This is a genomic window from Cobetia sp. 3AK (genome assembly GCF_029846335.1).
GTDB lineage: Bacteria > Pseudomonadota > Gammaproteobacteria > Pseudomonadales > Halomonadaceae > Cobetia > Cobetia marina.
On the sequence record NZ_JARWKR010000004.1, the window covers coordinates 1 to 57,671 of the forward strand.

A 57,671-nucleotide genomic window follows, 5' to 3' on the forward strand; every position below is an offset into this window, starting at 1 on the left:
ACCGACAGCCAGGGTGTGACCGCTGAGCAGGTTGTCAGCATCACCATCAACGGCAGCAACGATGCGCCTGTCATTGCCATTGAAGGCGACGACAGTGCGAGCGAGTCGCTGACCGAGACGGATGACACCCTGACCACCGCCGGCACGCTCTCCGTGAGCGATCTGGATACCACTGACGACGTCACGCCGAGCGTCACCGCGGTGACCGCCACCGGTGACACCGATGGCCTGAGCAATGTCGAGCTGCTGGGCATGCTCTCCGTCGACGCCGATGCCATCATCGATGGTGTCAGCAACGACGGCACGCTGAACTGGACCTTCGATAGTTCCAGCGTCGAAGGCGAGGCGTTCGATCACCTCGCAGTGGGCGAGAGCCTGGTGTTGGATTACACCGTGGTCGTCACCGACAGCCAGGGTGTGACCGCTGAGCAGGTTGTCAGCATCACCATCAACGGCACCAACGATGCACCTGTCATTGCCATTGAAGGTGACGACAGCGCGGCCGAGTCGCTGACTGAAACGGATGACACCCTGACCACCGCCGGCACGCTGTCCGTGAGCGATCTGGACACCACCGACGACGTGACGCCGAGCGTCACCGCCGTGACCGCCACCGGTGACACCGACGGCCTGACCAATGCCGAGCTGCTGGGCATGCTCTCCGTCGATGCCGATGCGATCATCGCCAACACCGAGAACGATGGCACTCTGAACTGGATCTTCGACAGCGCAAGCGTCGAAGGCGAAGCCTTCGATCACCTCGCCGTCGGCGAAAGCCTGGTGCTGGATTACACCGTGGTTGTCACTGACAGCCAGGGCGCCACTGCCGAGCAGGTCGTCCAGATCACCATCAATGGCAGCAACGATGCGCCGGTCATCGCCCTCGAAGGCGACGACAGTGCGAGCGAGTCGCTGACCGAAACAGACGCCACCCTGACCACCGCCGGCACGCTCTCCGTGAGTGATCTGGATACCACTGACGAAGTCACGCCGAGCGTCACCGCCGTGACCGCCACCGGTGACACCGATGGCCTGAGCAATGCCGAGCTGCTGAGCATGCTCTCCGTCGACGCCGATGCCATCATCGATGGCGTCAGTAACGACGGCACGCTGAACTGGACCTTCGACAGCAGCAGCGTCGCTGGCGAAGCCTTCGATCACCTCGCGGTGGGCGAGAGCCTGGTGCTGGATTACACCGTGGTCGTCACCGACAGCCAGGGTGTGACCGCGGAGCAGGTCGTCAGCATCACCATCAACGGCAGCAACGATGCCCCGGTCATTGCCATTGAAGGCGGCGATAGTGCGAGCGAGTCGCTGACCGAGACAGACGCCACCCTGACCACCGCCGGCACGCTCTCCGTCAGTGATCTGGATACCACTGACGAAGTGACGCCGAGCGTCACGGCCGTGACTGCCACCGGTGACACCGATGGCTTGAGCAACGATCAGCTGCTGGGCATGCTCAGTGTCGATGCCGATGCGATCATCGCCAACACCGAGAATGACGGCACGCTGAACTGGACCTTCGACAGCAGTAGTGTCGCTGGCGAAGCCTTCGATCACCTCGCCGTCGGCGAGAGCCTGGTGCTGGATTACACCGTGATCGTCACCGACAGCCAGGGCGTGACCGCTGAGCAGGTTGTCAGCATCACCATCAATGGCAGCAACGATGCGCCGGTCATCGCCATCGACGGCGACGACAGCGCGAGCGAGGCGCTGACCGAGACGGACGACACCCTGACCACCGCCGGTACGCTGTCTGTCAGCGATCTGGATACCACCGACGACGTCACGCCGAGCGTCACCGCGGTGACCGCCACCGGTGATACCGATGGCCTGAGCAATGCTGAGCTGCTGAGCATGCTCTCCGTCGATGCCGATGCCATCATCGATGGTGTCAGCAACGACGGTACGCTGAACTGGACCTTCGACAGCAGCAGTGTTGCTGGCGAAGCCTTCGATCACCTCGCCGTCGGCGAGAGCCTGGTGCTGGATTACACCGTGGTCGTCACCGACAGCCAGGGCGAGACCGCTGAGCAGGTCGTCTCGATCACCATCAATGGCAGCAACGATGCTCCGATGTTAGTGGAGGGTGCGCAACCGGCAGATCAAAGCGGTAACGATGGTGACCGCATCACACCGTTCTCTGTCGCGGATGCCTTCACTGATATCGATAACGGAGCAGAGCTCAGCTTCTCTGCTGACAACCTGCCTGACGGCCTGGTGATCGACCCGACTACCGGCGAGATCAGTGGCACGCTGTCCCCGGGTGCCTCCACTGGCGGTGACAACGCTGACGGCATCTACACCGTCTCGCTGACCGGTACTGACGAGAACGGCTTGGATGTCACCACGACCTTCACCTGGACCGTAGCCAACGTCGCGCCGGAAGCCTTCGACAACACTGCCGAGCTGGATGAGGGCGTTGCGACCAGCGACACCAGCACCACCACCGGCAATGTACTCAGCGATGGCGACACCAATGGTGACGTCGATGTCGATGGCGGTAACGACAAGGATGCGCTGGTCGTCAGCGGTATCGGTGCTGGCGCCAATGCCGACACTGACACCGTCGCAGGCACGCCGGTCACCGGCATCTACGGCAGCGTCACCATCGCCGAAGACGGCAGCTACAGCTACACGCTGGATAACAGCAACGCGGCGGTTCAGACGCTGGCCGACGGGGAAGTGCTCACCGAGACCTTCACCTACGCGATCTCCGATGGTCAGGGCGGTACCGACACGGCGCTGCTCACCGTCACCATCAACGGCACCAATGATGCGCCGGTGTTGGTCGATGGGGCGCAGCCGGCCGATCAGAGTGCCAATGACGGCGATACGATCACACCGTTCACCATTGCCGGCGCCTTCACCGACGTCGACGAGGGTGCGGAGCTGACCTACAGCGTCGACAACCTGCCGGACGGTCTGGTGATCGACCCGATCACCGGCGAGATCAGCGGCACGCTGTCAGCGGATGCTTCCACCGGCGGTGACAACAACGACGGCATCTACACCGTCACGCTGACCGGCACTGACGAGAACGGGGCCGAGGTCACCACGACCTTCACCTTTGAAATCGGTAACCCTGTGCCAGAGGCGTTGAGTCAGAGCGCTGATGTCTCAGAGGATGGCGTGACGACTGCCGAGGGCAGCTTGTTGGTCGATTCTGATGGCCAGCCAGCCACCGTGGATGTCGATGGAGATACCCTGACGATTGCCAGTGTCAATGGTCAGGAAGTCGCCGATACCGCCACCGTGATTCAGGGTACCTATGGGCAGTTGATCATTGCCCCCGATGGCACTTGGAGCTATGTGCTGGACAATGAAAGTGAGGCAGTTCAATCACTGGAAGATGGTCAGCAGGTCACGGATGATTTCAGCTTTGTCGTCAGTGATGGACAGGGTGGTACGGCTGTCGGTAAGTTGACGATCAATATCGCAGGCCTCAGTGATAATGCGGCTCCGGAGCCAGTGGTCCCTGTCGCACCTGTAGACGGCACTTCAGTGATTTCTCCAACGGTGCCTGGAGCGAATGACGGTTCTGATGGGGATGAGTTTGGTCCGCTGACGGTAGATGAGGAGGAGCTATTCCGACCGCTCAGCGAATCCTCTCAGTTTGATATCCCGAGTATCCAACCGGTTCAGCTGACCATCATCTTGCGTGATGTCGTTGCAAATGAAGCTATTTACGAGTTCTCTCTGCCGGCGGGTGCTTTCGAAAGCACCAACAATGAAGAGATTACGGTCGAGTCCACTCGAACAGATGGCAGCCCGCTACCTGATTATGTGGTCTTCGACAGTGACTCGCTTACCTATCGCGTGAATCGTGAGCTGGCACTTTCACTGGGTGTGGAGCGCATCGATGTCAAGGTGATCGGTCGTGACGAATCCGGTAATGAAGCTAGCACCAGCTTTGTCATCTATCTGACTCCTGAACAGGAAGATGAACAGGCAAGTGACGACTCCTTCGGTAATGATGGACAGGCATCGGAGAATGATCAGCTTCCTGAGGGGCAGGGGGATAGTGAAGGTAATGAACAAGACGAATCTTCTGATCAAGAGCAGGCTGACACAGAAGAGACTGCGGTACTTGGTGCAGTGCCTCTCTCCGATATGCTCAAGGTTGCTGGGCGCGATGGATTCAGTAATGATCACGCCGAGGTATTGGCCGATTTGATGAAGTTACTGGAAGGGGATTCCAGGATTTCTTGAATGAGACACTTTCGGCTAGGCTGAGATTGCTTGAGATTGCCTACCTGATTCAGTGAAAAGAATCATACCCGCCTGATATGGCAGGCGGGTCTACAAGAGTAAGGGACAGGGGCTTCAACATGACTGAATCATCAATTGTAAATACACCCCGGACATCGTCGTCGGGTCAGTCAAAGAGCGCTGGACGACTGAAGACCTTGGTCACTGTGATTGCTGTCACCACTGCCGGTGCAGTTCTGTCAGCCTGCGGCACCGTACAGCCTGAGCCTCTGGATCGTCAGGATATCGCGACCGCCATCCAGAGTGATGAGATGCTCTTCGAGCAGATGACACCGGCCATCACCGAGCCACTTGATCTCAATCACGCGATGGCGCGCGCGCTGAAGTACAACCTCGACAATCGCGTCAAGCTGATGGAACAGGCGTTGGCCGAGCAGAGCTTCAATCTGGCCAAGATGGACATGCTCCCGGTATTGGCGGCAAATGCCGGTTTCACCAGCCGCAACAATGAAGATGCCTCCTCGAGCGAGAACGTGCGTACCGGCGTGCAGAGCCTTGCCCAGTCGACCTCTGTCGACAAGGACCGTACCGATGCCGATCTACGTCTTTCCTGGAACGTGCTGGATTTCGGTGTCAGCTACCTGAAGGCCAAGCAGGAGGCGGACCGCTTCCTGATCGTCAAGAATGCCCGGCGTGACATCATGGCCAAGCTGCTTCAGCAGACGCGCAGCGCCTATTGGAAGGCCGCGGTGACGCAGAAGTTGAAGCCGCGCATCGATGCCTTGCTGATAGACACCGAAAAGGCGCTCGCCCAGCTGGATCAGATCCAGCGCGAACGACTCCGGGCGCCGTTGGATGTCCTGCAGGAGCAGCGCCAGCTGCTCTCCATCATGCGCAATCTCAAGAGCTTGCAGCGTTCCGTCGAGACTTCGCAGATCGAACTGGCCAGCCTGATCAATCAGGCCCCCAATGTCGAGATCCCCTTGCAGGCGCCGAGCCAGTTGCCGGCACTTCCTCCGTTGCCTTCCAATGACCTGGATGTGCTGGAGCGTGTCGCGCTGGCCAACAGTGGGGAATATGTCGGTCAGCTCTACAATGCCCGTATCGCGCAACGTGAAGCGCGCAAGAGCATGGTGCGACTGTTGCCGGGGCTGGAGTTCTCCTACAGCGCCAATTACGACAGCAACAGCTATCTGTACAACGATACCTGGGCACAGGCAGGGGTGAGGATCAGCTGGAATATCTTCCGTCTGTTTGCCATCGATGAGATCAAGGCTCAGAACGAGGCGCGTGATCAGATGGTGGAGGCTCGTCGTCTGGCCAGCAACATGGCGACGTTGGCCCGCGTCAATCTTGGCTGGCAGCAATACCATAATTCGCTGGAAAGTCTCAGTATCGCCCAGCGATTCCAGGCACTGGATGAGCAGATCGCGGACTTCAGCAAGCAGGCGCGGGCAAGCCGTGCGATCTCGGGGACGCAATCCCTGCTCAACCAGGCCAAGGCATTGAACTCGGTGTTGAGCAATTCATTGGCCTATGCCGATGCGCAGGATGCCTATGGAGGTTTCCTGTTCAGTCTGGGCTTCAATCCGGTGCCCGAGGATTATCAGCGTTATGACGTGGATACCCTGGCCAGCAATCTGGATGCCTCCTTCCAGCAATGGTCCGGTGGCAGTCTGCCGTTGCAGGATCCGGCCCTCTGGCTGGAAGTCCAGTCCGAGACAACCAATGCACAGGACGGTCAGGCCAGTCTCTGAACTAGCCTCCCATCTTGTTTCAACAGGGATGCTGATGATGACCGTTGGACACCAAGTTACCCGTTACCTGCAGATCTTCAGTGGATCTCTGCTGCTCGCGGGGACGAGCCTGATGGGTCAGGCTCACGCCGCGGAGCAACCGACCGTTCGCGGGCAGGTCAGTGCCGTCAACTCCACCATGCTGGCAGCGCCGCTGTCGGGGCGCTTGCTGGAGGTCAATCGACGCGTTGGGGAAGAAGTGAAGCAGGGCGAGGTCCTGGTGCGTTTTGATTGCCGCTCCCTGAAGGCCGAGCGAGCGGTCGCGAGTGCGCGCCTGTCGGGGGCCAGCTCACAGTACAAGGTCAACAAGCAGTTGGCGCGTTATGACAATGTCAGCCAGCTGGATGTCGATCTCTCACGAGCGGCAGTCAATGAGGCGAGTTCTTCCGTCAAGCTCTCTGATGTCTACCTGAGCGACTGCACCATCACTGCACCCTTTGATGCCGAAGTCATCTCGCGCGTCGTCAACCCCTATCAATTCGTCTCCAATGGAGAGCCGATGCTGGAACTGGTCAGCTCCGACGAGCTGGAGATCGAAGCCGTGATACCTGCGATGTGGCTGGGGCAGGTAGGAAGCGACACGCCCATGACGTTCACCGCAGATGCGACGGGCGCCGAGCTCTCCGGCAAGATCGTCCGGGTCGTGGACAGCATCGACCCTGTCAGCCAGACACTCAAGGTGATCGCGAGGCCGGATGCCAAGCCGGGAGTGGGTATCAAGCCCGGCATGAGTGGTGAGGTGCGCTTTCCCTCTCTGAATTCATCAGGCCTTGATGCCGAAGAGAGTGGAGAGGCATCACGATGAATCGGCGGGTCGAGATGCCAGGCAGTGTCACCACGGATCGCCTGGCCGGCCTCATCACGCTGCAAAAGCGTCTGATGAGCGCCAAGGGGCGCAAGGAGGCCGAGTATGTACTGGTCAACGACACCGGTTATCTGTTTCCGGCGCGCCAGATATTGCTGGTTGCCAATGGCAAGCTTTCCGCTCACTCCGGCGCGACGGATGTCGAGCAGCAGAGCCCCTATCTGCATTGGGTGAGGCGGGTTCTCAAGACGTTCGAGCTTGATCGGCGTGATGTCTCCAGACGCGTCGATGACGCCTCTGCTTCTTCGCCGGATCAGCTGATGCTGCTGACGCCCGAGCGTCTCGCCGAGCGGGATGCTGCATTGGGGGCCGACTGGAGTGAATACTGGCCGCGCGAAGGTGTCTGGATTCCCATGGTCTGGCGAGGCCGGCTCGAGGGCGGTTTGTTGCTGTTGCGGGAAAAGCCGTGGAACGAGGCTGAGCAGCGACTGCTGACCCACTGGGTGCAGGGGGCTGAGCATGTGCTTGCGCGTCATGCCGGGCGCAAGCGCTCTCCGGTGGGCAAGCGCCTGCTGACGGGAGCCATCGTGGCGATGCTGGGCTTGCTGATGTTGATTCCGGTGCGGCTTTCGGTACTGGGGCAGGCCGAGATCGTTCCTCAGGTCAGCAGTCTCATTCGTTCACCGCTGGATGGCGTGCTGAAGGAATTGGCCGTGGCGCCCAATGATCCGGTGCAGAAGGGCCAGCTGCTGGCCAGGCTGGACGATGCCGAACTCAAGGGACGGCTTGCGGAAGCCCGGCAGGCACTGGCCGTGGCGCAGGCGGAATATGCCCGTGCCCGTCAGCGCGCCTTCACTGATCGGGATGCCAGCGCGGAAGTGCCACTGTTGCTGGCACGAGTGGAGCAGACGCGTGCCGATGTCGACTTTCTTGAGCAGCAATTGACGCGAGTCCGTGTAGAGGCGCCTCGAGCCGGTGTGGCGATCATCGGGGATGCCAGCGATTGGGCAGGGCGGCCTGTCCAGTTGGGCGAGCGTCTGCTGGAAGTCGCCGACACTCGCGGGGCTGAGGTGGAAATCTGGCTGCCGAGTGCCGACAACATCCCGCTGCCGGAAGGCGCGAAGGTGTCCTTGTTCCTCAATGTCGACCCCTCCCAGGTCCGTGATGCCAGTCTGACGCATGTCAATTATCGCGCAGAGCTCGCACCGGACGGTGAGCTTGCCTACCGCGCGCGAGCCCTGTTGAACGATGCCGAGAACCTGCCACGTGTCGGTTGGCGCGGGACAGCCAAGGTGGAAGGCGAGCAGGTCACGCTTGGCTATTACCTCTTCCGTCGCCCCTGGGCCACGCTGCGTAGCTGGATCGGGTGGTAGATCATGATCTCTCAGACTCCCCCCCTGGCGGTATTGCGTGAGGACCTCAAGCTTCATCCCGTCGAGCAGGATCGGGATGGAAAGCGTCGCTGGTTGCTGCATGACCCGGTAGCACAGCGCTTCTACCGGTTGGGAGAAGCGGCCATCGAATTGTTGCCGTTCATACGCGGCGGCCAGGAATCGGTCGCCGCTAAGCAGGCCAGCGAGAGTCTGGGGCGTGACGTTCCCGGAGAGCAGCTGCGTGCCCTGTCGGACTTTCTGCGGCAGCACGATCTGGTGCGGGGCGATCCAGGACAGCAGGAGCGATACCAACGGCGTCTCGAATCTCGCCCCAAGGGCCTCAAGTGGTTGATGCATCACTACCTGTTCGTGCGCATTCCGCTGGCAAATCCTGATCGCTGGTTGAGTCGCCACGTCAACAAGGTACGTTGGCTGGGCAGCAAGGGCTTCTTCTGGAGTCTATGCGTGCTGTGGCTTCTCGGCGTGTGGTTGACGATTCGGCAGCTGGATATGTTCATCGCGAGCTTCTCCGCGCTGGGCGCTGTCGGAGGATGGCTGACGCTCGGGGCGGCATTGGTCTTCGTCAAGGTGTTGCATGAACTGGGGCATGCCTTCGTGGCCAAGGCCAAGGGAGTGCGCGTCCCCACCATCGGGGTGGCCTTCATCGTCGGCTGGCCGGTGCTGTATACCGACACCAGCGATGCCTGGCGCCTCACCGATGCCAAGGATCGCGTCAAGGTGGACGTCGCGGGGGTGGCGGTAGAGCTATCCATCGCGGTGCTGGCCCTGCTCAGCTGGCATCTGTTGCCCGAGGGGATGGTGCGCACTCTGTGCTTCTGGCTGGCGACGACGACCTGGATCATGTCGGCACTGGTCAACTTCAATCCCTTGATGCGCTTTGATGGCTATTACCTGCTCTCCGATGCCTGGCGTCAGCCCAATCTTGAACCCCGCTCACAGGCGCTTGCACGTTGGCAGCTGCGTGAGTGGCTGTTCGGGTTCAAGGAAGTGCCTCCGGAACGTCCGCAACGTGCGTTGGTCGGCTTTGCCATGGGAGTCTGGGTATATCGCCTGCTGCTGTTTCTCGGGATCGCGTTGGCGGTCTATCACTTCTTCTTCAAGCTTCTCGGCATCGTATTGTTCGCCGTCGAGATCTGGTACTTCATCATGCGGCCAATCGTGAATGAAATTCGGCGCTGGTTCAGTGAAGGTCGCAAGCCACGTGCCAATCTGGCGTTGTTGAGGACCTGTGTGATCTTGATGGCGCTCGGCGGACTGCTGGTGTGGCCGTGGCAAGGTGAATTGGGTCTCCCGGGCTGGCTGGAGCAGCCCTCGACACGCCTCGAAGCGCCCTTTGGTGGTCGAATCAGCCTGGAGGTCGCTCAGGGAGATGATGTGACCGTCGGTGAGGCTCTGGCGGTGGTCAGTGCGCCGGAAGTCGCCCAACGGCTTGCCACTGCCAGGCGTCGCGTGCAACAGCTCGACTGGCGTCGCTCTGCCAGCGGGCTGGATCGCAGGTTGTTGCAGGAGAGTCCGGTCATCCAGGCCGATCTTGACGTTCAGCGCCAGCGTGTCAGTGCTCTGGAGGCCGAGCAGGCGACAGGGCAGCTGGTGGCCTCATTCTCCGGCAAGGTCCATTCGCTCAATCCCGCCTTGAGGGAGGGCGGCTGGGTTGGAGAGGGGGAATGGGTGATGACGTTGCGCAACCCTGAAAAGGTGACGCTCACGGCCTGGGTAGAGGAAGAGGAGGTGTTGCGCATTGCACCGGGTGCCAGCGCCTGGTTCTACCCCCTCGCGCCAGTGGGGGCGCCGATCGAGATGCGTGTCGTCGGCGTGGACCCCCAGTCGGCCGCGATTCTGGAGCAGCCCGAGATGGCGGTGCCCTACGGTGGGGAGTTGAAGGTACGTGAGGGAAAGGAAGGTCAGCTGGAGCTGGTTCGCAGTCTGTATCGAGTGACACTGGCGCCGGTGGATGCCGCCAAGGCACTTGCCCAGTCGATTCCCGGACGCCGCGGTGTCGTCAAGGTCAAGACTCAGGCCCGCAGTCTGTTGAGTCGGACCTGGCGTGAGGTGGTGGGGGTCTGGCGCCGCGAATCAGGCTTCTGAGGCAGGAGGGGCTGACGCCCCGGGGTCGGCTTCAACGAGACACGCACTGACGGCATCGCTGTCAGTGCGTGTCTCGTTTCAGAGGCGCGTCCGGACTCCGCCTTCATGCGAGAGGGGTCGTGTCGAGGGGCCGTGCCGAGGGCTGCCACATGATCGAAAGGACCACAGCGTGATCGGTATCGTCGCTCAAGACGTGAGCTGCGTCCCCGGGCGGTTGTTGGCGATGCCTTGCGACGTCATCACGCAAGCCTTGTGAGCCTGCGTCGAGTTCTCTGCCACCAGCGGTGAAGGCTTGCCGATGGCATAGCCCTGGACGTGGTCGACCCCGATGGACGTCACGCATGCCAGTACCTCCTGGCTGCCAACGAATTCCGCGATGGTCTGCATGCCCATTTCGCGGGCCACCTCGGCGATGGCACGCGCGATGGCGTAGGAGACACGATTGGTGTCCATGTCACGAATGAAGGCACCATCGATCTTGAGATAATTCACCGGCAGGCTCTTGAGATACCCGAAGGATGATACGCCGCTGCCAAAATCATCCAGTGCGAAGTAGCACCCCAGCTCCCCCAGAGTATCGAAGAAGGTGCGAGCATCGCCCAGGCGAGTGATGGCCACGCTTTCCGTAATCTCGAAGCACAGCTTGTGGCCGGGAATCCCGCTGTCACGTACCAGGCTGACCAGCATGTCGCGAAAATTGGGACTGCTGATGGAGTGACCCGAGAGGTTGAGAGACACCCGTGCCAGGCTGGCCAGGTGGGCAGGTTGCGACTGCAGCCAGGCCAGATAATGCCGGATGACGTATTCATCGATGGTGGCAGCCAGCCCATAACGCTCTGCCGCAGGCAGGAAGGCTCCTGGGGCGATGATGCTGCCGTCACGCCCCAGCATGCGCACCAGCACCTCATAGTGCTGCTCATCACGGGTGCCCGGCCTGGTGCGCGTGCTGGCGATGGGCTGGTGATAGAGCACGAGACGTTGCGCTTCCACCGCGGCGGTGATTTCGGCGACCCAGTGCATTTCCTCCATCCGCTGAGTGACTTCGTCTCCGCTCACGCTATGGCGATGCACGCGGTTGCGCCCAGCGTCCTTCGCTTCATAACAGGCGGCATCGGCAGCGCTGAGCAGATGATGCGGATCATTCTGGCCGTTGCTGATGCTGACCAGGCCGATGCTGGCGCTGACGCTGAACAGCTTGTCGTCCCACATGAATCGGAAATTGGCCACGCTCTGGCGCAGTCGCTCCAGCAGCGGTTCCGCTTCGTCCAGTGTCATGCCGGGCATCAACAGACCGAATTCGTCACCCCCGAGACGGGCCAGAAGATCCTGTGGGCGCAGATCATTGCCGATGACGTCAACCAGCTGGATCAACAGGGCATCACCCGCGGAATGTCCGCAGGTATCATTGACGACCTTGAATTGATCAAGATCGATATAGGCGAGGCAATGATGCGAGTGGTCCTCGCGCACGACGTCACAGAACTGCGTCAATCTGCGACGGAAGGCGGCGCGGTTCAGAAGTCCTGTCAGGCTGTCATGGTTGGCTTCATGGATCAGTCGCTGGGACATGGTGTGACTATGGGTCTTGTCGACCAGAGCGACCAGCGTATAGCCGTCCTGCACCGGGGTGGTATCGACGGAGGAGACGCTGACGTCGGCATGCACCGTGTTGCCCCGTGCATGAAGGAAGCGGCAGCGTTGGGTGAAGTGACTGATACCGCCCTCGATCAAGGCAAGGTGGCGTCGTTGCAGCGATGCCAGGTCTTCCGGCTCGATCAGTTCGCGGATATAGCAGCCCTCGAGCATGGTGCTCGGGTAGCCGAGGATGTCCTCGAGTCGCTGGTTGACCCTCAACAACTGACCCGCCTTGGACATGTGCGCCATCCCGACGGCGGAGTGCTCGAAGGTGGCGCGATAGCGACGCTCGCTGGCACGCAGTCGCTCCTGGGTCGCGTGACGCTCAAGCTCGGTGGCAAGCTGTGAGACGTGATCACAGGCCGAGCTCAGGAAGGCGAGCTCATCCTCCGCCCATTCGCGTGGACCGCCACACTCCGTGCAACAGATCACCCCGCGAATCTTGCCGGAGATGCGCACGGGGCTATCGAGAATTGCCTGGAGGTCCGTGCTGAAATAGCCATTGAACAACAGCCCGCTGCTGGCCTGCTGGGTATCGCTGATCGCCAGGATGCGCTCGGATTTCAGGGCGGTGAAATACTCTCCCAGCTGGCTGTCACACAGCTCTCGGGGGTACGCCCGAGAGGTCGCATCGTGCGGGGCAGGCAGTTCACCGTCGTGTACATGACTCAGTGACAGCCGGGTTCCCTCCGGATTCATCTTCCAGAAACTGACCTTGCGTACCTGCAGGGCATCCGCCACCTGCTGGCAGATCCATGGCATCAGATCTTCGAGCCGAGCGCCCTCGGCATGGTGGGCGTTGCCGAGTCGTATCAGCACGGCCTGCTGACGTTCGTAGCGACATAGCTTGTCGGCCTGTGCCACGGCGGCCATGTGCTGCTGATGGATGTCGAGCAGAGAGCCGATGAAACGATAGGGCGCGTCATCACGCACCTGGAACTGCGCACGCAACTTGAACCAGCGGTAGTCTCCCTGGCGGGTGCGGATGCGCAGTTCGATGCTGAACGGGGTTTCCTGCAGGCGCTTTATCGCGAGAAGCGCCTGGAACTCTTCGCGCATCTCGGGGGCGACTCTTTCATGCAGCGCCTCGAGTCGGCTGTCCAGGGTTCCGGCGCTGTAGCCCAGCTGCATTTCCAGGCGTGGCGATATCGTCAGGCGTTCATTGCCTAGCTGCCATTCGATGATGCCATCGGAAATGCTGCGCAGTATCCAGTTGGCGCGGGTATAGCTGTCGCGCAAGGCTGCACTGAGCTGGGCACTCTGCATGAGGCGCTTCAGCGCCTCGCTGATCATTCCAGCCAGCTGATCAAGCCGCGCCAGGATGTCATCGTCGGGCAGCGACTGGCGTGGACAGGTGTCGAACATGCTCATGCATCCGACCACCGCGCCAGTGGCATCATGCAGTGGCAGTCCGATATAGAAGCGTATGCCATCCCCCTTCACCGAACAGGTATCGCGCAATTCAGCATGCTGATAGGCATCGCGCGTCACCAGAGGCCTTCCCTTGATGACGGCCAGGCCACACAGGCTATCGTGCAGCGGAAGGGTATCGGGAATGCTGTCGTCCAGGCTTACCCAACGCTTGAGATGACGCGCGTTGCGCAAGCTGATCAAGGCGAGGGGAGTCCCGGCGAGATCCGCTGCCAGCTCCAGCAGCATGCGGGCCTGATGGTCCTCTTCGCGTCGAAGTGTCTCGACCCATTCCGAAGTGATGGAAGTATCAAGCATCAAGGATTCTGGCATCGCGTAGGCGTGTCCTTGCCGGAGAAGGTGGCGGTTCAGTCGAGTCAGAACACTACCATAAGGCAGCGTTGCCGCCACTGCCGGGCTTTCGACGTGCACCCGGGGCTGCGCCATGCAGCCCACGTCGCGCCCATGGCGGATACGGCTCGGTATCACCGTGCCGTGATTGGGCATCTATGGCACAATTCGGCCTTTTACCGCACGTCAGATGAGTGCCTTGATGGGGGAGACTGACCGGAGATGGAGTTGATCAAGGGGTTCTGCATTCTGCTGACATGTCAGTTCGTGGGCGAGGTGCTGGGACGTGCCCTCGTATTGCCGGTGCCTGGGCCGGTACTGGGCATGCTGATCCTGCTGCTGGCGCTGATGGTGCGTGGCCGTCTGCGCAAGCGATTGATACCGTCGCCGGACAGGGAAGGTGACGCCGTGCGCATCTCGGACAACGATGCCGGTCAACGTCAGCTGCTCCGCGCCATGTTGCGTGAACGAGTGCCCGGCAGTCTCAGGCTTGCCAGCAATGGCCTGCTGGCGCATCTCTCGCTGTTGTTCGTCCCGGCAGGCGTCGGGGTCATGGTGCATCTGGATCTCATCGCTCAGGATCTCCTCGCCATCGCGGTGACGCTGGTGGTATCCATCGCCGTGACGCAGTTCGTGACAGCCTGGCTGTTGCAGCGGCTGATAGATCGTCGTTCATCTTTGCAAGGTCCGATGGCCGGCAAGGGAGGGGAACAGTGAATCTCGCCCCTCTGGATGCTCTCTGGGTCTATCTCAGTGCCTCTCCGCTGCTGCATCTATTGCTGACGCTGGCGGCCTTTCTGCTGGCGACCGTGATCAACCGCCTGGCTCGTGGCGCGTCTCTTGCCCATCCGGTGCTGGTGTCGATTGCCTTGATCATCGGCTTTCTCTGGTTGACGGATACCGACTACGCGACCTATTTCGAAGGCGCCCAGTTCATTCACTTCCTGTTGGGGCCGGCGACGGTGGCACTGGCGGTGCCGCTGTTCGATCATCTTGACCGCGTCAAGCAGATGCTCTGGCCTCTGCTGACGGCCTGTTGCGTCGGTATCACCACTGCAGTGACCACCACGCTCGGTCTGGCCCTGGTCCTGGGGGCGCATACACCGGTGGCGCTGAGCCTGGCACCCAAGTCGGTGACCTCGCCGATCGCCATGGGGATCGCGGAAAAGCTCGGCGGCATTCCCTCACTCACGGCAGGACTGGTGTTGTTGACCGGGACGCTTGGCTGTGTGATCGGTCCGCTGATGCTGCGACTGTCAGGTGCGCGTGATGATACCGTCAAGGGCTTTACCATGGGCCTGTCTGCCCATGGGATCGGCACGGCTTACTGCTTCTCTTCACTCAGCACCCTGGCCGGTGCCTTCGCGGGCATGTCCATGGGGCTGACGGGGCTCCTGACGGCCTTCATTCTGCCGCCGCTGGTCCATCTGTTCGGGTTGTAAGCCTTGGGCATCGGCGTCTGGCGCCGGCAAGGGACATCAAGTCTTCCGTCAGAGGGCAAGGAAAGAGTCGCTGCTTAATCTTTCGTTAAGCGTTGGTCGGCATCGTGTAGATCATTCAGCCTGGCATGGTCGAATCGACGATGCCCCGACCAAGGATGTTGCCATGTACCGTCCGTTTCGCTCCCGTGGTGGTTCTGTCGAAAGTTCTCGGCTGGCCGGTCATCGCTTGCTCGTCGAAGCGCCCATGGCCTCGAGTTGCCGGGAGATATGCTGGCAGCTGGCGGGCCATGGCGCCACGCTGACACTGGTGGAGCGCCCGGGAGATGATCTCGCGCTTCTGTGCCAGTTGCTGCCGACGCCTCTGGGGCAACGGCATCGCTGTCTGACCCTCGCCGTCTCGGACGTCACCGGCGAGTCGCTGTGTGAGCAGCTGCTCGGCATCACGCCCGCGTCGCGTCCTCACACCCTGGTGAGCTTGCCGGGTGATGGTGAGTGGCAGCTGGAGGCCGGGCGTGCCATGCATGTTCTGCATGGCTCTGGCTGGCAGCCTGGCGTGCGCCAGCGGGTACTGGAATGTCTCTCGGCCTCTCTTGTCGCGGCGGGGCGGGAGGAATTGGTCGAGTTCATACTGCAGCCGGATGGCCACTTGTTCGCCCCGGCCTCCGCCTGTGCCCACCAGCATGTCAGGCTTCACGTTCCCCCTCTGATCACCGGCGAAGAGCCCCCGCTACTGATGCAACTGGCGCGGCACCAAGGATGCCACCCCATCAGCATCGAGCGTCAGGTCGAGCAGATGGTGTATCCGCTTTGCCTGTTGCGAGCACCGGGGGCGTTGGCTCGCATGAGACTTCGAGGTGGCTGGGCATTGCGCCGCATCCTCGGCCAACCGGAACGCATGCTGGACTCGGGTCTGGAGGCCATTCGCGAAGCGCTTCAACGCATCGTGTTTCGCCGCCAGGAGCGCCGCGCTGTCCTCGGCGCAAGACGACGGGGCAGGGGATGGGGCTTGCAAAGGCCATGGGCGGAGAGAGCCGGGAATCGCGCCTAGTCGATGATGCTGCCATCCCGCTCTCGTCATCTGTCATCAGTGGGGGCATGGGATATCCCCTGTTCCCTCTCACGTATCGCTTGTCATCAGGAGACCCCATGCGCGTGCTGCTCGTGGAAGATGATCCACTGTTGGGTGAAGGTATCGGTCATGCCTTGAGTCGTGAAGGCATGAGCAATGAATGGTTGCGGGTGGGGGGCGATGTCGTGGCCACTCTCAAGCATTCCTCCTTTGATGTCCTGGTGCTGGATCTCGGCTTGCCGGACATGGACGGTCTCGAGGTGCTGACCGCGCTGCGCCGCCGGAGCCACACTCTGCCGGTGCTGATTCTGACGGCACGAGATGATATCAGTGACCGAGTGCGTGGCCTGGACAACGGGGCGGATGATTATCTGGTCAAGCCCTTTGACATTGCCGAGCTGGTGGCTCGATTGCGCGCGCTGGTCAGGCGTCATGCGGGTCAGGCCAACGGATGCCTGCAACTGGGGGCCCTGAGCATTGATCAGGCCGGTCGATCCGTCACTCTGGCCGGCGCCGAGGTGACGCTGGGGCGGCGTGAATTCGATCTGCTGGAGTTTCTTCTCCTCCATCCCAGTCGTGTCTTCAGTCGGGACCAGCTCGTCGAGCAGTTATATGGTTGGGATGGGGATGTGGAAAGCAATGTCATCGAGGTGCATGTGCATCATATTCGCCGCAAATTCGGGGCCGGCGTGGTGAAGACCGTACGCGGGGTCGGCTACCGACTGGGGGAGTCCGCGTGAAGTCGATACGCAGTTTTCTGCGGCGCAGCCTCATCGGGGGGGTGATCATCGTGCTGGGGGCAGCTGCCACCTGGAGCTACTTCGATGCCCGTGAGCAGATCGATGAGCTGTTCGATGCACAGCTGGCCCAGAATGCCCGCATGCTGGGCCGCCTCTATCAATCCGAGCTGGCCTCGCTGTCGCCAGGGGCGCGTCAGCAAAGACTTCAGGAGATGACCGCGGGACAGTTCAGTCTGCGACCGCCATCCCTGAGCTTCGCGGATGGGCACGAGAAGTCGCCCCTCGGTCATGTCTATGAAGACAAGCTGGTGTTCCAGATGTGGGATGCACTCGGACAGCCCTTGCTGGGACTCTCCACCCCCTCGGTCATGCTCGACTACCTGCCGTTGCCAGGCTATGCCAAGCAGCACACGGATCATCACGACTGGTTCACCTTCACGCTGTATTTCCCTGACAGCGGTATCTGGGTCACGGCCGCTCAGCGGGAAGACGTTCGAGATGAATTGACGGGACAGATCGCTCTGCACAACGTGCTGGCGCTGGTGGTGGGGTTGCTTGTGATCGCCTTGCTGATCGGTGTCGCCGTCTCTCGGGGATTCCGTCCCGTGCTGCGTATCAGCCGACAGATCACCGCCCGTCAGCCCGGCTATCTAGAGCCACTTGATGCCAGTGAGGCGCCGGATGAGATTCGCGGGATGGTGGATGCGCTCAACGGCTTGCTGAGACGCTTGGCCGACACGCTCGACAAGGAACGTCGCTTCACTGCCAATGCGGCACACGAGTTGAGAACGCCCCTGGCCGGCATCAAGGTGCACGCCCAGAATGTCGAGGCGGATGCCACCGATGAGAACTCGCGGCGTTCGGCGCGCATGATCGTCGATGGTGTCAATCGCATGACGCGTGTCGTGGAGCAACTGCTGACGCTGTCGCGGCTGGAGAGTGGTGCCGAGGTGCCGCGCAGTCACGTCGATCTCGGGCATCTGGCGCATGAACTTGCGCGGGATCTCGGCCCCATGGCGCGCCAGCGTGGCGTCGGGATGTCCGTCGACGTCACGCCCGACGCGCAGTTGATCAGCCACGAGAACGGCCTCTATGTGCTGCTGCGCAATCTTCTCGACAACGCGCTGCGCTATACGCCTGAGGGGGGGGAAGTGCGTTTGAGCATTCGGCGCCGCGAGTCCTCTCTCGGCGATGGTCTGATCATGGAAGTGATGGATACCGGCCCCGGCATCCCGGCCCGTGAGCGTCAGCGGGTCCGGGAGCGCTTCGTGCGTCTGGCGGGGCAGAACACCTCGGGGTCAGGGCTGGGCCTTTCGATCGTCGATGAACTTGCCGAACGCCTGGGAGCGGAACTGACCCTGGATGACAGTCCGCTGGGGAGTGCGGCGTCGCCTGGTCTGTCAGCTCGATTGCACTTCGGCTGAGCTCGCGTTGCATGCTGCGCCCTGGCGGTTGCGCAAGTTGCATCACGGCTCTGGCATGCAGGCTCCAGGCGGTTCAACGCCATGCATGCTGTCGCCGGCAGGCCAACAAGGCGATGGTCGGGTGGCGAAGGTGGCTTTATTAGCGCTATCTTCACTATATGTTGCAGAGCAGCATCCGATGCCACCCTGTCCCTGTCTGGGGCTGGGCATTCCTGCGGCATGACATCAGCCCGAAGGAGACCTTCATGAGTGAACAACAGTCAGCCCCGACCCGCGTCGCCCTTGTCACGGGGACTGCCAGTGGTATCGGCGCCGCCATCATGGAAGCGATGTGCCAGGCCGGTCATCAGGTCCTTGCCGTGGATTTCAGTGACGATGGGGCAGAGGTCGCCGACAAGGCAGGCGCTGCATTCTTCAAGGCAGACCTGACGGATGGCGAGCAATGTCGGGCCGCTGTCGAGGAAGCGGTGTCACGCTTCGGTCGCCTGGATATCCTGGTCAACAATGCCGGTATCCAGCACGTCGAGCGCATCAAGGAGTTCCCGCAGGCCAAGTGGGATCAGATCATCGCGCTGATGCTGACGGCACCTTTCACGCTGATTCAGGCTGCCTGGCCGTACATGGAGAAGAATGGATATGGCCGCATCGTCAACATGGCCTCCATTCACGCGCATGTCGCCTCGCCCGGCAAGGCGGCCTATGTCAGCGCCAAGCATGGTCTGATGGGGCTGACCAGGACGGCGGCACTGGAAGGCGGCGAGAGTGGTATCACGGCCAATGCCATCTGCCCGGCGTATGTGCGCACTCCGCTGGTCGACAAGCAGATCGCCGAGCAGGCCAGGCTCAATGACATGCCCGAGGATGAGGTGATCGAGAAGATCATGCTCAAGGGGGCCGCCATCAAGCGCATGATCGACCCCGCTGAAGTCGCTGACATGGCGGTGTGGCTGGCCTCCGACAAGGCAGGCTCGGTGACGGGCTCCAGTTTCAACATGGATCTCGGCTGGACGGCACAGTAAGTCGCGTGACACCTCGCGTGGGGGGCGGCAGCCCGCCTGCCCGCTGCGTGAACCACCGGCAAGACCGACAGGCCCTTGTCTCTCCCGCCGCATGACGCTGCACGGAGGACAAGGGTCTTCTCGTATGCGCGAGTTGACAGGCCCCTTGAGGGCCCTCGCTCGTGACGGCCATCGATGACGCCAGGAATCCGCCATGACCGCTTCGCCACATGACAAGACTCACGCCGCTGCTCACGACGCTACTCACGACGCCATCTCATCCCCACGCGATTCCACTGACGCCTGCTGCGCCCGGCAGAGGTCAGCGGCTGTACCCGTGACCCTTGTCGACAGTCACCTCAGTCTCGAGCACGGTGTCGCCGTCATGACCTTCGCCCGTCACGACGTGCGCAATGCCCTGACGGGGACTGCGCTGGTGGAGGATCTGCTGGCAGTGGCCGAATGGGTCAATGGCTGTGACAGCGTGGGTGCCCTGGTGATCACCGGCGAGGGCAGCGCCTTCTCTGCCGGAGGCAATGTGCAGGACATGGCGCAGCGAAAGGGGGATTTTGCAGGAGATGCCGCCGAGGTCGCGGCGCGCTATCGCCGCGGTATCCAGCGAATGACACCTGCGGTGCTGGACATCGAGGTGCCCGTGATCGCGGCGGTCAATGGTCCGGCCATCGGGGCCGGCTTTGATCTCGCCAACATGTGTGACATTCGCCTGGCCAGTGACCAGGCACGTTTCGGCGAGACGTTCCTGTCGCTGGGGTTGATCCCCGGCGATGGGGGCGCCTGGCTGCTGCAGCGTCTGATCGGCTATCAGCGTGCCTGTGAGCTGACCTTCAGCGGGCGTATCGTCTCGGCGCAGGAAGCGCTGACACTGGGGATCGTGCTGGAAGTCTGTGCAGAGAAAGACCTGATGACACGCGCCCTGGAGATGGCACGTCAGATGGCGAGTCAGCCGCGTCAGGCGACACGGCTGACCAAGCGCCTGATGCGTCGTGCCCCCGAGATGCGGTTGGACGACTTCCTGGATCTGTGTGCCAGTTTTCAGGGCCAATGCCATCAGGACCCGGAGCATCATGCTGCCGTGGCGGCCCTGCTGGCCCGAATGAAGCGCTAGCGCTTCACCGGTCGCTTCTGCAGTTTGCGCTGCAGCGTGCGGCGGTGCATCCCCAGGGCGCGAGCCGTGGAAGAGATGTTGCCGTCGTGCTCGTTGAGCACCTTCTGGATGTGTTCCCAGGTCAGGCGATTGACCGAGGGCGGGTTGTCGGAGATCTCGGCTTCCGGATCACCTCCCTCGCGCTTGAAGGCGTGAAGTATCTCGTCGGCATCGGCGGGCTTGCACAGGTAGTTCACGGCACCCAGCTTGATGGCTTCCACTGCCGTGGCAATGCTGGAGTAGCCCGTCAGCACCACGATGCGTGCTTCCGGCAACAAGGCGATCAGCTCGGGCAACAGCTTGAGGCCGGAGCTCTGTTCGAGCTTCAGATCCAGCGTGATCAGCTCGGGGCGATGGCTGCGCGCGATACTCAGCGCCTGTGCCTCGTCCCGGGCAACCTCCACGGCATAGCCGCGGCGTGTCATGGCACGTGCCGTCACCTGGCAGAAGAATTCGTCATCGTCGATGATCAGCAGTCGGGTTTCTTCGCTCATCAGGGGCTCACTTGGGCGGTCTTTGCCGCCATCAGTTCAGATAAAGAGGGAGGCGCACTTCCGTCAAGGTGCCGCCGTCTTCGTGGTTGTACAGGCTGACGCCGCCACCGAAACGATTGATGGTGGCGTGGGTCAGGAACAGGCCGATGCCCATCCCCTTGGATTTGGTGGAGATGAAGGTCTCACCGAGCTGGTCCGCGACCGCCATGGGAACGCCTGCACCATGGTCTCGAATGTCGATGGTGACCTCGTCATCCCGCCGTTCCAGGGTGATCTCGATGTCATCGGGGCAGGCATCCGCGGCATTGTTGAGCAGGTTCATCAGCGCCTGCTCAAGCGTGGTATCGACCAGGATCTGAGCCTTGCGGGCGGAGGCATCCACTTCGACGCTATGTTGCACATCCGGGCGTACCACCAGCCAGCGCTGCACGATTTCCTCCAGCCAGCGCGCGGCGTTGAGCGCCTGGGGCTGCTCCATGCGACGACGGTCGGCCGCGGCCACCATCGCTTGCAGGCGTTGCTTGCAGGTGTCGACCTGGCTGCGCAGCAGTGCGAGATCCTCCTCCAGCTGCGGGTCGTTCTTGTCCTTGGCATCCTCGCGCATCTCGCTCAACAGCACCGCCATGGTCGAGAGCGGGGTGCCCAGTTCGTGCGCGGTGCCGGCGGCCTGGCTGGCGACTGCCAGCACCTGTTCGCTGCGCAGAGCCGCTTCTCGTGTGGTGGACAACGCCTGGTCTCGCGTGCGCAGGGCATGAGCCATCTTGAAGATGAAATAGGTCACCAGCGATGCCGACAGGCCGAAGTTCAGCCACATGCCGATGACGTGCAGACTGATGCGCCCGCCGAGTTCGTAGGTGGCCAGCTGCGGTACGGGTTCGTAGAACACCATCAGGAAGCTGTAGCAGCCCATGCCGACGGCCGCGATGATCCAGGCATAGCGCCAGGGGAGGGTGGCGGCCGCCATGGTCACCGGCACCAGATAGTAGGGCACGAAGGGGTTGGTGGAGCCGCCGGTATTGAAGAACAGCATCGTCAGACCGGCGATATCCACCAGCAGATGCAGCAGGTTCTCGGTGTCAGTGACCGGATGCGTCTGACCCAGACGCCACCAGCTGGCGACATTGACCAGGCCCATCGCGATGATGATCGAGATGACGGGGAGGACATTGAGCTGAAAGCCGATGATCTCGATCCCGAAGATGATCAGGATCAGGAAGCCTGTCCAGGTGATGCCGCGCGCGATGGTCAGACGAATGAGATTGCGGTGCGGTGTGGACAGTGGCGGCGGTAGCGGCTGATTCATGACGACTCCTGCAAGGAATGCGGCCATGATAGTGAATAAGGCCGGTAAAGTGCAGTCCTGACGGCCAGTTAGCGTCAGTGGCCCGACGGCTTGTGTCCGCTGACAGTCTCCTCTCAGCCCCGTTCGAAGGAACCACTCAGCCATGGCTTCACACGTGTCGGTGTGACGTCGCTGAGGTGGGGCTGCCAGGCATCGACAAGGTGCAAGGGCTGGCGCGGGTAGCCGGACTGCGTCGTCCCGTTGATGCCTCCCGACGCCCCGGGCGTCACGCGAAATGACCAGGCAATCCAGGGAGCATGGCGTTGCATGCCGGCCGGCAGCGTTTCCAGTTCGGGTATCCAGCGGGTGACGTGATGGCCGAGCGGGTCGTGCTGGCGAGCCTGCTTCATCATGTTGAAATGACGGTCCGCACGCGGGTCGCGTCCCACGCCTGCCAGGTAGCGCCAGTTGCCCCAGTTGGACGCGACATCATGATCCAGCAGCTGATGCTCGAACCAGGCGGCACCCAGCCGCCAGTCCACGCCAAGATCCTTGATCAGATAGCTTGCCACGTTCTGGCGCATGCGGTTGCTCAGCCAGCCGGTGGCGGCCAGCTCGCGCATGCCGGCATCCACCCAGGGCACGCCGGTCATTCCGGCCTGCCAGCGTGCAAGCGCATCCGGTATCGCAGCGCACGCCTCATGCCGCAGCGAGTCTGTACCGGGCCTGTCTGCCAGAAAGACCTGTCTCCCCAGCTGGCGGGTATCCCAATGAAAGTACTCCCGCCACAAGAGCTCGACGCGAATCCAGTCGCTGTCCTTGAACGCCGCCTGTGGGGTCTCGCAGAGCTCAGGCAGTGTCTTCTGGAAGGTGTGCAACCTGTCGAGTATGCGTCGTGGTGAGAGGCACCCCAGTGCCAGCCAGGCAGAGAAACGGGTCGAGAAATCTGCCCCGCTGAGGCGATTGCGGGTGGTCTTGTACTGGCCGGCATGTTCAGGACTCAGATAATGCTCGAGTCTCTGCAGCGCTGCGGGCTCACCCCCAAGGAAGGCATGCTCTCCCCGCGGGTCGCTCTGCCAGTCCCTGGCCGCATGGAGTCGTCTGGCGCTGCCCTGCATGCCACGCGGCGCCTGTGCCGGCCAGCTCGGCAGTGCGCAAGGCGCCGCCACCGGAGTGGGCATGGCCTGGATATCCGGATAGGCCTTTTCCAGCTTGCGACGAAAGGCGCTGAAGGTTTCAGGAAGCTCATTGAGCGTGAAGGGCAAGTCGTCCTCGTCCAGGAGCAAGCCGCTATTGACCTGCCGCAGGCGACAGCTGGCGGCCACTGCCTGCTGCTGGCGTCGCTCCACCAGACCTGTAGCGCGTCGCGCGATGACGCCTCGGCACGCATGCTGTCTGGCGAGTTCGGGTATCAGATGCGCAGCGTCACCCTGAAGGATCAGCAGATCACTGCCCAGGGTCTGAAGCCCTGCCTGCAGGGATTCGAGGCTCTCCAGCAGGAAGCGCTGACGTGCGAGGCTGAGTGGCTGCAGCCTGGCAACATCAGGGCTGACACTGCCTACGGGCTGGAAGGTCGTCTCCGGCAGGAGGTATACCACCAGCAGGTGCGCCGGGTGTTCCTCGAGCGCGGCCTGCCACAGGGGGTTGTCATCGAGACGCAGGTCATCGTCCAGCCAGACAAGCCAGGTATCAGTGCTGGTCATGGTGTGTTTCCCGGGCTGCCTGACGCGCATTGCGTCGACAGCGTTGACTGCAGTGACGTACGTCTTCCCAGCAGTCCTGCCACTTCTTGCGCCATGTGAAGGGGCGCTGACAGGTCTGACACAACTTGCTTGGCAGGTGCGGTTTGCGATGCATGCGGGGACGACTCCATGAAACCAGTACGTGATTTATACCATACTTGTACGAAGTGCGAGTGTCCTGTCGAGAATCTCATGGGGCACAAGGTGGCGCACCTGCTGCCTCCCGCGAGTCTCACTCGTTGCCTGGCAGCTGATCCAATTGACGCTCCAGGGTCTGCATGGTGAGCAGCAGATCCCGGTATTGGCGTGCATTGACGGCGCTCAGCAACTCATCCTCGAAGCGGCGGGCCTCGGGGATCAGCTCAGCGAGCATGGCCTCACCCTCGGCGGTGAGGGCGAGCAACTGCGCACGCTGATCCTGCTCGCTCGGCCGGCGCAGGATCAGTTCACGGGCTTCCAGAGATTTGACGGCCCGAGAGACGCGCACCTTGTCCATATGAGTCCGTTGACTGATTTCCCGGGCCGTCAATGGCGAGCCACGGCTCAGCCAGGCCAGCAGACGCCACTCGGCGACATTGATGGCGAAGCGCTCACCATAACGGACGAACAGCGCCTCACTGGTTCGCTCTGCCAGACGGTTGAGGCGATAGGGCAGGAACTGGTCAAGATCCAGCTCGCAGCGGGGTGTGTCCTGTGGGGGTTCCCCGTCAAGGGCATCGCGAGCTTCGGGAGTGTCATCAGTGCGTTGCATCGAGAGTTACCTGACTCGGTGAGAGGGTTGGCATACTGAGTCGCATTGAAACGTTTCAGATGGATCAGGTTACCGATGTTACCACCATCGAGAGCGAGCAAGACAAAAGTCTAGCAATTCGGCGATTGCCAGGGTGTGGGTCTGCCTATATGGTTTCATGTGTAACTATTTGGGGCGTTGGCGGTATGTCGTGCCGTGGATGCCCCAGATCTTCAGGAGCCGCGAGCCCACAAGGAGATGAATCGTCATGCGCGAGCGCAACGCTGAGTGCCATTATCACGCCGGTTTTCGTAATCATGTCTCCACCGAGGCGTTGCCTGGCGCCTTGCCTCAGGGCCAGAACTCTCCCCAGCGTTGCCCCTACGGCCTGTACGCGGAGCAGTTGAGTGGCTCGGCCTTCACGGCACCGCGCAGTCACAACCTACGCAGCTGGCTCTACCGCATTCGGCCCTCGGTCGTGCAGGGCGCCTACCAGCCCATGGAGATGCCGCAGGTCGCCACTGCACCGTTGGCCGAGAGAGTGCCGGACCCCAATCCGATGCGCTGGGACCCCATCACATGCTCGACAGGGGACTTTCTGGACGGCCTGATCACGCTGGCGGTCAATGGAGATGCCCAGGCGCAGCAGGGCTGTGCCACGCACCTCTATGCCTTCTCTCGCGGCATGCAGCAGCGCTTTTTCTACAATGCCGACGGCGAATTGCTGATCGTGCCGCAACAGGGTGCCATCGAGGTGCGCAGCGAGCTGGGCCTGCTGGAAGTCGCCAGCGGCGAGATCGTGGTGATCCCGCGCGGTATCAAGTTCCAGCTCAATCCGCTGGCGGGACACGCGGAGGGCTGTCGAGGCTATGTGGCCGAGAACTATGGCGCGCCTCTCGAGTTGCCCTCTCTGGGGCCCATCGGCAGCAATGGATTGGCCAACCCGCGTGATTTCCTCGCGCCATCGGCGCGTTTCGAGGATGAAACCGGTGACTTCACGCTGGTGGCCAAGTTCGGCGGGCGTTTCTGGCGCGCGAGTCTGGATCACTCACCACTGGATGTCGTGGCCTGGCATGGCAACTACGCGCCCTACAAATATGATCTGGCGACCTTCAATACCCTCAACACGGTCAGCTTCGATCATCCGGACCCCTCGATCTTCACCGTGCTGACATCACCCTCGGACACCGCCGGGGTCGCCAATCTCGACTTCGTGATCTTCCCGCCGCGCTGGATGGTCGCCGAGAACACCTTCCGACCCCCATACTTCCATCGCAATCTGATGAGCGAGCTGATGGGACTGATCCATGGTGAATATGACGCCAAGCGCGAAGGCTTCCGCCCGGGAGGCGCGAGTCTGCATAACGCCATGACCCCGCATGGCCCTGACGCTGCCACCTTCGAGGCCGCCACTCAAACGGAACTCGCCCCCCGCTATCAGGGCAATACGCTCGCCTTCATGTTCGAGAGTCGCTATCTGTTCCAGCCCACCCCACAGGCCCTGTCGTCGAGCGCTCGTCAGCGCGACTACGGCTCGGTCTGGCAGGGGTTGGCGTCTCATTTCACTCCCCAGCAGCGCTGAGATTGGCATGTGCCTGTCATTCCGCTCTGGACTACCCACGTTCTCTCATCTCTCAAGCTTCTCAAGGAGGCAGTCATGAAATTCGCCACTCACCAGGATGGTTCCCGCGATGGAACACTGCTGCTGGTCTCCCGTGATCTGACCCGCGCCGTGAAGGTCGCGGACGTCGCCACGACGCTGCAGGCGCTGCTGGAGGACTGGGCTTCGCTGACACCAGCGCTCGAGAAGCGTTACGCAGCGCTCAATGATGGCACCTTGGCTGATGCGTTCGATCTGGACATGAAGAATCTGCATTCGCCGCTGCCACGCAGTTATCAATGGGCAGACGGCTCGGCGTATCTGAATCATGTCCAGCTGGTGCGTCAGGCACGCGGCGCCGAGATGCCCGAGACCTTCTGGCACGACCCGCTGATGTATCAGGGCGGCAGCGACAGCTTCCTGGCCCCCAACGCCGATATCGTGTGTGTCAGTGAGGAGCATGGCATCGATTTCGAAGGCGAGATCGCCGTCATTACCGACGATGTGCCGATGCAGGTCAGTCCGGAGCAGGCCGAGGGCCACATCCGCCTTGTGATGCTGGTCAATGACGTCAGTCTGCGTGGGTTGATCCCCGGTGAGCTGGCCAAGGGCTTCGGCTTCTTTCAGGCCAAGCCGTCGTCTAGCTTCTCGCCCATCGCCGTGACGCCGGATGAGCTGGGGGATGCCTGGCAGCAGGGGCGCGTGCATCTGCCGCTGAGCGTGCATCTCAATGGTGAGACGTTCGGAGAGCCAGAGTCCGGGCCAGACATGATCTTCAGTTTCCCGCAGCTGGTGGCGCATGCCGCCAAGACTCGCCCGCTGGGGGCCGGCGCGATCATCGGTTCCGGCACCGTATCCAATCCCGGCAAGGATGGCGGGCCCGGCAAGCCGATCAGCGAAGGGGGCGTGGGCTACAGCTGTCTGGCGGAGGTGCGCATGGTCGAGAAGATCCTGTTCGATGAGATTCGCACGCCCTTCATGCGTTTCGGTGACCGTATCCGCATCGAGATGTTCGATCGCGATGGCCAGAGCATCTTTGGCGCCATTGATCAGCAGGTGACGCCGTTGGACGCCTGAAGGCGGCCTCATCAGGTAGAACTTCTCAGAGACACGTCTCGGGAAGACGTCGTGTGCCGGTAAGCCTCAAGCCAACTGGGTGCGAGGCAGTGCGAATGAGCGACCGGCTTCCAACCGCGTCACAGGGGAGTGCAGCATGAGTTCAATGAGCCTGTATGGCTATTACCGTTCATCTACCAGCTATCGAGTAAGAATCGCGCTGGCGCTCAAGGGGATTGAGGTCGCTCAGGTGCCGGTCAACCTGCTCAAGGGCGAACAGCGCAGCGAGGAGTATCTGGCCATCAATCCCCAGGGGCTGGTGCCGACCCTGATGGTGGGAGATACGGAAACACCTGCGGCCCTGACCCAGTCGCTCGCGATCATCGAATATCTGGAGGAGCGCTGGCCCGCCCCGGCGCTGCTGCCCTCAACGCCGGAGGCGCGTGCGAAGGTGCGCTCACTGTGCCAGTTCATGGCTTGTGAGATGCATCCGCTCAACAATCCGCGCGTGCTCAATTATCTGACCGATCGGCTAGATGTCACCCAGGCGCAGCGCCTTGAGTGGTATCGACACTGGGTTGCCGAGGGTTTCACACGCCTGGAAGTGTTGCTGGCGGAAAGTGCAGGGCGCTTCTGCCATGGCGATAGCCCGGGCATGGCAGATGCCTGCCTGATGCCCCAGCTCTACAATGCGCGCCGCTTCGAGTGTGAACTCGAGGATTACCCGAGGATTCTGGCCATCGAGGCGGCCTGCCAGTCACTGGACGCTTTCCAGCAGGCGCATCCTGAGCGTCAACCCGACTCTCCGGCCCCCTGACCCTGGCGATATCCAGACACTAAAGCGCCCCGTCGAGCTCGACGGGGCGCTGTCGTTTCAGGCGGACTGCACGCGGATGATGGCATTCGACGGCATGTCAGTGGCTGGGCATAGCGGCGGGAATGACACCTGAGTCGTGTCAGATAGAGGTGTTTCCACCACCGCCCTTGCCGGAACAGCAGCCGCTGGCGGGGGACTGTTCGACCACGGTGGCAGCCGTGGGCGGTGCACAACAGCTGCGGGTGGCGCAGGACGATGCCTGATCGCTGGCTGCCTGCTCATCTGATGCCTGCGCGTCTGTGGCCTGTTTCGCCTCGCGCAGCTCAACTCGCGCATCGCGAATCACCTGCCAGGCGGATTGCAGGAAGAGTGCGGCGATCGCAGCGCCCAGCAGCACGTCCGGCCAGCGGGAGCCCGTCCAGCCCACCAGTATCGCAGCGCCGAACACTGAGACATTGGCGATGATGTCATTGCGTGAACACAGCCAGGTGGAGCGCATGTTGAGATCATCCGACTTGAAGCGCCACAGCAGGCCGAAGCAGACCAGATTGACGGCCAGCGCCAGCAGGGCGAAGGCGCCCATGCCGTGTGCGGCGGGGGCGACGCCATGGAGGGCCTGATAGCCTGCCTCGCCAAGGACGATCACGCCCAGTGCCAGCATCACGATGCCTTTCACCAGCGCGCTCAACGCACGTTCACGCACGCTGCGGTGCAGGACGTAGAGGGTCAGGGCGTAGACGCTGGCATCGCCGAACATGTCGAGGGAATCCCCCAGTAGCGCGGTGGAACCCAGCCACCAGGCCGCGGTGAATTCGACGAAGAACATGCTGGCATTCAGCGCCAGCAGAATCTTCAGGACCTTGCCCTGTGAGGCTTTGAGCTCTGCCAGCTCGCCGGATTTGCTTTCGCAACAGCTTTTCATGGGTCTTGGCCTCCTGTCGTGTTGATGACAGCATGGAGGTTATAGTCACTATAAGGTCAAGTCGGCTGATGAAACGGTTGATGCATCGACATGCAACACATGGCGAGAGGAGAAGTCATCGATGACCGCAAGAGATTTCACACGGAAAGGGGAATCGCCCACGTCATCGCACGGCGAGGTGACGATGGGCATTGGCCAACTGGCCAAGGCGTCTGATGTCCAGGCGGTGACGATCCGCTACTACGAGAAGCAGGGGCTGTTGGCCCCGCAGCGGCGTGCGCCCAATGGCTATCGTGAGTATGGCAATGCACAGCTCAGGCGTTTGACCTTCATCCGCCGTTGTCGGCGGCTGGGGTTTTCGCTGGATGACATCCGCGCCTTGCTGGGCCTGGCGGACCAGCAGTCCTTGCCTTGCGATCAGATAGACGCGCGCATCGAGGCGCAGCTGGCTGAGGTGCGCAAGCGCCAGCGTGACCTTGCCGTCATGGAAGAAGAGTTGCAGCGCCTGACGCACTGCTGTGCCGGCGGGGTGATGGCACAGTGCCATATCGTCGAGACACTGTCCGAGGTCGAGGAGTAAGGCCCTGACAGACAGTTCATCTATCGCCAGGGCTGGGTCACGGGTTGGAGGTCAGGCGGGTTCAGGCGGGGGGCAAGGAGGATCAGACGCCGCAGGACTTGCGAGCGAGTTCCTCCGCGACCAGTTCCGTGACATCGATCAGTGTCTTGGCGGGGGCTGCGTCGTTGTCTGACGAGCTGACGGTGTTGACGGGAATCAGTGGCAGCTCGGTACAGGCCAGCAGCACGGTGTCTGCCGACAGGCTCTCCAGCAGAGCATGAAAGCGCTGGACCACGCTCGGGTCATCGCCGCCATGCGCCTTCACGTCATAGATGATCTGGTGCAGCAGGTGTGGGTCGGCGGGTACCTCGACTTCCACCACCTCTGTCAGTGCCCGATAGGGTGACCAGTCCCCCATGTCCGTCACGGACTTCGCGCCCAGCAGCGCCACCTTGCTCAAGCCGTCGCGCCGCACCCTGTCGATGACGACATCACTGAACGACACCAGCCGGACATTCAGCGCCAGAGCCTCCAGCTGGGGCTGATAGTAGTTCAGCGTATTGCAGGCGATGGCGTAGTAGTCGACATGCTCGGCGAGCTTGAGGGCGCTATCGGCCAGCGCCTCCCACACCTGTTGGTCATGAGTCTCTAGTTCCATGGACAGCCCGAGCGCCGGCTGGGAGATCAGGTGGACGTGTGGGGCATCCAGATCTCCCCGGTAGCCAGGCCCGATATGGGCCTTGTTGGCGATCAGCAGCTTGTTCCAGAGATCCAGTCCGGCATCCGGGCCGGAGCCGGTGAGGATGCCGATCACGTTGCGTTGGCGCAGCTCAGTATCTTGCATGGCGGTGTCCGTCGTCTTGTTGCGGGGCAGGCGGTGAAGGTTCAGTCGAGGGCAGCTCAGTCAAGAGCAACTCAGTCAAGAGCAGCTCAGTCAGGGGCAGATCAGCTGGCTGAGCTTGAGATTTAACTTGAGACTGAGTTTGAGGCTGACGCTGACAGTAAGGACCGCCCAGCGGGCACCTCAGTTGCAGCCTCGTCCTGAGCGCTCGCCTGGTCCGCCGGGCTGAAACGACGACCCCAGCCGGTGGCGATGGAGACACACATCACGGCCAGCAGGACCCAGGCGTAGAGCACCCAGGGCGTCAGATCGAGCGGCATCAGGGCCGGCACGCCGGGGAAGGTTTCGGCGGCTTTCACGGACAGCCCGGAGGCGAACAGCAGCGCGGCGGACCAGGGCAGCGAATAGACCAGGGTGCAGGACATGCTGTCGATGATGTTGGCGCGACGGTAAGGACTCAGGCCGAAGCGTTCACCGACCGGTTTGGCGTAGGACAGGCCGACCGCGAGGATCGCCGGGGCATTGATGCTCATCAGCGAGGACATCATCAGCGAGAGCCCGGCGGAGGAGGCTTCCGCGCCACGCGGTGTGCGCACGACACCTTTGAGTGCATTGATCAGCCTCTCACTGCCACCGCCATCGAGCATCAGACGAATGCCCGCCGACAGCAGGATCACCAGAATCGACAGGTCTGCCATCCAGCCGGCCACGCCATTGATCAGCGCGCCATTCTCGACCGACACGAAACCGCTCAGGGTGTTGAGGCCGGTAAGTATCGCCACCAGCATGCCGGACAGAATTCCCACGCTGGTGGCGAAGATCACATCGCCTTTCTTCATGGCCACGTAGATGGCGGCCAGGGCGGGCAGCAACATCACCAGGCCCTTGGGGTCCATGTGTTCGGCCAGCTGTTCATGCGCGATGATCAGCGGCGTTGTTTGCTGCGTCAGACTGATCAGCACCATCACCACCAGCGTGATGCTGCCGGCCACCAGCGTGAAGGGCAGTCGGGAACGAACCACGCCACCGATATCAGCGCCCTGACTCGCCGCCGAGGAGATGGTGGTGTCGGAGATGGGCGCCAGGTTGTCGCCGAAGGCACCGCCGCCCACGATGGCCCCTGCCAGCAACAGCGGGTCGGCTCCCAGCATGACGCCCGCGGGATAGAGCACGCCCATGCCCGCGGCGATGGTGCCAAAGCCGGTGCCTGCCGCGGTAGCGAACAGGGCGCAGGCGAGGAAGGTCACGACGAGGAAGGCCGTGCCGGTGGCGTCGGTGTGATAGGCCGCCCACAGAATGCCATCCACCAGTCCTGAGGAGCGCAGCACCGTGGCGAAGATGCCGGCAAAGATCCACGCCGCCACCGGGGCGATGGCCACCTTGCTGGCCATGCCCTTCATGATGGTGTCGCTGTAGACAGACTTGTCACGGGCAAACAGGAAGGTGACCAGCAGGCCGGCGAGAATGCCGACCCACATGCCCTGGATGGTCGGCTCCTCCAGGCTGGTGGCTACATAAATGGCTGTGGTGATGAAGCACAGGATGGGCAGGAACGAGACCCAGGGCCCGCCGTGGAACGTGAGTTTGGATGCAGGAGTCATGCGATAGCCTCTTTTATGGTTATTACTATCTGCGTGTGAGGGACTTCTGCATTGCATCATTCGCTGGTCAGCCGCGGAATTTGACGACCTGACTCAAGGTGGCGCACTCAGACGCACTATCTGGTGCAGGCTGCGCCTGTCGCACTCTGGGTCATGGCGGGTGGGCGGCGTAGACTGAGGCTCTATCCCGCGCGAGACAGACCCATGAACGAAGACCTGGCCCTCAATCTGCGGCTGCTGTGCAGCTACTACCGATCCATCGCCGAGGTGAGTCGGCGGCTCGAGATCAGTCGGCCACAGTTCAATCGATACCTGAGCGGCCAATACCGGCCCGCTGCACATACACTGCGGCGGATCTGTGAGTTCTTCGGGGTGGAGGAGCACGAGATCCTGCTGCCCAATCGTCAGTTCCAGCGTCTGGTGCAGGTGCGCCCCAAGCCGCGCGAGAGTGAGGCCACACGTGTGGAGAGCGAGCCGCTGGCGCAGCTGAGACGCTCGGGCGCCTCCGAGTTGGGCCGCTATGTAGGCCATTACTATGAGTACTATCTGTCGATGTCGTCGCCGGGGCGGATACTGCGGGGGCTGGTGTCCATCATCCAGCGCGAGGATGGTGTCTATTACCAGCGTCTTGAGCGCCTGGTCGAGCGCGAGTCGTCCGGTGTCGGCGTGTCACATTGCAAGTATCAGGGGATGGCGTTCTATCTGAGCGATCGCATCTTCATGACCGACTACGAGTCGATGACCGGCAATGAGATCACCCAGACCATTCTCTACCCGACCTTTACCAGCCGTGTGTCACGCCTCAAGGGGCTGCGAATCGGGGTATCGGCAAGCGGTGATCGCACGCCGGCCAGTACTCGCGTGCTGCTCGAATATCTCGGGCGTGACATCCGGGTTCGCTGCGCGCTGAAGCAATGCGGTCTCTATCCCCTGGACAGCGACGAGATCGAGGATGCCATCCGCAACGAGATCCTCAATGACCAGGCGCCGGTGGGCGAGGGACCCTGGCATTTTCGCGCACGCAAGGATGACTGAAGGCCGCTGATCGCGCCCGCCTCTGTTGCCGAGCCTCGCCAGCCGCTACAATGCGCGCCATTCGTTTCGTTCTGCTATTCACCTAACAGTGCGCGCGGCGTGCCTCACGTCGAGCCGGATGCCTTTCAGCCCATGTCAGATTCCCAGATTGCCAAGGCGGCGGATGTTCGCCGTACATTTGCCATCATCTCTCACCCGGATGCGGGCAAGACCACCATCACCGAGAAGCTGCTGCTGTTCGGGAATGCCATCCAGATGGCCGGCTCGGTCAAGAGCAAGCGGGCCGATCGCCACGCGACCTCCGACTGGATGAAGATGGAGCAGGAGCGTGGCATCTCCGTGACCACCTCCGTGATGCAGTTCCCCTACAAGGACCGCATGGTCAATCTGCTGGATACCCCCGGGCACGAGGACTTCTCGGAAGATACCTACCGGACGCTGACGGCCGTCGACTCGGCACTGATGGTCATTGACGGTGCCAAGGGTGTCGAGGACCGTACCATCAAGCTGATGGAAGTCTGCCGCCTGCGCACCACGCCGATCCTGACCTTCGTCAACAAGATGGACCGCGAGACGCGCGATCCCATCGAGGTGATGGATGAAGTCGAGACGGTCCTCAACATCCAGTGTGCCCCGATGACCTGGCCGATCGGCGTCGGCAAGGGTTTCAAGGGGGTCTATCACCTGCTCAATGACGAGATCCATCTCTACAAGCAGGGCCAGGGCAACCGCATCCCCGATGACGTGCGCATCAAGGGCCTCGACAGCCCAGAAGCCATTGAAGTGCTGGGCGAAGATCTCATCGAAGAACTGAGCATGGAAGTCGAGCTGGTGCGCGGCGCCTCTCACGAATTCGATCTCGAGGCCTATCGTCGCGGTGATCTGACGCCGGTCTACTTCGGGACCGCCATGGGCAACTTCGGCGTACGCGAGATGCTGGATGGCTTCGTCGAATACGCGCCGCCGCCCCAGTCGCGTGATACCGATACCCGTGAAGTCACGGCCCATGACGAGCGCTTCACCGGCTTCGTGTTCAAGATCCAGGCCAACATGGACCCGAAACACCGTGACCGCGTGGCCTTCCTGCGCGTCTGTTCCGGCAAGTACGAGAAGAACATGAAGATGCGTCACGTGCGCATCAACAAGGACGTCAAGATTCCTGACGCCCTGACCTTCATGGCGGCGGACCGCTCCCACGTGGAAGAGGCCTGGCCGGGTGACATCATCGGTCTGCACAACCACGGCACCATCCAGATCGGCGATACCTTCACCATGGGGGAAGACATGCGCTTCACCGGCATCCCTCACTTCGCGCCGGAACTGTTCAAGCGGGTACGCCTGAAGGACCCGCTGAAGATGAAGGCGCTGCAGAAAGGGCTTCAGCAGCTCTCCGAAGAGGGGGCGACCCAGGTCTTCCAGCCGTTCGACAACAATGACCTGATCGTGGGCGCCGTGGGCACCCTGCAGTTCGATGTGGTCGCTCACCGTCTGAAGGAAGAGTACAAGGTCGAGTGCATGTATGAAGCGGTGAACGTGCAGACGGCGCGCTGGATCTATTGCGATGACACCAAGATGCTTGAGGACTTCAAGCGCAAGGCCAGCGCCAATCTCGCCTACGATGGCGGCGGCTTCCTGACCTACATCGCGCCGACTCGCGTCAATCTGCAGTTGACGCAGGAACGTTGGCCGGACATCACCTTCCGCGCCACCCGCGAGCACTGATACGGTTCAGGGGGGGATGCCCGAGTGGCTCGCATCCGAGTGGCTCGCACCCGAGTGCCCTTCGGCCTGACGAGGCCATCTCCGAGGCCCCCTGATCGATTCAGGATTGATGCGAACGCCGCCCCTTGGGGCGGCGTTCGTGCTTTCGGGCTGAACGTGTCCTCAAGCGTTAGCCACACCAACTCAAGATCGATGACTTTGGCCGCATACTCCCTTGCGAAAGACATGGGGATGGCCAGCGACTCAGGCAGTCACAGGGCGCATGCCTTGGCCTGACAGACGCATGCCCCTAAGGGACATGTCGGTCGCGACAGGACAACAACAATCATCAGGAGGTGGGGCTATGGCCGGTTTCATGAAGGAATTCCGCGATTTCGCGGTCAAGGGCAATGTCGTCGACATGGCGGTGGGCATCATCATCGGGGGGGCGTTCACGCTGATCGTGAAGAGCCTGGTGGGTGACATGCTCAATCCCTTGATCGGACTCTTGATCGGGGGCGTCGATTTCTCCAACTTCTTCTTCGTGCTCAAGGAAGGGGCTCAGGCGGCTCCCTATGTCAGTCTGGAGGCTGCGAGGGATGCGGGGGCCGTGACACTGAACTATGGGCTGTTCATCAATGCCATCATCAGCTTCGCGCTGGTGGCGCTGGCCGTCTTCGTGTTGATCCGTCAGATCAACAAGCTCAAGAAGGAAGCCGAAGAAGCGCCGGAAGAGATCACCGACAAGGACTGCCCGTACTGTCTTTCCAAGGTGCCGCTGGCGGCGACCCGTTGTGGCCATTGCACCTCCGAGCTGGCGCCGGTAGCGCCGGTGGAGGCGGCCTAGGCCATCTGTGCCAGTCACGATGGCTGACAGAGCGACATCGACAAACGAAGGGACCGGCCACCAGGCCGGTCCCTTCGTTTGTCTGTCACTGGCTGATATAGCACGATGGCAGTACGACCATCACCGGGATATTGCATGTTGATCGACAGCCATTGCCATCTGGATTTTCCCGTCTTCGCTCAGGATCGTGACGCGGTCATCGCGCGCGCCGTGAATGAGAGTGTGTCGAGGTTCGTGGTGCCATCCACCACGGTGGCCAGCTTCGCGGACGTGCTGGAACTCGTGCAGTCATCCCCGCGTATCTTCGGTGCCCTGGGGCTGCATCCCTATTTTCTGTCCGAGCATGGCGAGAGCGCGCTGGCGGCGCTTCATCAGGCCCTCGATCAGCATGCTGGCGACATCGTCGCGTTGGGCGAATGCGGCTTCGATGCACGACTGGCCGATCATGACGCCCAATGGCAGCTGTTCGAGGCCCAGCTGAGCATGGCACGCGAATTCTCCCTGCCTGTCATCGTGCATTGCGTGCGTGCCAATGACGAAGTGGCCAAGCGGCTCAAGAACGCGCGCCTCACCCGGGGCGGCATCATTCATGCCTTTGCGGGCAGTCAGGTTCAGGCTGAGCGCTTTCTCGAGCTCGGTTTCGTGCTGGGGCTGGGCGGCAGCGTGACCTACCCGCGTGCCCGCAAACTGCGGGGAGTCGTGGCGTCACTGCCGGAGGATGGCTTCGTGCTGGAGACCGACAGCCCCGACATGCCGTTGCAGGGCTTTCAGGGGCAACGCAATGAACCGGCCAGGGTGGCGGAGGTGGCAAGGAGTGTGGCATCGCTGCGTGAGTCCACTCTGGAGGCCATCAGCGAGACGACCAGCCGCACCGTGCAGCGTATTCTTCAACTGAGCGCCTGATCTAGACTGAACCCAGCACCTCGGCAGCACTGTGCCACGGGATTCAGGAGATCGCGTCATCATCGGTAACTCAATGCCTCGTAGAACGTCTGCTCATCCGCGACCGGATTCTGACAAGTCCGTACGCGCCTCCTTGAGGCAAGGCCCGCCCCGGGAGCCCCGCCATCGTCTGTGGCTGATACCGCTTCTGCTGATTGCCTCTGTTCTTGCCACCGCCTGGCTGGGTATCAGTCAAATACAGCAACTGCGAGCAGGAGAGCAGGATGCGGCGCGTCAGCGCGTCACCATGTGGGCCCAGGCCAGCCAGCGAGCCCTGGAAGGTCAGTTGCGCGAGCATGGCGATTGGCAAGAGGCCACCGAGGAGTTCCTGCGTTTGCCTGCCCCGAACCCTGAGTGGCTGGACTACATGTACGGGCCCGAGTTCTCGATCAATACGGGGATCCATCTCGTCGGGGCCATCAGAGGAAATGGCAAGGCCGCTGTCTGGCAGGAGCGACGTCCGGGGCTTGAGTCCGATGATTGGCAGGGGGCTCAGCCGCTTGCGTGGCGCCGCGCCATGGCCCCCTTGATCGAGAAGGCTCGCCAGACCCCGACGCGATCCGTCATCGCCTGGATGGTGCTGAACGGGCGGGCCTGGCTGGTGGGCGTGCACGGGCTCTATGCGGATGAAGACGCGCTTCCTTCACGGGAGGAGCAGGGCATGCTGGTGTTCGGGGTCCCCATGCGCCCGGAGTTGCTCAGCGAATCATCCGCTTCCCTGGGAGTGGAAAGACTTGAAGTCGTCAGTCAGTCACGCCAGATGAGCGGGGAAGCCGCTCTCGTCTGTAGCGACCTGCCGGCCATGAAGCGCTTCGATGAGCATGCTGCCATGGCCTGCTGGCAGGATGCAGATGACGTCACCGCGATGCTCAGGCAATTGGGAGCGCCCTTGGGGGCCTTGAGTCTGGTCATCGTGTTGGCGAGTATCGCGACAGGCGTCATGCTGTGGCGCGATCAGCGCCGTCGTCGAGATTGGGCCGCGCAGGGCCTGCAGCGTGAAGCTCAGCTTGAGCAGCATCTTGCCCTGAACGAACGGTTTCTGGCATTGCCGCATGAAGCGCACAACCCCCAGCACGCCTTGGCTACCTTGTCCGGCTATCTGCGTCGGGTACGAGAGATGACGGGAGCAGAAGTCATCATCTATCGGCGCGAGGTGGGCAACCCCAACGCAGGCTATCTGATCGTCGAGAGTCGTGATGAGCGGGAATGGTTGAGCAGTGTCTCGTTGCGGCGTGACCCTCTGTGGCGATTGCCGGCCGGGCGGATCGTGGCCAATCGTGCCACGAATGTGGACGCGTCCACCGAGGAGAGTGCCCAGCTGCTGTGTCAGCGTCTCGGGGCGACCCAGTTGCTGGGCTATTCCGTCTCGCCGCATCCCGGTCGCAGCGAGCTGCTGCTGGTCGCCAGTCGTGGTCAGGCGCTGGAGGAAAGCCTGATGATGCCGGTGCTGGACAGAACCCTGAATGCCTTGATCATTCGTGGACTGGAGCAGGAGCGCTTGCTGCTCCAGCAGCAGGTGCTGCAGGAGCGCGAGACGGATATTGACACCGGGCTATTGAGTCGTGAAGGCATGCTGCGCTTGATCAAGCTGCGTATCGATCAGTTGGGTCGTGTCTCGGGGCTTGATGGTTTCGTGCTGATGGCATTGCGTATCGGCGGGCTGCAGGAGCTCTATGAGCATGCGGGGCCGGAGGCGGGCAATCGCCAGCTGGAGTTGCTGCAGCGTCGACTGGACCCCTTGCTGGGCACATCAGGCCATGTCGCACGTCTGGAGACGGATCGTCTCTTGATCATGGTGCCACGACGGCTGCTCGAGGCCGCGCGGGGCGGCATCTGCGGCTGGCTGGATATGCTGCTGGTGGCGGTACGTCACAAGGTGTCGCTCAACGGCGAGGATATCTATCTGCTGCCCAGCCTCGGCATCAGTCGCTTTCCCGAGGATGGTGAGCAGATGGATGCGCTGGTCTACCGCTGTGAGCGCGCATTGCACGACACGCTTCAGCTCAATCGCGAGTGGCACTTCTTCGATGAAGAGGCCGAACGAGAAGTCAGGCGTCTCAAGCAGCTCGAAGCGGAATTCGTCGAGGGATTGCAGCAGGACCAGCTGCGGCTTCATCTGCAGCCGATCGTCGATGGACGGGATGGATCCCTCGTGCTTTCCGAGGCGCTGGTGCGTTGGCAGCATCCGGAGCATGGTCTGCTGGGCTCCGGCGACTTCATGCCGATCATCGAATCCGCCAACCTCGATGTGGCCCTGGGGCGCTGGGTCATCAAGGAGAGCATCGCCACCCTGATCCGTGTGCATGACGCCGGTCATGCGCTGCATCTCAGTGTCAATGTCACGGTCAGACACATGATGGACGAGCGATTTCTGGCGGATCTCAAGAGGCTGTTCCAACGGCCTGAGCTGTGTCGCCAACTGACCATCGAGCTGGTGGAGAGTCAGCTGCCGGAAGATATCCAGAGTCTGGCCATCCTCTTCCAGCGCATTCGCTCACAGGGTGTCGCCCTGGCACTGGATGACTTCGGGACCGGGTACTCGTCCCTGTCGCAATTGCAGCAACTGCCGTTCGACAAGGTGAAGATCGATCGGCAATTCGTGGTCGCGATGGATACCGACAAGGGGCGGGCGATGATTGATGCGATGCTGGGACTGGGGGAGGCCTTCCATCTGGCCGTGGTGGCGGAGGGTATCGAGACCCCTGAGCAACGCACGGCGCTTCTGGCACGCGGCTGTCATCTTCATCAGGGCTATCTCTACTCGCGTCCCTTGCCGTCCGAGCAACTGATCCAGCATCTCAAGGCCGGCAAGCACTGGTTGCCGGCCAGCGTCACTGGCGAAACGGGCTAGCGGTCTCGGCTCTCGCGCTTCGAGATGCCCAGGCCTTGACTCAGCCGGATGCTGCCAAGGTCAGCCTCTGATACAGCCAGGCATTGATACAGACAGGCCCCGACGAATCGCTTCGCCAGGGCCTGTCTGTCATGACGCCGCAGGCGGCTATCCAGGCCAGCCGTGGCGTCCGTGTCACGGCTGGCAGCGCTGCCTGGTGCTCATGTCTTCAAGCTCATGTCTTCAAGTTCATGCCTTGAGCTGTTCCGGGTCACGTCGTTCCAGCGGATAGGGCAGCGGGGCGCGGTGCAAGGGCTCCCCAGTCTCGAGGGTCAGGGGGGCTTCCTCATCGCGCAGGCTCACCACCGCCAGCACTTCCAGGCTGCCATCGGCATTGTTGGCGACCCGCAGGATCTCACCCATGGCCTTGCCTTCTGGCGAGACCACCTTGCCGCCCGGCTGCGGCAGAGGAGTGACCGGCTCTGCCGTCAGGCGCTGCAGGCGCTTCTTGACCTGACCACGGAAGTGGGCGCGGGCCACGACTTCCTGACCGGTATAGCACCCCTTCTTGAAGCTGATGGCCGCCAGCGCTTCCAGGTTGAGCATCTGCGGCAGCCAGACATCCGTCTGCTCCGAGTCCACCCACTGCAGGCCGGCACGAATGTCCTCGCACGCCCAGTGATTCTCGTCACCGGTATTGATGCCGCCATCGAGCAGTGCACGGCTGAGTCGGGTCACCTGCGCATCAGAGCCGACCAGTACGCCTCGTGCCATCTCTGCCCCCGGCTGGCGGGCAAGCACGGCATCCGGGGTTGCCAACATGGCGAAATCATGCGGGCCAAGCGCGGTGTGCTGTGAGGAGGCAGCATCGGCCAGTTGCTCGGCCGCCCGGGTCAGGGCGGGCTCTCCCGTGAGCCCCACGACCACGCTATCCTCCCGGACCTCGAGACTCACCTTGTAGAAGGGCGCGAACTTGGCAAGGTGCGCGCGCAGGGGCTCCGCCGTGCCCGTCGGCATCAGCAGCCACAGGCAATCCTCGCTGAGACGCATCAGCTGGGCCATCGCCAGAATCCGCCCCTTGGGAGTGCAGAAGGCGGTCAGCGGAGCGAGTGAGCCATCCACCAGCGCAAGCTGCTGCGAGGTCTGGCCCTGGAGAAAGCGCTCACCATCCGCGCCATTGACCGCGAGTACCTCGAAGCAGGAGAGGGGCGTGAGACTCCCGGCGCCATCGGTCTCGGGGGCAAGCGGCGACTCGGGGGCAAGCTTGCCCGCCTGTGTCGCGTGAAAGCCGTGGGCTTGCATCAGGGTCTTGAAATCAGTCATGTCGCGCTATCCTGTCGCAAAGGAGGGGTCCGCCGCAGGCGGTTCAATGCCTGAGAATTGCCAGCGGTACATTCGATGCAGGCATTGTCACGCGGCAGTGGTCAGCTGTCAGCCCCCGGCAGGGCAACACGGCATCTTTCGGGGCGATCCACTGGCATGAAAGCCTGAGGCGACTCGCTGGCATGCATGGGGGAGCCCTCGTCAAACGTGGTATTCTTGGCGGTTTGATCGCGCCTGCGATCCTTTTTATCCAGCGAGACAGGAATCACGAGATGGCCAGCTTTTCCCTTACATTGATCGGTGTCGAGAGCGTCAAGGATGTCAACAAGGTCACCACTGCCTTGATGATGATGGACGGGGTCAAGGAGGCCGAGGTCGGGCGTGGCTTTGCCGAGGTCGAAGGGCAGGTGCGGTATGACGCCGTGGTCAAGACCGTCGAGAAGGCGGGTTACAAGGTGAAGTGAGCGCTCTGCTCGCCAGCAGGCTCGGATGCGTCTCGCGAGAGTCCACGACAAGGAGGTAGTGCATGAGCATCGAGGTGATTACCCGCAAGGCTGGCAGCTTCGTCCATCGGGTTCAGGTCGCGAGCTTTGAGGAACTGCTGGTGGATGTGCCCACCGTGGTGGGTGGCGAGGACAGTGCGCCGGACCCGCACGACTACTTTGATCTCTCGCTGGGTGCCTGCAAGTCGATCACCGTGTTGATGTATGCGCGGCGCAAGGGGCTGCCACTCGCGTCCATCGTGACCACGGTGGACCGTGATGACAGTGATGAGCGTCGCGCAGGTGAGAACGCGGAGTATCGTCTGAGCGTCAGCATGCACTTCCAGGCCGAGGATGGTGCGGAACTCGATGAGGCGACGCGTCAGCGCCTGCTCGAGATTTCCGAGCGTTGCCCCATCCATCGACTGATGACCAGCACCCGGGTCAGTGTGACGAGTCGCGAGATATCACCCGAGTAGGGCGCGGTGTCCTTTCCCAAGTCTGGCCGCCACCGTCAGTTGAAGAGCGGCATGACCGCCACCATTGAGAGCGCATGAGCAAACCATTTCGCATCAATTCCAAGTTCAAGCCAGCAGGTGATCAACCGGCTGCCATCGAGAAGCTGATCACTGGCCTGGAAGCGGGTCTTGCGCATCAGACGCTTCTGGGTGTGACCGGCTCGGGCAAGACGTTCACCGTCGCCAACATCGTGGAGCGTCTGCAGCGCCCCGCGATCGTGATGGCGCCCAACAAGACGTTGGCAGCCCAGCTCTATGGCGAGTTCAAGTCGTTCTTCCCTGACAACGCCGTCGAGTACTTCGTCTCCTATTACGATTATTACCAGCCCGAAGCCTATGTCGCGTCCTCGGATACCTTCATCGAGAAGGACGCCTCGATCAACGACCACATCGAGCAGATGCGCCTGTCGGCGACCAAGGCGCTGCTGGAGCGGCGCGATGCGATCATCGTGGTCTCCGTCTCGGCGATCTACGGCCTGGGTGACCCGGATCAGTACCTGAAGATGCGTCTGCACTTCAATCGTGGTGAGCAGATCGACCAACGCGGTTTCCTCAGGCGCCTGGCGGAGCTGCAGTACACCCGCAACGACATGGATTTCCGGCGCGGTACCTATCGCGTGCGCGGCGACGTGATCGACATCTTCCCGGCGGACTCCGAGGAGCAGGCCGTGCGTGTCGAGCTGTTCGATGACGAGATCGACTCCATCCGCCTGTTCGATCCGCTGACTGGCGAAGTGGCCGAGTCGGTGCCGCGCATGACCATCTACCCCAAGAGCCACTACGTGACGCCGCGCGAGACCATCGTCGCCGCGGTCGATCACATCAAGGAAGAGCTGGTCGAGCGCCTCGATTACCTGCGCAAGCACGACAAGCTGGTCGAGGCGCAGCGTCTGGAGCAGCGTACCCTCTACGACATCGAGATGATGATGGAGCTGGGCTACTGCAACGGCATCGAGAACTACTCGCGCTATCTGTCCGGGCGTGATCCCGGCAATGCGCCGCCGACCTTCTTCGATTACCTGCCCAAGGACGCGCTGGTCTTCATCGACGAGTCCCACGTCAGCGTGCCTCAGGTCGGCGGGATGTATCGCGGTGACCGTTCACGCAAGGAGACGCTGGTCGAATACGGCTTCCGTCTGCCGTCGGCGCTGGACAATCGCCCGATGAAATTCGAGGAGTGGGAGAGCATCCTGCCCCAGACCGTCTTCGTCTCGGCGACGCCCGGTACCTATGAAGAAGAGCATGCCGGGCAGGTGGTGGAGCAGGTCGTCCGTCCCACGGGGCTGCTTGATCCGGTCATCGAGGTGCGCTCTGCCTCGACCCAGGTCGATGACGTGCTCTCCGAGATTAAGGCGCGCACCGAGGTCGGTGAGCGCGTTCTGATCACCACGCTGACCAAGCGCATGGCGGAAGACCTGACCGAGTATCTGGGAGAGCACGATGTTCGGGTGCGCTATCTGCACTCGGATATCGACACCGTCGAGCGCGTCGAGATCATCCGGGATCTGCGTCTTGGCAAGTTTGATGTGCTGGTCGGCATCAACCTGCTGCGTGAGGGCCTTGATATCCCGGAAGTCTCGCTGGTGGCGATCCTGGATTCCGACAAGGAGGGCTTTTTGCGCTCCGAGCGCTCCCTGATCCAGACCATCGGCCGTGCGGCACGCAACGCCAACGGCAAGGCCATTCTGTATGGCGATCGCATCACCGATTCCATGCAGCGTGCGATAGCCGAGACGGAGCGCCGCCGTGAGAAGCAGATGGCCTTCAATGAAGAGCACGGCATCACGCCGCGTACCATCACCAAATCGGTGGCGGATATCATGGAAGGTGCCCAGGCACCGGGACGCAAGAGCAGTCGTCGCAAGGGCAACGAGCGACAGGTGGCGGAAGAGACGCCGGACTATGCGGCTCTGGCGGCTCAAGGCCCTCAGGCACTCGAGAAGGAAATCAGCCGGCTGGAAGATGCCATGTTCGCGGCGGCCAAGAATCTCGAATTCGAGGAAGCCGGTCGACTGCGCGATCAGATCAATGACGTGCGCAACCGCCTGCTCGCGCTGGGCTGACGCTACTCTCCATCCCCCAGCATTCGCGTTGCTAAAGGCATGACCCTGCGCGCCCGACGATGTCACCCATCGTCGGGCGCGTGGCGTTCAGGCCTGGCGGGTATCTGACGGGGAGGTGCCATCAGCAGGTTATCCCGTTATCTTGTCTATTGCGTCGCAGATCATCATATTGCAGCTCAGTGCATGGCTCAGGGGCAACCGGTTGCCTCGGGAGGGCGGCAGGATTGCTTTTCCTACAACCTTGGGCGTAGCCGGGGTGGGTGCAGCAATGCGACCTGATGGTGCAAGTGAAGAGGGAATTCCTGTCAACTGCGTCTTCACATACGCCAATGACTGGCTTTCATCGTCAATGCCAACGATTGTCTGGCCAGAATGGAAAGCGCAGTCTTTTTCGCTATTGGTAGGGCCTTGGCCTGCATTCATGAGCGCTCAAACGGTCGCTTTACATGCGTATTCGCTGCTGCCAATAATGCTTTCAAGGCATTCCTGGCGTCGCGAGTCGCCTGCCTGATGGCTGGCGGCGGCGGACAAGGTCAGCGAATGACAGCGATTGTCGCCAGTCCTTTTCGGGCAGCGCAATGCTGCCGCAAGGCACCCGTCAGGTCTGCCCGGCCGTAGTACAACAATAATCGGGAACAGGAATTCTCATCATGATGCGCAGGTCTCTTCTCGCTCTCGGTATCGCCGCGGCGATGTCCACCCAGGCTCAGGCAGATATCACCATCGCCATGGCAGGCCCGGTCACGGGGCCGGTCGCCCAGTACGGTGACATGCAGTTCATCGGTGCCGAGATGGCCATCGAGCGGATCAATGCCGCCGGCGGCGTCGACGGCGAGATGCTCAAGGGCGTCAAATACGACGACGCCTGTGATCCCAAGCAGGCGGTGGCGGTCGCCAACCAGATCGTCAATGACGGCGTCCAGTACGTGATCGGCCACCTGTGCTCCAGCGCGACGCAACCGGCCTCGGACATCTACGCCGAGGAAGGCGTGATGATGATCACGGCGGCGTCCACCAGTCCGACCATCACCGAGCAGGGCTATGAGCTGGTCTTCCGCACCATCGGCCTGGACTCGCTGCAGGGGCCGGTTGCGGGGCGCTATATCGCCGAGACGATCAAGCCCAAGCACATGGCCGTGATCCACGACAAGCAGCAGTACGGGGAGGGTATCGCCACCGGCGTGCGCGATACCGTCGAGGAAGCGGGTATCGATGTGGTGCTGTTCGAGGGCATCACGGCGGGTGACAAGGATTTCTCGGCGCTGATCTCCAAGCTCAAGAAGGAGAACGTCGACTTCGTCTACTACGGCGGCTATCACCCGGAACTGGGCCTCTTGCTGCGTCAGTCGCGTGAACTTGGCTTCGACGCGCCCTTCATGGGGCCGGAAGGGGTCGGGAATCCGGACATTTCCAAGATTGCCGGCCAGGCCTCGGAAGGCCTGTACGTGACACTGCCGCCGGCCTTCGAGAATGACCCGAAGAACGCGGATCTGGTCGCGGCCTTCAAGGACAAGGAGCAGGACCCCTCCGGTCCGTTCGTCATGCCCGCCTACACCGCAGTGGAGCTGATCGCCGATGGCATCAAGGGCGCCGATTCCACTGACCCTTATGATGTCGCGGAATATCTCAAGGCCAACAGCTTCGACACGCCCATCGGCAAGGTCGAATACGATGAGAAGGGCGATCTGAAGGACTTCAACTTCGTCGTCTACAACTGGCACGCCGACGGTACCAAGAGCGAAGCGGCACATTGATCTGCGGCTGATATCAGCACTCGCTGCGGTCTTGTGACCTGTCATGAGGCCCGGCGGATCAATGCCGACACGCTGTCCCGTCATGCCGCGTGGCATGGCGGGCCTCTCCGTTCGGTCGAGTTCATGGCGATGCAACATCGCCGTGCCTTCCCGTCGTCGTCGCGCATGCGGCATTTCCCTGACAGTCTCCGGCCACAAGCCGATTACTGTCGCGGCCAAGGGTCGTTTCAATGGAAGACATCCTCTACTTCCTGCAGCAGGTCATCAATGGCCTGACCATCGGCAGTACCTATGCCTTGATCGCCATCGGCTACACGATGGTCTACGGCATCATCGGCATGATCAATTTCGCCCACGGCGAGATCTACATGATCGGCACCTACGTGACCTTCATCGTCATCGCGGCGCTGGGCATGCTGGGCATCGCCAACCCCTTCTTTCTGATGGCGGCCGCCTTGCTGGTGGCGGTGCTGGTGTCCTGTGCCTACGGTTTCGCCGTGGAGCGGGTGGCCTATCGCCCGGTGCGAGGCTCCAAGCGTCTGATCGCGCTGATCTCGGCGATCGGCATGTCGATCTTCCTGCAGAATTACATGCGTCTGGCCCAGGGCTCGCGGGACATGGCGATCTCCAGCCTGATCCCGGGCGGCTGGGAGTTCGGGCTGGAAAGCTTCGCGGTCAATCTGTCCTACATGCAGGTGATCATCTTCAGCGTCACGCTGGTGTGCATGCTGCTGCTGTCATCGTTCATCTCGCGCTCGCGCCTGGGGCGTGCCTGTCGTGCCTGCTCCCAGGATGCCGGCATGGCGCGTCTGCTGGGCATCAATACCGACATGATCATCTCGATGACCTTCGTGATCGGGGCGGCGCTTGCCGCCGTGGCGGGACTGCTGCTCGGCATGTACTACGGCGTGGTCAATCCCTACATCGGCTTCCTGGCCGGGCTCAAGGCGTTCACGGCGGCGGTGCTGGGCGGTATCGGCAGTATCCCCGGCGCGATGCTGGGTGGCCTGCTGCTGGGCGTCGCGGAGGCGCTGACCGGCGGCTATCTGTCCACGGAATACAAGGACGTGGTGGCCTTCGGACTGCTGATCCTGATTCTGCTGTTCCGTCCCTCCGGGATTCTCGGCAAGCCCGAAGTGGAGAAGATCTGATGCCCAAGCTTGCGAAACAGACTCTGAAGACAGCGGGCACCTCGCCCGCCGAGACGATTCCGCCGCAGCCTTCCTCTCGTCGTCCCTGGTGGTCGGCACTTGCGGCCGCCGTGTTGACTCTCGTGCTGGGTGGCTCGGTACTGGGGGTGCAGCTCGAGTCCACCGGTATCACCACCACGGTACGCTTGATGGGCATGGACACCTGGGGCTGGTTGCTGGCCGCGTCACTGGCCGTCTTCCTGCACCAGCTGGTGCGGCCACAGATCGAGGAATGGCGTGCGCGTACCCGCAAGCCATCACGTTTCCGCGTCCCCGACGTGATGAGCGGTCAGAAGCGTCAGCTGTGGATCATGCTGGCCATCGGTGCGCTGCTGATCTTCCCGTTTCTGTCCAACCGCTCGGCGGTGGATCTCGCGACCCTGACGCTGATCTACATCATGCTGGGCCTGGGGCTCAACGTGGTGGTGGGTCTCGCGGGACTGCTGGATCTCGGTTACGTGGGCTTTTATGCCGTCGGCGCCTATACCTACGCACTGCTCAATAGCTACCTGGGCTTCAGCTTCTGGGAAGCGCTGCCCATCGCGGGGTTGATGACGGCGCTGTTCGGCTATCTGCTCGGCTTCCCCGTGCTGCGGCTGCGGGGTGACTACCTGGCCATCGTGACGCTGGGCTTCGGCGAGATCATCCGTATCCTGCTCAACAACTGGACGGAGCTGACCGGCGGCCCGAATGGCATCGCGCGCATTCCCAAGCCGACCTTGTTCAATCTCGAGTTCTCGCGGCGAGCCGATGAGGGCAACATCGCCTTCCATGAGTTCTTCGGCATCGACTACGACCCGGCCTTCAAGGTCATCTATCTGTACCTGCTGGCCTTGATCCTGGTGCTGATCACGCTGTTCGTGATCTATCGGCTGCTGCGCATGCCCATCGGGCGGGCGTGGGAGGCGCTGCGCGAGGATGACATCGCCTGTCGTTCACTGGGCATGAATCCCACCGGCATCAAGCTCTCGGCCTTCACGATCGGGGCGAGTTTCGCGGGCTTCGCCGGTGCCTTCTTCGCCGCGCGTCAGGGCTTCATCAGTCCCGAGTCCTTCACCTTCATCGAGTCGGCGATCATTCTCGCCATCGTGGTGCTGGGCGGAATGGGCTCCCAGCTGGGCGTCATCCTGGCGGCGATCGCCATGACGCTGTTGCCGGAGCTGGCCCGTGAGTTCAATGAATATCGCATGTTGCTGTTCGGGCTGATGATGGTGCTGATGATGGTGTGGCGTCCTCAAGGCCTGGTGCCGCTCAAACGACCGCAGATGGAGCTCGACCGTGGCTGACGCACATGACAAGCAAGCTTTCGACAATGAGGCGCCAGCCGCTTCCTCACACCGCCGGGCACGCGCCGAGGGCGGGGCACCGCTGCTGGACGTACGTGATCTCACCATGCAGTTCGGTGGCCTCAAGGCCGTGGACGGCGTGACGCTTCAGGTACATCCGGGCGAGGTGGTATCGGTCATCGGGCCGAATGGTGCGGGCAAGACCACCGTCTTCAACTGCATTTCCGGCTTCTATCAGCCCACCGGCGGCGAGGTGTATTTCCAGAATCGCGCCATGCATCGCCTGCCGGGGTACCGGATCGCCCAAGCTGGCATGGTGCGCACCTTCCAGAACGTGCGGCTGTTCAAGGAGATGACGGTCATCGAGAACCTGCTGGTGGCGCAGCACATGCACGCCGAGCGCAATCTTCTCAAGGGCCTGTTCAAGACGCCGGGCTATCGCCGCAGTGAAAAGGCGCTGATGCAGCATGCCGGTGACTGGCTGGAGCGTGTCGGTCTGCTCGAATTCGCCAATCGCGAGGCCGGCAATCTGGCCTATGGGCAGCAGCGGCGACTCGAGATCGCGCGATGCATGGTGGCCAGGCCACGGCTGCTGATGCTGGATGAGCCAGCGGCTGGCCTCAACCCCAACGAGACCCGGGATCTCGATGACCTGATCGTCAGCCTGACCCGCGATGAGGGCATCTCGGTGCTGTTGATCGAACACGACATGAGTCTGGTGATGGGCATCTCGGATCACATCTACGTGGTCAATCAGGGTCAGCCGCTGGCGGATGGCTGCCCGGATGACATTCGACGCAACGATGCCGTGATCAAGGCCTATCTGGGGGAGGAATGAGCATGAGTGAGCATGTTGATGCAGTCATGCCAGAGACCGTGCCTGCCAGCGAGGCACTTGCGCCGCGGGATGCCATGCTGGCGCTCGAGCATCTGACGACACATTACGGGCCGGTGCAGGCACTCAATGATGTCTCGCTGGCCGTGGGGCAGGGCGAGATCGTGACGTTGATCGGTGCCAACGGCGCCGGCAAGACGACGCTTTTGATGTCGATCTGTGGCGATCCGCGTCCGACCAGCGGGCGGGTGTGGTTCGAGGGCGAGGAGATCACCGGCACACCCACGGCGCGCGTGATGCGCGGTGGGCTGTCGGTGGTGCCGGAAGGTCGCCGCATCTTCACCGGCATGACGGTGGAGGAGAATCTCGCCATGGGCGGCTATTACCAGAGCAAGGAGGAGAACGAACGCAGCATCGAGCATGTGCTGGGGCTCTTCCCGCGCCTCAAGGAGCGCTTCCATCAGCGCGGCGGCACCATGTCCGGTGGCGAGCAGCAGATGCTGGCCATCGGGCGTGCCCTGATGAGTCGGCCGCGGCTGTTGTTGCTGGATGAGCCTTCGCTGGGGCTGGCACCCATCGTGATCGGGCAGATCTTCGAGATCGTCGAGCAGCTGCGCGAGCAGGGCACCACCATCTTCCTGGTGGAGCAGAATGCGCATCGCGCCCTGTCGATCGCCGATCGCGGCTATGTGCTGGAGCACGGTCGCGTGGTGCTGGCGGACAGCGGCAAGGCGCTGCTGGCCAATGATGACGTACGTCGCGCCTATCTTGGCGGTTGAGAGGCCTGGCACGTGATTCGCTGTCGCGTCTCACCGGAGGAAGGCAATGCAACAGAACGCGCCCCTGTCACTGAACCCTCGGTGGCAGGGGCGCTTTCTTGAGGACGCGATGCAGGGTGCGAGCCAGGGGGCGGGTAAAAGTGGCGTGAATGGCTTACGCCGAGAGAGGTGTCACGAATTCTTCCGGAGCATAGGCGACGCCGTCATGGATACGATAATGATCGGTAGGGCCGGAGACCTGGCAATTGCTGACGCAGGCCTGGCTGGCGGGAAGCTGGCGCAGCGGATAGCGCACACCGGATTGACACAGTTCCAGCATCTTCTTGAGCGCGCTGCGCTCACAGAAGCCGCATAGGCATTCAAGGGCATTGTCGAGACAGTCTTCCTCGCTCATGCCTGCCCCATAGATGCGCTTGTCATCACAGACGACGAACCCGAGCGCTCCGGGGAGAGGGGTGGTTGGCATGTCGTCTGCCGTATCGGGTACTGCACTGAGAATGTTATCGGCCATGATGAACCTCATCGTGATGGGGGTTCCGGCGTCTCCTCGCCAGTCGCAAGCGTGTGGATCCATGACCCTCTCTGGTCATGTCTGTACCCAGAGTAGACGGCCGTTGGCAAAGTGCCATGCAACACCGCTCCAGGTGTCAGGGAAGTGTCGATGCTGCGGCAGCAATGTGACAGATGAATGACGATTGGATGACGGAAATCCCCCAGTTCACCGGGCCTGACAGGGCGTCGATTGGCGATAGCGCATGTTGAGGGCCAGCAGGATCGCGGCGCTTTCCGCATCAAACTGGCCACTGATGGCCCCGGGGCGAAAGTGTGCCTGAAACGCGGCGATCGCCATCCAGGGCCGCTCGGCCTCCACTGGATAACCATAGTGGGCGAGCGCCGCGATCAAGGTCTTCTCCGCAGGCAGTCCATCGCTGGCCATCTGTCGTCGAAAGCAGCTGACGTCGGCATCCCGTGGCCAGGCCCCGATGCCGGCTTCATGCAGACGGCGCCAGGGGAAGCGCGGGCCCGGGTCGGTCTTGCGGTCCGGGGCGATGTCGGAATGTCCGACGACATCCACCGCCTTGATGTCATGGCGGCGCACAATGGGGGAGGCCAGCGCGATCAAGGCCGCGATCTGCTGTTCGTTCCAGGCCGCGAAGTGCCGATCAGGGGACCAGCGCCTTGCCACGCCGGTAGCTCGGGTCTCCGTCTGCCCGGGTGCCAGGGGCGTGAGCGCTTCGGGTCCGGCATTGACCATCTCGATGCCGATGGAGGTGTCGTTGAGGTGGCCGCGTTCACCCCACTGGCTGATGCCGGCGTGCCAGGCGCGGCGGTTCTCTGACACCAGCGGGTAGACACGGGGAAGCGCTTCGCCATCTGCAGGTGCCGAGAGCAGGTAATGCGCGCTGACGTCAGCGCCGGTGAGGCTGATCAGAGAGCCTGTGAGATCATCATCGGTGTAATGCAGTACCAGGTGCCGCACGCGAGAATTGCTTTGACTCTCGGTGCTGGCCTCCATCCGCTGATAGCTCCCCGAGGCCTCGTCAGTGTCCGACCGGGAATGCTGCATGCAGCCCGACAGCAGCGTCAGCGAGGCTATCGTCAAGCAGGTGAGAGGGCGAAACGCGTTGAAGCCTGATGTCATGAGTCGCTCGCGAGGGGAAGTGGCAGTGAAGAGGTGGCAGTGAATCGGGGTCATCGCGCGGGGCATGATGGCAGTCTCCACGCCCGTCATTTGCGCTGGATGAGCTGGGATGTCCTGACATGCGGGTTGCAGGATTCGCTCTGCCGCCGCGTGCTCGCTTGAGGTATAATCCCGGCCACCTGACCCGGCGCCCGCCCCATGGTGGCGCGATTTCTGTCCCTGACAACAGTAATCGGCCTGACGCCCTGGGCGCCAGTGTGCCTGTCTTTTCCATCGCTTGCCCTTGAGGAGCCGATCCTGATGACCGTGATCCGCCAGGATGACCTGATCCAGAGCGTCGCCGACGCGCTGCAGTACATCTCCTACTACCATCCGAAGGACTTCATCGACGCCATGAACGCGGCGTACGAGCGTGAAGAGAATCCTGCCGCCAAGGATGCCATCGCGCAGATTCTGATCAACTCCCGGATGTGTGCCCTGGGTCATCGTCCCATCTGTCAGGACACCGGTATCGTCACCGTCTTCGTCCATGTCGGCATGAACGTGCGCTTCGAGGCCGAGATGAGCCTGGATGACATGGTCAACGAAGGCGTCCGCCGCGCCTATCTGCTGCCGGACAACGTGCTGCGCGCCTCCGTGCTGGCAGACCCGGACGGCAAGCGTGCCAACACCAAGGACAACACGCCGGCCATCATCCACCACAAGCTGGTGCCGGGGGATACCGTCGAGATCCACGTCGCGGCCAAGGGCGGCGGCAGCGAAGCCAAGTCCAAGTTCGCGATGCTCAATCCTTCCGACTCCGTGGTCGACTGGGTGCTGGAACAGATTCCGAAGATGGGCGCTGGCTGGTGTCCGCCCGGCATGCTGGGCATCGGCATCGGCGGTACCGCCGAGAAGGCGATGCAGCTGGCCAAGGAATCCCTGCTCGAGCCGATCGATATCCAGGAACTGCAGAAGCGTGGTGCCTCCAACCGTGCCGAAGAGATCCGTCTCGAGCTGTTCGAGAAGGTCAACGCGACGGGTGTCGGCGCACAGGGCCTCGGCGGTCTGACCACCGTGCTCGACATCAAGGTCATGGATTACCCGACCCACGCGGCCAACAAGCCGGTGGCGATCATCCCGAACTGCGCGGCGACCCGTCACGTGCACTTCACCCTGGATGGCAGCGGCGCTGCAGAACTGCCGGCACCGAAGCTCGAGGACTGGCCGGAAATCACCCGTGAAGCGGGCGACAGCGTCAAGCGCGTCAACCTCGACACCGTGACGCCCGAGGAAGTGCAGAGCTGGCAGCCGGGCGACACCCTGCTGCTCAACGGCAAGCTGCTGACCGGGCGTGATGCGGCCCACAAGCGCATGACCGAGATGCTGGCACGTGGTGAGCAGCTGCCGGTGGATCTGAAAGGTCGCTTCATCTACTACGTCGGCCCGGTCGATCCGATCCGTGACGAAGTCGTCGGACCGGCTGGCCCGACCACCGCGACCCGCATGGACAAGTTCACGCGTACGCTGCTGGAAGAGACCGGCCTGTTGGGCATGGTCGGCAAGGCCGAGCGTGGCCCGACCGCGATCGACGCCATCCGTGACAACAAGTCCAGCTACCTGATGGCGGTCGGCGGCGCCGCCTACCTGGTCGCCCAGGCGATCAAGAAGTCCCGCGTGCTGGCGTTTGAAGACCTGGGGATGGAAGCGATCTACGAATTCGAGGTCGAGGACATGCCGGTCACCGTGGCGGTCGATAGTGCAGGTGTCTCCGTGCACCAGACCGGCCCGGCCAAGTGGAAGGAAATCATCGCCAGCCGCGCCTGAAGGCCGTCTGCGTGATGTGCACGTCATGTCCGTGAGGGCATGAGCCAGGAACCCCGCCCGTGTCATGACATCGGCGGGGTTCTGCGCATCTGGACTCTGCCACGCCGAGGCATCGTTGCCAGCGCAGCTGTGGCATAATCTGGCGACCCTGACGCCTGCAATGGAGCTGCAATGACCGCCTGGTTACTTGGCTTTCTGCTGTTGAGCAGTCACATTCTGGGTGCGATGACCGCCGTCATGGCCCTGATGTCCAGTCGTACCTCACAGGGTGCGATTGCCTGGATTCTGTGTCTGCTGACCTTCCCCTACGTCGCCCTGCCGCTTTACTGGGTATTCGGGCGTCCCCGTTTCTATGGCTATGTCAGTGCTCGCGAGGAGCGTGACTCGACGATGCGACGCGTCTTGATGCGTTTCCGTCCCAAGCTCTCCCCCTGGCTCTCGCGTCCGCTGGGCGGCAACCCCACGCACCTGGATGCCATCGAACGTCTGGCGATGATGCCGGTAACCACCGGCAATCGCGCCAAGCTGTTGATCAATGGCGAGGAGACGTTCGATGCCCTGTTCGCGGCCATCAAGGCGGCCGAGGATTACATCCTCATCCAGTTCTTCATCGTGCGGAATGACGAGCTCGGTGTACGGCTCAAGCAGGCACTGATGAAGCGTGCCGAACGTGGCGTGCGGGTCTGTTTCCTGTATGACGAGATCGGCTCGCGCAAGCTGCCGGATGGGTACCTCAATGATCTGCTGGAATCCGGCTGCGAGGTGAGTGCCTTCAACTCTTCGCGGGGCTGGCGGCACCGCTTCCAGATCAACTTCCGCAATCACCGCAAGATCACCGTCATCGACGGCCGAGTGGGCTTTGTCGGCGGGCTGAATGTGGGCAATGAGTATCTGGGCCATTCCGAACGCTACGGCGCCTGGCGCGATACTCACCTCAAACTGGAAGGACCCAGCGTGATGGGGCTGCAGGAGGCCTTCTGGGAGGACTGGCACTGGGCGACTGGCGAGGTGCTGTCGCTGGAGTGGGAGCCTCGCATCAGCTGTGAAGAGTGTCAGCACGTGGTGATCGTGCCTTCCGGCCCGGCGGACCGTCGCGAGACGGCCAGTCTGCTGGTTCAGCAGGCCATCCACTCCTCGGTCAGCCGCATCTGGATCACCAGCCCCTATTTCGTGCCGGACCAGGGCGTGCAGGATGCCTTGAAGCTGGCAGCGCTGAGAGGCGTGGATGTGCGGGTGATGATCCCCGAACGTCCCGATCATCTGCTGGTGTTCCTGTCGGCCTTCTCGTTCCTCTCCGACATGATTCGCTCGGGCGTGCGCGTCTTCCGCTATCAGCCGGGCTTTCTGCATCAGAAGGTGATGTTGATGGACAGTCACACGGCGACCATCGGGACGGTCAACCTCGACAATCGCTCCTTCCGTCTGAACTTCGAGGTCACGGCCTTCGTGCCGGATCACCAGTTCGCGGCAGAGGTGGAGGCCATGCTCGAAGAGGACTTCCGTCATTGTCGCGAGATCAGCTGCGAGGAGCTGGAGGCGCGGCCCATGTGGCGCAAGCTGGTGTCGCGGGCGGCCTATCTGCTGGCCCCGATCCAGTGACCCCGCACACTGCATGAACCTGCCGCCTGCCGAGTTGAACGAAACTCACTCGGCAGGTCTTGTCATTCGTGGCCATTGCAGGCATCTTCTCGCTATAACTGATCGCCTGTTTATTTCTTTTTGGAATAAACTGAGAGCCTGGATGCTTCTCTCGTCATGCATTGGAGAGGGCATCCAGGACGGCGGCTTCATGATTCCGCGCTGAGACCTGCCATGACCGTTCAAGACCCTCACGCCAGCCAGGCACCTTCCATCGAGTATCAATTCCGGGATGACGCTGATGTCATTGCCTTCGTACGCCTGCATGTCAATGATCAGTTGCCGGGCTTTGCGACGGCCAGTGACCTGCTGGTCGAGGAGATCGGCGATGGCAACATCAACTATGTCTATCGCGTCTGCACGCCGGACCGCTCAACCTCGGTGATCGTCAAACAGGGGCTGCCCTGGGTGCGCATCATCGGCGAAAGCTGGCCGCTGTCGCTGGTGAGGGTGCGCATCGAGGCCGAGACGCTGCAGTTCGAGGCCGAGTGCGCGCCTGAACTGGTGCCGGCGCTCTATCACTTCGAGGAAGCCCGCTCGGCGATCGTGATGGAAGATATCGGCGATCACCGCAATCTGCGACACGCCTTCCTTGAGCGCACAGTGTTACCTGAGCTGGGCGCGCAGATGGGGCATTTTCTGGCCACGACGCTCTATCGCAGCAGTGATCTGGCACTCGATGCCCACGACAAGAAGGCGCGCGTCGCACGCTTCACCAATCCCGATCAATGCAAGATCACCGAAGACCTGTTCTTCGTGGACCCGTTCTGCGATCACGAGCGCAACAGCATCAATCCGGCGCTGCGCAGCGATGCCGAAGCCCTGTGGCAGGACGCGGCACTCAAAGTGGAAGTGGCGGAGCTCAAGCAGCGCTTCCTGTCCACGCCCGAGGCGCTGCTGCATGGCGACCTGCATGCGGGATCGATCTTCGTGCGTGAAGACAGCACCAAGGTCATCGACCCGGAATTCGGCTTCTTCGGTCCGGCGGGCTTCGATATCGGCAGCTGGCTGGCGGCGCTGTGGCTGGCAGCCTGCGCGCATACCGAACTCGAGGGTGAGGAGGGCGACAGGCGTGACTACGTGGCGCAGTTGCGTGCCCAGGCGGTCGCCAGTTGGGAAAGCTTTGCCCGCGAGTATCGTGAGCAGGCCGCCCACACGTCGGATGCCAGCTTCGCGGCACCCGGGGTGGCGGAACGATTGCTGAGCCGTATCCTGCGTGATGCGTTGGGTTATGCGGGCTGTGAGTTGATTCGTCGCACCATCGGGCTTGCGCACGTGCTGGAGCTTGAGTCGATCAACGATGATGCCGTGCGGGCGCGTGCCGAGCGCCGTGCCCTGGCACTCGGGCGCGAGCTCATCCTCGCGCGTGAGTCGCTGGAAGACCTCGCGGCGGCGGATGGCGTGGTCGCGCGTCTGCTGGGGTGAGGCATGCAGCGTCAGGGCTTTGACGCTCGTCGCAAGCGTTGCGGCGCCGGCTAGGGTAGACTCTGCGCTTTCATCGCCACGCAGACAGGCTTGTCCTGGCTGCGTGGGTCGCTGGCGGGAGATGTCCTGCCGAGCATCCGCTTTTCAATAAGAGACTTTCATGGCCCTGTCTTCCACGCCTTACAAGGTTGATCTCTCGCTGACCGACCTTGATCGTGGTGTCTACGAGACCCTGCGTTTTACCGTTGCCCGTCACCCCTCTGAAACCGAGCTGCGTCTGTGTGTTCGCCTGTTGGGCCATGCGCTGTGGTACAGCGAGAACATCGCATTCGGGCGTGGTCTGTCGGACGTCGATGAACCGGCGCTGTGGGAGAAGAGCCTGGATGGGCGCGTGCTGCACTGGATCGAAGTCGGCCAGCCGGATGCCGAGCGCCTGACCTGGTGTTCGCGGCGCACCGAGCGCACCTCGCTGCTCGCCTACGGTAGCCTGCGCGTCTGGGAAACCAAGGTGGTACCGGCAGTGGCTGGATTGTCCAATCTGAGCATTGCCGCGGTTCCTGAGGGCGCACTGGACGCCATCACCGAATCCCTGCCACGCAACATCAAGTGGACCATGATGATCTCCGAGGGCACCATCTTCATCACCGATGACAATGGTCAGCACGAGATCAATCTGGAGTGGCTGAAAGGGGAGCGCTGAGCGACATGCCGTTCGCGGCACTGGCTGACTGCCCCTGAACCTTCAGGTCAGATACCACGAGACAGCCCCCGCAAATCTTGATTTGCGGGGGCTGTCTCGTAGAGGGCGAATCGTAGGGGGTAAATCGTAGAGGGCGAATCGTGGCGAACGACTCGCAACGCAGGCAGATCTGATTGCCGGAGAGGCCTGGCCTCACACCATGCTGATGTCGTGATCGACGATGAGTTGATCACGGCCGCTGGCCTTGGCGTGGTAGAGCGCCTCGTCGCTGCGTTGCACCCAGCTGCTGAGGGTATCCGGATGGCGCCGTTCACTGACCCCGGTACTGAAGCGGATCACGCCGTGGGCCAGGGGAGACGCCTCACAGCTTTCACGCAACTGGCGATCGAATTCTCGGGCCACGGCAAGATTGCCCGGCAGCAGGATCATGAATTCCTCTCCCCCATAACGCCCGGCCTTGCCTGAGTATTCTCGGCTCAACGTCTGGATGTGCATCGAGAAGTGCGCCAGGACCTGGTCGCCGTAGGGGTGGCCGTGGGCATCATTGATCTGCTTGAAGTGGTCCAGATCACAGATCAGCAGACAGCTGATGTCGCGTCCGCTGAGGTGGTGTTCGGCGTGTTCATGGATGGTGCGGTGATTGTAGAGTCCGGTCAGACTGTCCAGTCGGCTCAGGCGTTCAAGCTTCTTTGCATAGGCGCG

General features: G+C 62.0%; 46 protein-coding genes (1 of these 46 running past the window's edge). 33 read left to right on the forward strand and 13 right to left on the reverse strand.

The annotated features are described in order from the left end of the window. The 5 genes from QD228_RS06640 to QD228_RS06660 form a co-directional block, all read left to right on the forward strand. The coding region (locus QD228_RS06640; protein WP_279874848.1) for a VCBS domain-containing protein at nt 1-4,215 on the forward strand (4,215 nt) is incomplete at its 5' end. A 206-nt stretch (nt 4,216-4,421) separates the two neighbouring features. Next, the gene (locus tag QD228_RS06645; protein WP_279875067.1) at nt 4,422-5,972 is read left to right on the forward strand and encodes a TolC family protein; all 1,551 of its coding nucleotides are present in this window, start codon (nt 4,422-4,424) and stop codon (nt 5,970-5,972) included. Nucleotides 5,973-6,009: 37 nt separating this feature from the next. Continuing rightward, nucleotides 6,010-6,816 carry an efflux RND transporter periplasmic adaptor subunit gene (locus tag QD228_RS06650; protein ID WP_176503439.1) on the forward strand — a complete coding sequence of 269 codons (807 nt, stop codon included), beginning with the start codon at nt 6,010-6,012 and terminating at the stop codon, nt 6,814-6,816. Further along, on the forward strand, nt 6,813-8,189 hold the full coding sequence (locus QD228_RS06655; RefSeq protein ID WP_191237126.1) for an HlyD family efflux transporter periplasmic adaptor subunit: 1,377 nt from the start codon (nt 6,813-6,815) through the stop codon (nt 8,187-8,189). The genes QD228_RS06650 and QD228_RS06655 overlap by 4 nt, the downstream gene beginning before the upstream one ends. A 3-nt stretch (nt 8,190-8,192) precedes the next feature. Continuing rightward, nucleotides 8,193-10,295 (forward strand): HlyD family efflux transporter periplasmic adaptor subunit, encoded by a 2,103-nt coding sequence (locus QD228_RS06660; RefSeq protein ID WP_279874851.1) that lies wholly within the window; start codon nt 8,193-8,195, stop codon nt 10,293-10,295. A 186-nt stretch (nt 10,296-10,481) separates the two neighbouring features. Here QD228_RS06660 and QD228_RS06665 read toward each other — a convergent pair whose 3' ends face one another. Further along, nucleotides 10,482-13,658 carry an EAL domain-containing protein gene (locus tag QD228_RS06665; protein ID WP_279874852.1) on the reverse strand — a complete coding sequence of 1,059 codons (3,177 nt, stop codon included), beginning with the start codon at nt 13,656-13,658 and terminating at the stop codon, nt 10,482-10,484. A 255-nt stretch (nt 13,659-13,913) separates the two neighbouring features. Between QD228_RS06665 and QD228_RS06670 the strand changes: the two genes are divergently transcribed. The 7 genes from QD228_RS06670 (at nt 13,914) to QD228_RS06700 (ending at nt 20,490) form a co-directional block, all read left to right on the forward strand. Next, nucleotides 13,914-14,408: a CidA/LrgA family protein gene (locus QD228_RS06670; RefSeq protein ID WP_136939356.1), complete on the forward strand. Its 495-nt coding sequence runs from the start codon at nt 13,914-13,916 to the stop codon at nt 14,406-14,408. Beyond that, a complete protein-coding gene (locus QD228_RS06675) occupies nt 14,405-15,133 on the forward strand; it encodes an LrgB family protein (protein WP_084208532.1) in 729 nt (242 codons plus the stop codon). The genes QD228_RS06670 and QD228_RS06675 overlap by 4 nt, the downstream gene beginning before the upstream one ends. Nucleotides 15,134-15,296: 163 nt before the next feature. Further along, nucleotides 15,297-16,181 carry a hypothetical protein gene (locus QD228_RS06680; RefSeq protein ID WP_279874853.1) on the forward strand — a complete coding sequence of 295 codons (885 nt, stop codon included), beginning with the start codon at nt 15,297-15,299 and terminating at the stop codon, nt 16,179-16,181. 98 nt (nt 16,182-16,279) lie between these two features. Further along, complete coding sequence (locus tag QD228_RS06685; RefSeq protein WP_279874854.1) at nt 16,280-16,942, forward strand: response regulator; 663 nt, start codon at nt 16,280-16,282, stop codon at nt 16,940-16,942. Then, nucleotides 16,939-18,366 carry an ATP-binding protein gene (locus tag QD228_RS06690; RefSeq protein WP_279874855.1) on the forward strand — a complete coding sequence of 476 codons (1,428 nt, stop codon included), beginning with the start codon at nt 16,939-16,941 and terminating at the stop codon, nt 18,364-18,366. The genes QD228_RS06685 and QD228_RS06690 overlap by 4 nt, the downstream gene beginning before the upstream one ends. 245 nt (nt 18,367-18,611) lie before the next feature. Then, entirely contained in the window at nt 18,612-19,385 is a 774-nt protein-coding gene (locus QD228_RS06695; RefSeq protein ID WP_279874856.1) for a 3-hydroxybutyrate dehydrogenase, read from the forward strand. A 316-nt stretch (nt 19,386-19,701) separates the two neighbouring features. Further along, nucleotides 19,702-20,490 (forward strand): enoyl-CoA hydratase-related protein, encoded by a 789-nt coding sequence (locus tag QD228_RS06700; protein ID WP_279874857.1) that lies wholly within the window; start codon nt 19,702-19,704, stop codon nt 20,488-20,490. Here QD228_RS06700 and QD228_RS06705 read toward each other — a convergent pair. From QD228_RS06705 to QD228_RS06725, 5 genes are all read right to left on the reverse strand, one after another. After that, a complete protein-coding gene (locus QD228_RS06705; protein WP_077375848.1) occupies nt 20,487-21,026 on the reverse strand; it encodes a response regulator transcription factor in 540 nt (179 codons plus the stop codon). The two genes, QD228_RS06700 and QD228_RS06705, sit on opposite strands and share 4 nt — an antisense overlap. Before the next feature lie 28 nt (nt 21,027-21,054). Then, nucleotides 21,055-22,326 (reverse strand): ATP-binding protein, encoded by a 1,272-nt coding sequence (locus QD228_RS06710; protein ID WP_084208537.1) that lies wholly within the window; start codon nt 22,324-22,326, stop codon nt 21,055-21,057. Between the two features lie 113 nt (nt 22,327-22,439). Further along, nucleotides 22,440-24,008, reverse strand: coding sequence for a DASH family cryptochrome (locus QD228_RS06715; protein ID WP_279874858.1), 1,569 nt, complete (start codon nt 24,006-24,008; stop codon nt 22,440-22,442). Beyond that, the gene (locus tag QD228_RS06720; protein ID WP_077375858.1) at nt 23,995-24,162 is read right to left on the reverse strand and encodes a DUF2256 domain-containing protein; all 168 of its coding nucleotides are present in this window, start codon (nt 24,160-24,162) and stop codon (nt 23,995-23,997) included. The genes QD228_RS06715 and QD228_RS06720 overlap by 14 nt, the downstream gene beginning before the upstream one ends. 117 nt (nt 24,163-24,279) lie before the next feature. After that, the gene (locus tag QD228_RS06725) at nt 24,280-24,798 is read right to left on the reverse strand and encodes a MarR family winged helix-turn-helix transcriptional regulator (protein ID WP_279874860.1); all 519 of its coding nucleotides are present in this window, start codon (nt 24,796-24,798) and stop codon (nt 24,280-24,282) included. A 247-nt stretch (nt 24,799-25,045) separates the two neighbouring features. Here QD228_RS06725 and hmgA point away from each other — a divergent pair, with 247 nt between their 5' ends. The 3 genes from hmgA (at nt 25,046) to maiA (ending at nt 28,250) form a co-directional block, all read left to right on the forward strand. Beyond that, nucleotides 25,046-26,359 (forward strand): homogentisate 1,2-dioxygenase, encoded by a 1,314-nt coding sequence (gene hmgA, locus QD228_RS06730; protein ID WP_279874861.1) that lies wholly within the window; start codon nt 25,046-25,048, stop codon nt 26,357-26,359. A gap of 75 nt (nt 26,360-26,434) precedes the next feature. Next, nucleotides 26,435-27,454: a fumarylacetoacetate hydrolase family protein gene (locus QD228_RS06735; RefSeq protein WP_279874862.1), complete on the forward strand. Its 1,020-nt coding sequence runs from the start codon at nt 26,435-26,437 to the stop codon at nt 27,452-27,454. A gap of 145 nt (nt 27,455-27,599) precedes the next feature. Next, a complete protein-coding gene (gene maiA, locus QD228_RS06740; RefSeq protein ID WP_279875069.1) occupies nt 27,600-28,250 on the forward strand; it encodes a maleylacetoacetate isomerase in 651 nt (216 codons plus the stop codon). A 139-nt stretch (nt 28,251-28,389) separates the two neighbouring features. Here the strand turns inward: maiA and QD228_RS06745 are convergent, their stop codons facing one another. Beyond that, nucleotides 28,390-29,172, reverse strand: a complete 783-nt coding sequence (locus QD228_RS06745) for a cation diffusion facilitator family transporter (protein WP_279874864.1) — start codon at nt 29,170-29,172, stop codon at nt 28,390-28,392. A 184-nt stretch (nt 29,173-29,356) separates the two neighbouring features. Here QD228_RS06745 and QD228_RS06750 point away from each other — a divergent pair, with 184 nt between their 5' ends. Then, a complete protein-coding gene (locus QD228_RS06750; protein WP_191237110.1) occupies nt 29,357-29,752 on the forward strand; it encodes a helix-turn-helix domain-containing protein in 396 nt (131 codons plus the stop codon). Between the two features lie 82 nt (nt 29,753-29,834). Here QD228_RS06750 and QD228_RS06755 read toward each other — a convergent pair whose 3' ends face one another. Then, on the reverse strand, nt 29,835-30,575 hold the full coding sequence (locus tag QD228_RS06755; RefSeq protein ID WP_191237109.1) for an aspartate/glutamate racemase family protein: 741 nt from the start codon (nt 30,573-30,575) through the stop codon (nt 29,835-29,837). Nucleotides 30,576-30,697: 122 nt separating this feature from the next. Continuing rightward, on the reverse strand, nt 30,698-32,173 hold the full coding sequence (locus QD228_RS06760) for a Na+/H+ antiporter NhaC family protein (protein WP_279874865.1): 1,476 nt from the start codon (nt 32,171-32,173) through the stop codon (nt 30,698-30,700). Nucleotides 32,174-32,377: 204 nt separating this feature from the next. Between QD228_RS06760 and QD228_RS06765 the strand changes: the two genes are divergently transcribed. The 5 genes from QD228_RS06765 (at nt 32,378) to QD228_RS06785 (ending at nt 39,549) form a co-directional block, all read left to right on the forward strand. Beyond that, nucleotides 32,378-33,208: a helix-turn-helix transcriptional regulator gene (locus tag QD228_RS06765; RefSeq protein ID WP_191237107.1), complete on the forward strand. Its 831-nt coding sequence runs from the start codon at nt 32,378-32,380 to the stop codon at nt 33,206-33,208. A 132-nt stretch (nt 33,209-33,340) separates the two neighbouring features. After that, nucleotides 33,341-34,930, forward strand: coding sequence for a peptide chain release factor 3 (locus QD228_RS06770; RefSeq protein ID WP_077375880.1), 1,590 nt, complete (start codon nt 33,341-33,343; stop codon nt 34,928-34,930). 343 nt (nt 34,931-35,273) lie between these two features. After that, on the forward strand, nt 35,274-35,756 hold the full coding sequence (mscL, locus tag QD228_RS06775) for a large conductance mechanosensitive channel protein MscL (protein ID WP_077375883.1): 483 nt from the start codon (nt 35,274-35,276) through the stop codon (nt 35,754-35,756). A gap of 135 nt (nt 35,757-35,891) precedes the next feature. Continuing rightward, nucleotides 35,892-36,659 carry a TatD family hydrolase gene (locus tag QD228_RS06780; protein WP_084208545.1) on the forward strand — a complete coding sequence of 256 codons (768 nt, stop codon included), beginning with the start codon at nt 35,892-35,894 and terminating at the stop codon, nt 36,657-36,659. 133 nt (nt 36,660-36,792) lie between these two features. Further along, nucleotides 36,793-39,549, forward strand: a complete 2,757-nt coding sequence (locus QD228_RS06785; RefSeq protein WP_279874868.1) for an EAL domain-containing protein — start codon at nt 36,793-36,795, stop codon at nt 39,547-39,549. Between the two features lie 228 nt (nt 39,550-39,777). Here QD228_RS06785 and QD228_RS06790 read toward each other — a convergent pair whose 3' ends face one another. Next, nucleotides 39,778-40,851 (reverse strand): folate-binding protein, encoded by a 1,074-nt coding sequence (locus QD228_RS06790; RefSeq protein WP_279874869.1) that lies wholly within the window; start codon nt 40,849-40,851, stop codon nt 39,778-39,780. 272 nt (nt 40,852-41,123) lie between these two features. Here QD228_RS06790 and QD228_RS06795 point away from each other — a divergent pair, with 272 nt between their 5' ends. The 8 genes from QD228_RS06795 to QD228_RS06830 all read left to right on the forward strand — a co-directional run bounded on the left by QD228_RS06795 (nt 41,124) and on the right by QD228_RS06830 (nt 49,758). Next, the gene (locus QD228_RS06795; protein ID WP_077375895.1) at nt 41,124-41,315 is read left to right on the forward strand and encodes a hypothetical protein; all 192 of its coding nucleotides are present in this window, start codon (nt 41,124-41,126) and stop codon (nt 41,313-41,315) included. Between the two features lie 62 nt (nt 41,316-41,377). Next, nucleotides 41,378-41,812, forward strand: coding sequence for an OsmC family protein (locus QD228_RS06800; protein WP_077375898.1), 435 nt, complete (start codon nt 41,378-41,380; stop codon nt 41,810-41,812). A 74-nt stretch (nt 41,813-41,886) separates the two neighbouring features. Then, nucleotides 41,887-43,914: an excinuclease ABC subunit UvrB gene (uvrB, locus tag QD228_RS06805; RefSeq protein ID WP_077375901.1), complete on the forward strand. Its 2,028-nt coding sequence runs from the start codon at nt 41,887-41,889 to the stop codon at nt 43,912-43,914. Between the two features lie 650 nt (nt 43,915-44,564). Next, nucleotides 44,565-45,668: a branched-chain amino acid ABC transporter substrate-binding protein gene (locus tag QD228_RS06810; protein WP_084208548.1), complete on the forward strand. Its 1,104-nt coding sequence runs from the start codon at nt 44,565-44,567 to the stop codon at nt 45,666-45,668. 230 nt (nt 45,669-45,898) lie between these two features. Continuing rightward, entirely contained in the window at nt 45,899-46,819 is a 921-nt protein-coding gene (gene livH, locus QD228_RS06815; RefSeq protein ID WP_043336883.1) for a high-affinity branched-chain amino acid ABC transporter permease LivH, read from the forward strand. Then, nucleotides 46,819-48,144 (forward strand): high-affinity branched-chain amino acid ABC transporter permease LivM, encoded by a 1,326-nt coding sequence (gene livM, locus QD228_RS06820; protein WP_279874871.1) that lies wholly within the window; start codon nt 46,819-46,821, stop codon nt 48,142-48,144. The genes livH and livM overlap by 1 nt, the downstream gene beginning before the upstream one ends. Nucleotides 48,145-48,226: 82 nt before the next feature. Continuing rightward, entirely contained in the window at nt 48,227-48,982 is a 756-nt protein-coding gene (livG, locus tag QD228_RS06825; protein WP_084209691.1) for a high-affinity branched-chain amino acid ABC transporter ATP-binding protein LivG, read from the forward strand. 74 nt (nt 48,983-49,056) lie between these two features. Continuing rightward, nucleotides 49,057-49,758, forward strand: a complete 702-nt coding sequence (locus tag QD228_RS06830; protein ID WP_279875072.1) for an ABC transporter ATP-binding protein — start codon at nt 49,057-49,059, stop codon at nt 49,756-49,758. Nucleotides 49,759-49,912: 154 nt separating this feature from the next. Here the strand turns inward: QD228_RS06830 and QD228_RS06835 are convergent, their stop codons facing one another. Further along, nucleotides 49,913-50,269 (reverse strand): hypothetical protein, encoded by a 357-nt coding sequence (locus QD228_RS06835; RefSeq protein ID WP_176494016.1) that lies wholly within the window; start codon nt 50,267-50,269, stop codon nt 49,913-49,915. A gap of 207 nt (nt 50,270-50,476) precedes the next feature. After that, complete coding sequence (locus tag QD228_RS06840) at nt 50,477-51,274, reverse strand: N-acetylmuramoyl-L-alanine amidase (RefSeq protein WP_279874873.1); 798 nt, start codon at nt 51,272-51,274, stop codon at nt 50,477-50,479. Between the two features lie 426 nt (nt 51,275-51,700). Between QD228_RS06840 and QD228_RS06845 the strand changes: the two genes are divergently transcribed. From QD228_RS06845 to QD228_RS06860, 4 genes are all read left to right on the forward strand, one after another. Next, a complete protein-coding gene (locus tag QD228_RS06845; protein ID WP_077375915.1) occupies nt 51,701-53,206 on the forward strand; it encodes a fumarate hydratase in 1,506 nt (501 codons plus the stop codon). Between the two features lie 171 nt (nt 53,207-53,377). Continuing rightward, entirely contained in the window at nt 53,378-54,805 is a 1,428-nt protein-coding gene (gene cls, locus QD228_RS06850) for a cardiolipin synthase (RefSeq protein WP_077375918.1), read from the forward strand. 213 nt (nt 54,806-55,018) lie between these two features. After that, entirely contained in the window at nt 55,019-56,269 is a 1,251-nt protein-coding gene (gene mtnK, locus QD228_RS06855; RefSeq protein ID WP_279874875.1) for an S-methyl-5-thioribose kinase, read from the forward strand. A 160-nt stretch (nt 56,270-56,429) separates the two neighbouring features. Then, the gene (locus QD228_RS06860; protein ID WP_077375924.1) at nt 56,430-56,969 is read left to right on the forward strand and encodes a YaeQ family protein; all 540 of its coding nucleotides are present in this window, start codon (nt 56,430-56,432) and stop codon (nt 56,967-56,969) included. Between the two features lie 192 nt (nt 56,970-57,161). Here QD228_RS06860 and QD228_RS06865 read toward each other — a convergent pair whose 3' ends face one another. Continuing rightward, nucleotides 57,162-57,671, reverse strand: the final stretch of a protein-coding gene (locus QD228_RS06865; protein ID WP_127735216.1) for a GGDEF domain-containing protein. The gene runs 594 nt beyond the window's last position; 510 of the gene's 1,104 nt are visible here — the last part of the coding sequence; its start codon lies off the right edge, out of view; it ends in the stop codon at nt 57,162-57,164.

Coding starts and splice junctions, on each gene's coding strand:
- QD228_RS06650 (WP_176503439.1), top strand. CDS start 6,010: ATGACCGTTGGACACCAAGTTACCCGTTACCTGCAGATCTTCAGTGGA.
- QD228_RS06655 (WP_191237126.1), top strand. CDS start 6,813: ATGAATCGGCGGGTCGAGATGCCAGGCAGTGTCACCACGGATCGCCTG.
- QD228_RS06660 (WP_279874851.1), top strand. CDS start 8,193: ATGATCTCTCAGACTCCCCCCCTGGCGGTATTGCGTGAGGACCTCAAG.
- QD228_RS06665 (WP_279874852.1), bottom strand. CDS start 13,658: ATGCTTGATACTTCCATCACTTCGGAATGGGTCGAGACACTTCGACGC.
- QD228_RS06670 (WP_136939356.1), top strand. CDS start 13,914: ATGGAGTTGATCAAGGGGTTCTGCATTCTGCTGACATGTCAGTTCGTG.
- QD228_RS06680 (WP_279874853.1), top strand. CDS start 15,297: ATGTACCGTCCGTTTCGCTCCCGTGGTGGTTCTGTCGAAAGTTCTCGG.
- QD228_RS06685 (WP_279874854.1), top strand. CDS start 16,280: ATGCGCGTGCTGCTCGTGGAAGATGATCCACTGTTGGGTGAAGGTATC.
- QD228_RS06695 (WP_279874856.1), top strand. CDS start 18,612: ATGAGTGAACAACAGTCAGCCCCGACCCGCGTCGCCCTTGTCACGGGG.
- QD228_RS06710 (WP_084208537.1), bottom strand. CDS start 22,326: ATGAATCAGCCGCTACCGCCGCCACTGTCCACACCGCACCGCAATCTC.
- QD228_RS06715 (WP_279874858.1), bottom strand. CDS start 24,008: ATGACCAGCACTGATACCTGGCTTGTCTGGCTGGACGATGACCTGCGT.
- QD228_RS06720 (WP_077375858.1), bottom strand. CDS start 24,162: ATGCATCGCAAACCGCACCTGCCAAGCAAGTTGTGTCAGACCTGTCAG.
- QD228_RS06725 (WP_279874860.1), bottom strand. CDS start 24,798: ATGCAACGCACTGATGACACTCCCGAAGCTCGCGATGCCCTTGACGGG.
- hmgA (WP_279874861.1), top strand. CDS start 25,046: ATGCGCGAGCGCAACGCTGAGTGCCATTATCACGCCGGTTTTCGTAAT.
- QD228_RS06735 (WP_279874862.1), top strand. CDS start 26,435: ATGAAATTCGCCACTCACCAGGATGGTTCCCGCGATGGAACACTGCTG.
- maiA (WP_279875069.1), top strand. CDS start 27,600: ATGAGCCTGTATGGCTATTACCGTTCATCTACCAGCTATCGAGTAAGA.
- QD228_RS06745 (WP_279874864.1), bottom strand. CDS start 29,172: ATGAAAAGCTGTTGCGAAAGCAAATCCGGCGAGCTGGCAGAGCTCAAA.
- QD228_RS06750 (WP_191237110.1), top strand. CDS start 29,357: ATGGGCATTGGCCAACTGGCCAAGGCGTCTGATGTCCAGGCGGTGACG.
- QD228_RS06755 (WP_191237109.1), bottom strand. CDS start 30,575: ATGCAAGATACTGAGCTGCGCCAACGCAACGTGATCGGCATCCTCACC.
- QD228_RS06760 (WP_279874865.1), bottom strand. CDS start 32,173: ATGACTCCTGCATCCAAACTCACGTTCCACGGCGGGCCCTGGGTCTCG.
- QD228_RS06765 (WP_191237107.1), top strand. CDS start 32,378: ATGAACGAAGACCTGGCCCTCAATCTGCGGCTGCTGTGCAGCTACTAC.
- QD228_RS06770 (WP_077375880.1), top strand. CDS start 33,341: ATGTCAGATTCCCAGATTGCCAAGGCGGCGGATGTTCGCCGTACATTT.
- mscL (WP_077375883.1), top strand. CDS start 35,274: ATGGCCGGTTTCATGAAGGAATTCCGCGATTTCGCGGTCAAGGGCAAT.
- QD228_RS06780 (WP_084208545.1), top strand. CDS start 35,892: ATGTTGATCGACAGCCATTGCCATCTGGATTTTCCCGTCTTCGCTCAG.
- QD228_RS06790 (WP_279874869.1), bottom strand. CDS start 40,851: ATGACTGATTTCAAGACCCTGATGCAAGCCCACGGCTTTCACGCGACA.
- QD228_RS06795 (WP_077375895.1), top strand. CDS start 41,124: ATGGCCAGCTTTTCCCTTACATTGATCGGTGTCGAGAGCGTCAAGGAT.
- QD228_RS06800 (WP_077375898.1), top strand. CDS start 41,378: ATGAGCATCGAGGTGATTACCCGCAAGGCTGGCAGCTTCGTCCATCGG.
- uvrB (WP_077375901.1), top strand. CDS start 41,887: ATGAGCAAACCATTTCGCATCAATTCCAAGTTCAAGCCAGCAGGTGAT.
- QD228_RS06810 (WP_084208548.1), top strand. CDS start 44,565: ATGATGCGCAGGTCTCTTCTCGCTCTCGGTATCGCCGCGGCGATGTCC.
- livH (WP_043336883.1), top strand. CDS start 45,899: ATGGAAGACATCCTCTACTTCCTGCAGCAGGTCATCAATGGCCTGACC.
- livM (WP_279874871.1), top strand. CDS start 46,819: ATGCCCAAGCTTGCGAAACAGACTCTGAAGACAGCGGGCACCTCGCCC.
- QD228_RS06830 (WP_279875072.1), top strand. CDS start 49,057: ATGCTGGCGCTCGAGCATCTGACGACACATTACGGGCCGGTGCAGGCA.
- QD228_RS06835 (WP_176494016.1), bottom strand. CDS start 50,269: ATGGCCGATAACATTCTCAGTGCAGTACCCGATACGGCAGACGACATG.
- QD228_RS06840 (WP_279874873.1), bottom strand. CDS start 51,274: ATGGAGGCCAGCACCGAGAGTCAAAGCAATTCTCGCGTGCGGCACCTG.
- QD228_RS06845 (WP_077375915.1), top strand. CDS start 51,701: ATGACCGTGATCCGCCAGGATGACCTGATCCAGAGCGTCGCCGACGCG.
- cls (WP_077375918.1), top strand. CDS start 53,378: ATGACCGCCTGGTTACTTGGCTTTCTGCTGTTGAGCAGTCACATTCTG.
- mtnK (WP_279874875.1), top strand. CDS start 55,019: ATGACCGTTCAAGACCCTCACGCCAGCCAGGCACCTTCCATCGAGTAT.
- QD228_RS06860 (WP_077375924.1), top strand. CDS start 56,430: ATGGCCCTGTCTTCCACGCCTTACAAGGTTGATCTCTCGCTGACCGAC.